Origin of the sequence: Tsukamurella ocularis (assembly GCF_965138335.1) — a bacterium.
Lineage (GTDB): Bacteria > Actinomycetota > Actinomycetes > Mycobacteriales > Mycobacteriaceae > Tsukamurella > Tsukamurella ocularis_A.
This window is the reverse complement of record NZ_CBCSDV010000002.1, coordinates 55,855-111,665: the sequence shown is the minus strand read 5'-3', so window position 1 is coordinate 111,665 and position 55,811 is coordinate 55,855. Positions and strand designations below refer to the sequence as shown.

At 70.9% G+C, this 55,811-nt stretch carries 55 protein-coding genes and 5 tRNA genes (2 of these 60 only partly in view); 20 read left to right on the top strand and 40 right to left on the bottom strand.

Features of this window, described 5'->3' with window-relative positions; translation table 11 throughout:
• The 3 genes in view from ACNAYW_RS03250 to ACNAYW_RS03240 are tightly spaced (at most 5 nt apart) and all read right to left on the bottom strand, a layout consistent with a single transcriptional unit that may run on beyond the window.
• Positions 1-71: the 5' portion of a hypothetical protein gene (locus ACNAYW_RS03250; RefSeq protein ID WP_415848314.1), read on the bottom strand. 622 nt of this gene lie to the left of the window's left edge; the window shows 71 of its 693 coding nt (coding positions 1-71); it begins with the start codon at positions 69-71; its stop codon lies beyond the left edge, outside the window.
• Positions 72-76: 5 nt separating this feature from the next.
• Positions 77-1,375: a histidine--tRNA ligase gene (hisS, locus tag ACNAYW_RS03245; protein WP_415848313.1), complete on the bottom strand. Its 1,299-nt coding sequence runs from the start codon at positions 1,373-1,375 to the stop codon at positions 77-79.
• Positions 1,372-2,109: an MBL fold metallo-hydrolase gene (locus tag ACNAYW_RS03240; protein WP_415848312.1), complete on the bottom strand. Its 738-nt coding sequence runs from the start codon at positions 2,107-2,109 to the stop codon at positions 1,372-1,374. The genes hisS and ACNAYW_RS03240 overlap by 4 nt, the downstream gene beginning before the upstream one ends.
• 108 nt (positions 2,110-2,217) lie before the next feature.
• On the opposite strand from ACNAYW_RS03240, the gene ACNAYW_RS03235 reads away from it, so the two are divergent.
• Positions 2,218-3,321, top strand: a complete 1,104-nt coding sequence (locus ACNAYW_RS03235) for a peptidylprolyl isomerase (RefSeq protein WP_415848311.1) — start codon at positions 2,218-2,220, stop codon at positions 3,319-3,321.
• Between the two features lie 96 nt (positions 3,322-3,417).
• On the opposite strand, the gene ACNAYW_RS03230 is transcribed toward ACNAYW_RS03235, so the two are convergent.
• From ACNAYW_RS03230 to ACNAYW_RS03205, 6 genes are all read right to left on the bottom strand, one after another.
• Entirely contained in the window at positions 3,418-5,760 is a 2,343-nt protein-coding gene (locus tag ACNAYW_RS03230) for a RelA/SpoT family protein (RefSeq protein WP_415848310.1), read from the bottom strand.
• A 39-nt stretch (positions 5,761-5,799) separates the two neighbouring features.
• The gene (locus tag ACNAYW_RS03225; protein ID WP_415848309.1) at positions 5,800-6,369 is read right to left on the bottom strand and encodes an adenine phosphoribosyltransferase; all 570 of its coding nucleotides are present in this window, start codon (positions 6,367-6,369) and stop codon (positions 5,800-5,802) included.
• Positions 6,362-7,498, bottom strand: coding sequence for a protein translocase subunit SecF (gene secF, locus ACNAYW_RS03220; RefSeq protein ID WP_415848308.1), 1,137 nt, complete (start codon positions 7,496-7,498; stop codon positions 6,362-6,364). Before secF ends, ACNAYW_RS03225 begins: the two co-directional genes overlap by 8 nt.
• Entirely contained in the window at positions 7,495-9,063 is a 1,569-nt protein-coding gene (secD, locus tag ACNAYW_RS03215; RefSeq protein WP_415848307.1) for a protein translocase subunit SecD, read from the bottom strand. Before secD ends, secF begins: the two co-directional genes overlap by 4 nt.
• Positions 9,064-9,147: 84 nt before the next feature.
• The gene (gene yajC / locus ACNAYW_RS03210) at positions 9,148-9,486 is read right to left on the bottom strand and encodes a preprotein translocase subunit YajC (protein ID WP_415848306.1); all 339 of its coding nucleotides are present in this window, start codon (positions 9,484-9,486) and stop codon (positions 9,148-9,150) included.
• 96 nt (positions 9,487-9,582) lie between these two features.
• Positions 9,583-11,691 carry a DEAD/DEAH box helicase gene (locus tag ACNAYW_RS03205; protein WP_415848305.1) on the bottom strand — a complete coding sequence of 703 codons (2,109 nt, stop codon included), beginning with the start codon at positions 11,689-11,691 and terminating at the stop codon, positions 9,583-9,585.
• A 76-nt stretch (positions 11,692-11,767) separates the two neighbouring features.
• On the opposite strand from ACNAYW_RS03205, the gene ACNAYW_RS03200 reads away from it, so the two are divergent.
• Positions 11,768-12,199 (top strand): hypothetical protein, encoded by a 432-nt coding sequence (locus tag ACNAYW_RS03200; RefSeq protein WP_415848519.1) that lies wholly within the window; start codon positions 11,768-11,770, stop codon positions 12,197-12,199.
• Positions 12,200-12,293: 94 nt separating this feature from the next.
• On the opposite strand, the gene ACNAYW_RS03195 is transcribed toward ACNAYW_RS03200, so the two are convergent.
• From ACNAYW_RS03195 to ACNAYW_RS03175, 5 genes are read right to left on the bottom strand one after another with little or no spacing between them, the layout of a single operon-like run.
• Positions 12,294-12,884 carry an RBBP9/YdeN family alpha/beta hydrolase gene (locus ACNAYW_RS03195; protein WP_415848304.1) on the bottom strand — a complete coding sequence of 197 codons (591 nt, stop codon included), beginning with the start codon at positions 12,882-12,884 and terminating at the stop codon, positions 12,294-12,296.
• The gene (locus ACNAYW_RS03190; RefSeq protein WP_415848303.1) at positions 12,881-14,218 is read right to left on the bottom strand and encodes an MFS transporter; all 1,338 of its coding nucleotides are present in this window, start codon (positions 14,216-14,218) and stop codon (positions 12,881-12,883) included. The genes ACNAYW_RS03195 and ACNAYW_RS03190 overlap by 4 nt, the downstream gene beginning before the upstream one ends.
• A 23-nt stretch (positions 14,219-14,241) precedes the next feature.
• Positions 14,242-15,294, bottom strand: a complete 1,053-nt coding sequence (locus ACNAYW_RS03185) for a beta-keto acid cleavage family enzyme (RefSeq protein ID WP_415848302.1) — start codon at positions 15,292-15,294, stop codon at positions 14,242-14,244.
• A gap of 46 nt (positions 15,295-15,340) precedes the next feature.
• A complete protein-coding gene (locus ACNAYW_RS03180) occupies positions 15,341-16,210 on the bottom strand; it encodes a TauD/TfdA dioxygenase family protein (protein ID WP_415848301.1) in 870 nt (289 codons plus the stop codon).
• Between the two features lie 50 nt (positions 16,211-16,260).
• Complete coding sequence (locus ACNAYW_RS03175; RefSeq protein ID WP_415848300.1) at positions 16,261-17,241, bottom strand: quinone oxidoreductase family protein; 981 nt, start codon at positions 17,239-17,241, stop codon at positions 16,261-16,263.
• A gap of 117 nt (positions 17,242-17,358) precedes the next feature.
• On the opposite strand from ACNAYW_RS03175, the gene ACNAYW_RS03170 reads away from it, so the two are divergent.
• From ACNAYW_RS03170 to ACNAYW_RS03160, 3 genes are all read left to right on the top strand, one after another.
• Positions 17,359-18,432, top strand: coding sequence for an AraC family transcriptional regulator (locus ACNAYW_RS03170; RefSeq protein ID WP_415848299.1), 1,074 nt, complete (start codon positions 17,359-17,361; stop codon positions 18,430-18,432).
• Between the two features lie 78 nt (positions 18,433-18,510).
• A complete protein-coding gene (locus ACNAYW_RS03165; RefSeq protein ID WP_415848298.1) occupies positions 18,511-19,767 on the top strand; it encodes a bifunctional glycosyltransferase family 2/GtrA family protein in 1,257 nt (418 codons plus the stop codon).
• On the top strand, positions 19,764-21,749 hold the full coding sequence (locus ACNAYW_RS03160) for a glycosyltransferase family 39 protein (RefSeq protein ID WP_415848297.1): 1,986 nt from the start codon (positions 19,764-19,766) through the stop codon (positions 21,747-21,749). Before ACNAYW_RS03165 ends, ACNAYW_RS03160 begins: the two co-directional genes overlap by 4 nt.
• Here ACNAYW_RS03160 and ACNAYW_RS03155 read toward each other — a convergent pair whose 3' ends face one another.
• The 13 genes from ACNAYW_RS03155 to pdxS all read right to left on the bottom strand — a co-directional run bounded on the left by ACNAYW_RS03155 (position 21,750) and on the right by pdxS (position 33,709).
• On the bottom strand, positions 21,750-22,676 hold the full coding sequence (locus tag ACNAYW_RS03155; protein ID WP_415848296.1) for an SDR family oxidoreductase: 927 nt from the start codon (positions 22,674-22,676) through the stop codon (positions 21,750-21,752). It abuts the gene before it with no gap.
• A gap of 53 nt (positions 22,677-22,729) precedes the next feature.
• The gene (gene ruvB / locus ACNAYW_RS03150) at positions 22,730-23,767 is read right to left on the bottom strand and encodes a Holliday junction branch migration DNA helicase RuvB (protein ID WP_415848518.1); all 1,038 of its coding nucleotides are present in this window, start codon (positions 23,765-23,767) and stop codon (positions 22,730-22,732) included.
• 52 nt (positions 23,768-23,819) lie between these two features.
• The gene (gene ruvA, locus ACNAYW_RS03145) at positions 23,820-24,419 is read right to left on the bottom strand and encodes a Holliday junction branch migration protein RuvA (protein ID WP_415848295.1); all 600 of its coding nucleotides are present in this window, start codon (positions 24,417-24,419) and stop codon (positions 23,820-23,822) included.
• On the bottom strand, positions 24,416-25,003 hold the full coding sequence (gene ruvC, locus ACNAYW_RS03140; RefSeq protein WP_224645189.1) for a crossover junction endodeoxyribonuclease RuvC: 588 nt from the start codon (positions 25,001-25,003) through the stop codon (positions 24,416-24,418). Before ruvC ends, ruvA begins: the two co-directional genes overlap by 4 nt.
• 90 nt (positions 25,004-25,093) lie before the next feature.
• A complete protein-coding gene (locus ACNAYW_RS03135) occupies positions 25,094-26,797 on the bottom strand; it encodes a VanW family protein (protein ID WP_415848294.1) in 1,704 nt (567 codons plus the stop codon).
• Between the two features lie 68 nt (positions 26,798-26,865).
• Positions 26,866-27,621 carry a YebC/PmpR family DNA-binding transcriptional regulator gene (locus tag ACNAYW_RS03130; RefSeq protein WP_415848293.1) on the bottom strand — a complete coding sequence of 252 codons (756 nt, stop codon included), beginning with the start codon at positions 27,619-27,621 and terminating at the stop codon, positions 26,866-26,868.
• Between the two features lie 45 nt (positions 27,622-27,666).
• Positions 27,667-29,046: a WS/DGAT/MGAT family O-acyltransferase gene (locus ACNAYW_RS03125; protein ID WP_415848517.1), complete on the bottom strand. Its 1,380-nt coding sequence runs from the start codon at positions 29,044-29,046 to the stop codon at positions 27,667-27,669.
• Positions 29,047-29,083: 37 nt separating this feature from the next.
• Complete coding sequence (gene pdxT / locus ACNAYW_RS03120; protein WP_415848292.1) at positions 29,084-29,689, bottom strand: pyridoxal 5'-phosphate synthase glutaminase subunit PdxT; 606 nt, start codon at positions 29,687-29,689, stop codon at positions 29,084-29,086.
• A gap of 27 nt (positions 29,690-29,716) precedes the next feature.
• Positions 29,717-30,541: an acyl-CoA thioesterase gene (locus ACNAYW_RS03115; protein WP_415848291.1), complete on the bottom strand. Its 825-nt coding sequence runs from the start codon at positions 30,539-30,541 to the stop codon at positions 29,717-29,719.
• Positions 30,542-30,561: 20 nt separating this feature from the next.
• Positions 30,562-31,365, bottom strand: a complete 804-nt coding sequence (locus tag ACNAYW_RS03110) for a PP2C family protein-serine/threonine phosphatase (RefSeq protein ID WP_415848290.1) — start codon at positions 31,363-31,365, stop codon at positions 30,562-30,564.
• A complete protein-coding gene (locus ACNAYW_RS03105) occupies positions 31,362-31,577 on the bottom strand; it encodes an FHA domain-containing protein (protein WP_231706611.1) in 216 nt (71 codons plus the stop codon). Before ACNAYW_RS03105 ends, ACNAYW_RS03110 begins: the two co-directional genes overlap by 4 nt.
• 515 nt (positions 31,578-32,092) lie before the next feature.
• The coding region (locus ACNAYW_RS03100) for an RDD family protein (RefSeq protein WP_415848289.1) at positions 32,093-32,678 on the bottom strand (586 nt) is incomplete at its 3' end.
• A gap of 98 nt (positions 32,679-32,776) precedes the next feature.
• Positions 32,777-33,709: a pyridoxal 5'-phosphate synthase lyase subunit PdxS gene (gene pdxS, locus ACNAYW_RS03095; protein ID WP_415848288.1), complete on the bottom strand. Its 933-nt coding sequence runs from the start codon at positions 33,707-33,709 to the stop codon at positions 32,777-32,779.
• A 152-nt stretch (positions 33,710-33,861) separates the two neighbouring features.
• On the opposite strand from pdxS, the gene ACNAYW_RS03090 reads away from it, so the two are divergent.
• Positions 33,862-34,581, top strand: coding sequence for a hypothetical protein (locus tag ACNAYW_RS03090; protein WP_415848287.1), 720 nt, complete (start codon positions 33,862-33,864; stop codon positions 34,579-34,581).
• Between the two features lie 223 nt (positions 34,582-34,804).
• Positions 34,805-35,761, top strand: a complete 957-nt coding sequence (locus ACNAYW_RS03085; RefSeq protein ID WP_415848286.1) for a hypothetical protein — start codon at positions 34,805-34,807, stop codon at positions 35,759-35,761.
• Positions 35,762-35,821: 60 nt separating this feature from the next.
• Here ACNAYW_RS03085 and ACNAYW_RS03080 read toward each other — a convergent pair whose 3' ends face one another.
• The 9 genes from ACNAYW_RS03080 to ACNAYW_RS03040 all read right to left on the bottom strand — a co-directional run bounded on the left by ACNAYW_RS03080 (position 35,822) and on the right by ACNAYW_RS03040 (position 44,902).
• Entirely contained in the window at positions 35,822-37,444 is a 1,623-nt protein-coding gene (locus ACNAYW_RS03080; RefSeq protein WP_415848285.1) for a serine/threonine-protein kinase, read from the bottom strand.
• Positions 37,445-37,453: 9 nt separating this feature from the next.
• A complete protein-coding gene (locus tag ACNAYW_RS03075) occupies positions 37,454-38,482 on the bottom strand; it encodes an NUDIX hydrolase (RefSeq protein ID WP_415848516.1) in 1,029 nt (342 codons plus the stop codon).
• Between the two features lie 17 nt (positions 38,483-38,499).
• Complete coding sequence (locus ACNAYW_RS03070) at positions 38,500-39,624, bottom strand: glycosyltransferase family 4 protein (RefSeq protein WP_415848284.1); 1,125 nt, start codon at positions 39,622-39,624, stop codon at positions 38,500-38,502.
• Positions 39,624-40,562 (bottom strand): phosphatidylinositol mannoside acyltransferase, encoded by a 939-nt coding sequence (locus ACNAYW_RS03065; protein WP_415848515.1) that lies wholly within the window; start codon positions 40,560-40,562, stop codon positions 39,624-39,626. The genes ACNAYW_RS03070 and ACNAYW_RS03065 overlap by 1 nt, the downstream gene beginning before the upstream one ends.
• On the bottom strand, positions 40,562-41,221 hold the full coding sequence (gene pgsA / locus ACNAYW_RS03060; protein WP_415848283.1) for a phosphatidylinositol phosphate synthase: 660 nt from the start codon (positions 41,219-41,221) through the stop codon (positions 40,562-40,564). Before pgsA ends, ACNAYW_RS03065 begins: the two co-directional genes overlap by 1 nt.
• Before the next feature lie 2 nt (positions 41,222-41,223).
• A complete protein-coding gene (locus ACNAYW_RS03055) occupies positions 41,224-41,784 on the bottom strand; it encodes an HIT family protein (protein ID WP_146487205.1) in 561 nt (186 codons plus the stop codon).
• A 34-nt stretch (positions 41,785-41,818) separates the two neighbouring features.
• Positions 41,819-43,819 carry a threonine--tRNA ligase gene (gene thrS, locus ACNAYW_RS03050; protein ID WP_415848514.1) on the bottom strand — a complete coding sequence of 667 codons (2,001 nt, stop codon included), beginning with the start codon at positions 43,817-43,819 and terminating at the stop codon, positions 41,819-41,821.
• A 151-nt stretch (positions 43,820-43,970) separates the two neighbouring features.
• Complete coding sequence (locus tag ACNAYW_RS03045) at positions 43,971-44,483, bottom strand: (2Fe-2S)-binding protein (protein WP_415848282.1); 513 nt, start codon at positions 44,481-44,483, stop codon at positions 43,971-43,973.
• A complete protein-coding gene (locus tag ACNAYW_RS03040) occupies positions 44,480-44,902 on the bottom strand; it encodes a TIGR02611 family protein (RefSeq protein ID WP_415848281.1) in 423 nt (140 codons plus the stop codon). The genes ACNAYW_RS03045 and ACNAYW_RS03040 overlap by 4 nt, the downstream gene beginning before the upstream one ends.
• 485 nt (positions 44,903-45,387) lie before the next feature.
• On the opposite strand from ACNAYW_RS03040, the gene ACNAYW_RS03035 reads away from it, so the two are divergent.
• The gene (locus tag ACNAYW_RS03035; RefSeq protein ID WP_415848280.1) at positions 45,388-46,797 is read left to right on the top strand and encodes a hypothetical protein; all 1,410 of its coding nucleotides are present in this window, start codon (positions 45,388-45,390) and stop codon (positions 46,795-46,797) included.
• Positions 46,798-46,833: 36 nt separating this feature from the next.
• Positions 46,834-47,175 carry a DUF1801 domain-containing protein gene (locus ACNAYW_RS03030; RefSeq protein ID WP_415848279.1) on the top strand — a complete coding sequence of 114 codons (342 nt, stop codon included), beginning with the start codon at positions 46,834-46,836 and terminating at the stop codon, positions 47,173-47,175.
• Here the strand turns inward: ACNAYW_RS03030 and ACNAYW_RS03025 are convergent.
• Together ACNAYW_RS03025 and ACNAYW_RS03020 are read right to left on the bottom strand one after the other, a co-directional pair.
• Entirely contained in the window at positions 47,172-48,671 is a 1,500-nt protein-coding gene (locus tag ACNAYW_RS03025) for a serine/threonine-protein kinase (protein ID WP_415848278.1), read from the bottom strand. The two genes, ACNAYW_RS03030 and ACNAYW_RS03025, sit on opposite strands and share 4 nt — an antisense overlap.
• Positions 48,672-48,746: 75 nt before the next feature.
• Complete coding sequence (locus ACNAYW_RS03020; RefSeq protein ID WP_415848277.1) at positions 48,747-49,184, bottom strand: VOC family protein; 438 nt, start codon at positions 49,182-49,184, stop codon at positions 48,747-48,749.
• Between ACNAYW_RS03020 and ACNAYW_RS03015 the strand changes: the two genes are divergently transcribed.
• Positions 49,117-49,788: a cysteine hydrolase family protein gene (locus ACNAYW_RS03015; RefSeq protein ID WP_415848276.1), complete on the top strand. Its 672-nt coding sequence runs from the start codon at positions 49,117-49,119 to the stop codon at positions 49,786-49,788. The genes ACNAYW_RS03020 and ACNAYW_RS03015 overlap by 68 nt on opposite strands.
• Positions 49,789-49,874: 86 nt before the next feature.
• Here ACNAYW_RS03015 and ACNAYW_RS03010 read toward each other — a convergent pair.
• Positions 49,875-49,946 (bottom strand) — tRNA-Val (locus ACNAYW_RS03010).
• A gap of 260 nt (positions 49,947-50,206) precedes the next feature.
• Here ACNAYW_RS03010 and ACNAYW_RS03005 point away from each other — a divergent pair.
• From ACNAYW_RS03005 to ACNAYW_RS02995, 3 genes are all read left to right on the top strand, one after another.
• A tRNA-Gly gene (locus tag ACNAYW_RS03005) sits at positions 50,207-50,279 on the top strand.
• 17 nt (positions 50,280-50,296) lie between these two features.
• Positions 50,297-50,370: transfer RNA gene (locus ACNAYW_RS03000), tRNA-Cys, on the top strand.
• 49 nt (positions 50,371-50,419) lie between these two features.
• A tRNA-Val gene (locus ACNAYW_RS02995) sits at positions 50,420-50,494 on the top strand.
• 62 nt (positions 50,495-50,556) lie between these two features.
• On the opposite strand, the gene ACNAYW_RS02990 is transcribed toward ACNAYW_RS02995, so the two are convergent.
• Positions 50,557-50,970, bottom strand: a complete 414-nt coding sequence (locus tag ACNAYW_RS02990) for a hypothetical protein (protein ID WP_415848275.1) — start codon at positions 50,968-50,970, stop codon at positions 50,557-50,559.
• Between the two features lie 896 nt (positions 50,971-51,866).
• On the opposite strand from ACNAYW_RS02990, the gene ACNAYW_RS02985 reads away from it, so the two are divergent.
• The 7 genes from ACNAYW_RS02985 to ACNAYW_RS02955 form a co-directional block, all read left to right on the top strand.
• Complete coding sequence (locus ACNAYW_RS02985) at positions 51,867-52,775, top strand: acetoacetate decarboxylase family protein (protein ID WP_415848274.1); 909 nt, start codon at positions 51,867-51,869, stop codon at positions 52,773-52,775.
• A gap of 49 nt (positions 52,776-52,824) precedes the next feature.
• On the top strand, positions 52,825-53,796 hold the full coding sequence (locus ACNAYW_RS02980; RefSeq protein ID WP_415848513.1) for an NAD(P)H-quinone oxidoreductase: 972 nt from the start codon (positions 52,825-52,827) through the stop codon (positions 53,794-53,796).
• Positions 53,797-53,860: 64 nt separating this feature from the next.
• Positions 53,861-53,933 (top strand) — tRNA-Gly (locus ACNAYW_RS02975).
• 62 nt (positions 53,934-53,995) lie between these two features.
• A complete protein-coding gene (locus ACNAYW_RS02970) occupies positions 53,996-54,313 on the top strand; it encodes a DUF6412 domain-containing protein (RefSeq protein WP_415848273.1) in 318 nt (105 codons plus the stop codon).
• Between the two features lie 91 nt (positions 54,314-54,404).
• Positions 54,405-55,265 (top strand): membrane protein insertase YidC, encoded by an 861-nt coding sequence (yidC, locus tag ACNAYW_RS02965; protein WP_415848272.1) that lies wholly within the window; start codon positions 54,405-54,407, stop codon positions 55,263-55,265.
• Positions 55,266-55,306: 41 nt separating this feature from the next.
• Positions 55,307-55,645, top strand: a complete 339-nt coding sequence (locus tag ACNAYW_RS02960) for a YciI family protein (RefSeq protein WP_415848271.1) — start codon at positions 55,307-55,309, stop codon at positions 55,643-55,645.
• Between the two features lie 82 nt (positions 55,646-55,727).
• Positions 55,728-55,811, top strand: the 5' portion of a protein-coding gene (locus ACNAYW_RS02955) for an acyl-CoA carboxylase subunit beta (protein ID WP_415848270.1). The gene runs 1,479 nt beyond the window's last position; the window shows 84 of its 1,563 coding nt (coding positions 1-84); it begins with the start codon at positions 55,728-55,730; the stop codon falls past the right edge of the window.

Genomic DNA, 55,811 nt, shown 5'->3' with positions numbered 1-55,811 from the left:
ACATCGACGGCGTCCTCCGCGCTCAGCTCCCGCGGGTCGCGGGCGCCGGGCTCGGCGGGGCTGGACGACACGCGGGCTACCCTGCGCTCTCGGAGCTCTCGGTCACGATCACGTCCACGACGGTATCGATCGGGAGGGCCCGCTGCTCACCCTTCGCCAGATCCTTGACCATCACGACGCCCTGATCGAGCTCCGAATCCCCCAGGATCAGGGCGAATCGGGCACCCGAGCGGTCCGCGGCCTTCATCGCACCCTTCATGGCGCGGTTGCCGTAGGCCATGTCGGAGGCGACGCCCGCCCGCCGCAGGCGGCCCAGGAGCGGCACCATCGCATCGCGCGCGGCGTCGCCGAGGGGTACCCCGAAGGCCACGACGCGGGGTGCCGCCGGGGCGCGCTTGCCCTCCGCGGCGAGGGCGAGGAGCGTGCGGTCGACGCCCAGGCCGAAGCCGACGCCGGTGACGCCCTCGCGGCCGCCGAGCTGCTCGACGAGGCCGTCGTACCGGCCGCCGCCGCCGATGCCCGACTGCGCGCCGAGGCCGTCGTGGACGAACTCGAAACACGTCTTCGTGTAGTAGTCGAGGCCGCGGACCAGGCGCGGGTTCACGACGTAGGGCACGCCCATCGCGTCGAGGTACCCCAGCACCTTCTCGAAGTGCTCCTTCGGCTCCGGCGTGAGGTTGTCGATCATGAGCGGCGCGTCGGCCGTCATCGCCTTGACCTCCGGCCGCTTGTCGTCGAGCACGCGCAGCGGGTTGATCTCCGCGCGCCGGCGGGTCTCCTCGTCGAGGTCCAGCGCGAACAGGAACTCCTGCAGCTTCTCGCGGTACTGCGGGCGGCACGTCGCGTCGCCGAGGCTCGAGACCTCCAGCCGGAAGCCGTCGAGACCGACGCTGCGGTAGGCGCGGTCCGCCACGGCGATCACCTCGGCGTCCAGCGCCGGGTCGTCGACGCCGATCGCCTCCATGCCGACCTGCTGCAGCTGCCGGTAGCGGCCCTCCTGCGGACGCTCGTACCGGAAGAACGGGCCCGCGTAGGCGGCCTTCACCGGCAACTGGCCGCGGTCGAGGCCGTGCTGGAGTACCGCGCGGACGACGCCCGCGGTGCCCTCGGGGCGCAGCGTGACCGAGCGGTCGCCGCGGTCGGCGAAGGTGTACATCTCCTTCGCGACCACGTCCGTCGACTCGCCGACGCCGCGCGCGAAGAGCGTGGTGTCCTCGAAGATCGGCAGCTCGATGTAGCCGTACCCCGCCTCGGCGGTCGCCCGCAGCAGCGCGGTGCGCACGGCGAGGAAGTCGGCGGAGCTGTTCTTCTCCCCCGACGGCACCGGGATGTAGTCGGGAATGCCCTTGGGAGCCTGGAAGCTACCGGCGCTCACAGTCCGAATCGTCCTTTCCGCTCGGCGGGTGTCTCAGTACCCGTGAGCCCCTGCAGGAACGGGTTCGACGCCCGCTCCCGCCCGATGGTGGTGGCCGGGCCGTGCCCGGGCAGGACGACCGTGTCGTCCCGCAGGGGCAGCAGCTTCGCGGCGATCGAGCCCAGCAACTGTTCGTGGCTGCCGCCCGGGAGGTCGGTCCGGCCGATCGAGCCCTGGAACAGCACGTCGCCGTCGAAGGCGACCGTAACGGTCTCGCCCTCGACCGGGGCACCGGCACCGTCGACCGCGGGCGCCTCGACGGTGAAGACGATCGAGCCCGCGGAGTGGCCGGGCGCGTGGTCGACGCCGAAGGTGATCCCGGCGAGGGTGACGGGCTCGCTGTCGACGAGGTCGATGACCTTCTCCGGCTCCACGAAGACCTGGTCGCCGATCATCGCACCGAGCGCGGCGCCGATCCCGACGGCGGGGTCCGCGAGCATCGGGCGGTCGCCCTCGTGGATGTGGACCGGGATGCCGTACTCGTCGGCGAAGGGCTGCGCGGTCCACGTGTGGTCGAGGTGACCGTGCGTAAGCAGGACCGCGACCGGGTTCAGGCGATGCTCGGCCAGCAGCTGCTTGAGGGGCTCGACGGCGTCCTGACCGGGGTCGATGACGACGGCGTCGGCGCCCGGACCCGTCGCCACGACGTAGCAATTGGTCTGGAACACCCCCGCGGGGAATCCGGTGATCAGCATCCGACCATTGTGGCACCAGACCCGGTGACGGCGTCGCTCAGGTTTAGCTGGCAGACTTGGCGATCAGTTGTGCCCGCCGGATGTCGGTAATGAGGAGGTCGTCACACCGTGCCGAGCAATGAAGAGCGCCGCCAGGCAGCCCGCGAGAAGCTGGCGAAGCAGAACGAGCGGCGTGAGGCCGACGCGCGCAAGCGCAAGATCAAGGCGGGTGCCGTCGCCGGCGTCGTCGTGGTCGCGCTCGTCGCCGCCGGCTGTTACATCTGGCTCCCGCAGGGCCCCCGCGCCCCGCTCCGGGTCGGCGCCGAGGACCGGTACAAGTCGCTCCACGTGAACTGCGACTTCACCGATCGCCCGGATCAGGCGACCGCGCTGCGCGAGAACATCACGAAGGCACGAGGACAGATCGCGCAGCAGAAGGCCGGCATGGCCAAGATGCCCGCCGACCAGCAGAAGACCGCGCAGGAGCAGATCGACACCGTCGAGAAGCAGATCGTCGAGGCGGAGAAGTCGCTGCCCGCGCTGGACAAGCTGACCGCCAAGAACAAGGGCGTCACCAAGCCCGATGGCACGGACGTCCCGAACACCGGCACCGCGAAGGGCACCATCACCACCAACGCCGGCGCCATCGGCTTCGAGCTCGACCGCTCGAAGGCGCCGTGCAACGTGCAGACCTTCCTCCGGCTGATCGAGGCGAAGTACTTCGACGGCACGCCCTGCCATCGCGAGGTCGCCAACACGGCGGACCCCAAGGCCGGGACCTCCGACCTGTTCGTGCTCCAGTGCGGTGACCCGACCGGCACCGGCAGCGGCGGCCCGAGCTGGACCTCCCCCGACGAGAAGCCCACCTTCCTCAAGGAGTCGGGCGCGGCCGCGAACCCGATGCAGACGGCCCAGAACGTGGTGTACCCGGCCGGCACGATCGCCGTCGCCAACGCGAACAGCGAGGCCAACCCGATGACGGGCCAGCCCGCGACCAGCAACACCGGCTCGAGCCAGTTCTTCCTGGTGTACAAGGAGACGACGCTGCCCGCCAACTACGCCGTGATCGGCCAGATGGACGACGCCGGACTGACCGTGCTGCAGATGATCGCGAAGAAGGGCATCGCCCCCAAGGACGGCGACCCCGCGCCGAAGCCGGGCGACAAGCCCGTCACCGACGGCAAGCCCAAGGAGCCCGTGAACATCACCACCATGGCGCTCGCCGGCCCGTAGCCGGCGCACGAGGAAGGCCCCCGCTCCGGCGGGGGCCTTCCTTCGTTCCGGGTGGCCGAGCGCCGCGGTCGGGTGACGCGGCCGGGCGGGTCGCGGCTACTGCGCGGAGGTCACGCGGTAGACGTCGTAGACGCCCTCCACGTTGCGCACCACGTTGAGCACGTGCCCGAGGTGTTTCGGGTCGCCCATCTCGAAGGTGAAGCGCGACACCGCGACCCGGTCGCGCGACGTGGTCACCGACGCCGAGAGGATGTTCACCTTCTCGTCGGCGAGCACCTTCGTCACGTCGGAGAGCAGACGGTGCCGGTCGAGCGCCTCCACCTGGATCGCGACCAGGAAGACCGACGACGCCGACGGTGCCCACTTCACGTCCAGGAAGCGCTCCGGCTCCTTGCGGAGCTCGGCGACGTTGGTGCAATCGGTGCGGTGCACGCTCACGCCGCCGCCGCGGGTGACGAACCCGACGATCTCGTCGCCCGGCACCGGGGTGCAGCACTTGGCGAGCTTCGCCAGCACGCCCGGCTGTCCGGTGACGAGCACGCCGACGTCGGTCGTGGCGGTCGGGCCGGAGATCGTCGACGGGGTGCTGCGCTCGGCCAGCTCCTCCGTCGCCTCCTCGATGCCGCCCAACTGCTCCAGCATCCGCTGCACCACCGTGTGCGCGGACACCTGGTGCTCGCCCACGGCCGTGTACAGCGCTGAGACGTCCGCGTAGCGCAGTTCCTTGGCGATGCCCGCCATTGACTCCGCGTTCGTCAGGCGTTGCAGCGGGAGGCCCGAACGGCGCACCTCCTTGGCGATCGCGTCCCGGCCGTTCTCCAGCGCCTCCTCGCGGCGCTCCTTGGCGAACCACTGCCGGATCTTGGCCTTGGCGCGCGGGGAGACCACGAAGGACTGCCAGTCGCGGGACGGGCCGGCGTTCTCGGCCTTGCTCGTGAATACCTCGACGACCTCGCCGTTCTCCAGCTTGCGCTCGAGCGCCACGAGCCGGCCGTTCACGCGGGCACCGATGCAGCGGTGCCCCACCTCGGTGTGCACGGCGTAGGCGAAGTCCACCGGGGTGCTGCCCGCCGGCAGCGTGATCACATCGCCCTTCGGCGTGAAGACGAAGATCTCCTTGACCGCGAGGTCGTAGCGGAGCGACTCCAGGAACTCCCCCGGGTCCGCCGCCTCCCGCTGCCAGTCGAGCAGCTGGCGCATCCACGCCATGTCGTCGACCTCGGCCAGGTCGGAGCCCTTCGCGCCGCCGCCGGCGCGTCCCTTCGTCTCCTTGTAGCGCCAGTGCGCGGCGATGCCGAACTCGGCGGTCCGGTGCATCTCGCGCGTACGGATCTGCACCTCGAGCGGCTTGCCCTCCGGGCCGATCACCGTCGTGTGCAGTGACTGGTACACGCCGTACCGCGGCTGCGCGATGTAGTCCTTGAACCGGCCCGCCATCGGCTGCCACAGGGAGTGCACGGTGCCGACGGCGGCGTAGCAGTCCCGCACCTCGTCGCACAGGATCCGCACGCCGACCAGGTCGTGGATGTCGTCGAAGTCCCGGCCCTTGACGATCATCTTCTGGTAGATCGACCAGTAGTGCTTGGGCCGGCCCTGCACGTCGGCGACGATCCGCTGAGCGGCCAGGGCGCCGTTGATCTCGGCCCGCACGGAGGCGAGGTACGTGTCGCGCGACGGTGCGCGGTCGGCCACCAGCCGCACGATCTCGTCGTACTTCTTCGGGTGCAGAATGGCGAAGGCCAGGTCCTCCAGCTCCCACTTCACCGTCGCCATGCCCAGACGGTGCGCCAGCGGCGCGATCACCTCGAGGGTCTCGCGGGCCTTGCGGGCCTGCTTCTCGGGCGGCAGGAAGCGCATGGTGCGCATGTTGTGCAGGCGGTCGGCGACCTTGATGACCAGCACGCGCGGGTCGCGGGCCATCGCGATGATCATCTTGCGGATGGTCTCCGCCTCGGCCGCGCTGCCGAGGGCCACCTTGTCGAGCTTGGTGACGCCGTCCACGAGGTGCGCCACCTCGGGGCCGAACTCGGCGGTGAGCTGCTCGAGGCTGTACCCCGTGTCCTCGACCGTGTCGTGCAGCAGCGCCGCGACCAGCGTCGTGGTGTCCATGCCGAGCTCGGCGAGGATCGTCGCCACCGCCAGCGGATGCGTGATGTACGGGTCGCCCGACTTGCGCATCTGGCTGGCGTGCCGCTGCTCCGCCACGTCGTAGGCGCGCTCGATGAGCGCGACGTCGGCCTTGGGGTACACCTCGCGGTGGAGCGCCACCAGGGGCTCGAGCACCGGCCGCACGTGGTTGCGCGTGCCCGTCATCCGGCGGGCCAGGCGCGCCCGCACCCGGCGCGTCGTCGACCCCGTGGTCTCCAGGTTGGGCGGGCCCTGCGGCCCCGCCCCGGCGGGTGTGCGCGCGGCGTCGGACCCCTGAGACTGCAGCGACATGGTGCCTCCCCGCCCGGACGACGTGACTGGACTAGGGATTCAGCCTACCGAGATCGCCGAGACCGCGATGGCACCGCCGGTCATTTCCTGCAGACGCGCCCGTCCGCCGAGCGCCCCGAGCTCGAGGACCACCGACACCCGGTCGACGATCGCGCCCGCGCGCTGCAGCAGGGCCACGGCCGCCGAGACGGTTCCGCCGGTGGCGAGAACGTCGTCGACGATGAGGATCCGCTTGCCCTCCAGCGCGATGCCCTCGGCCGGGATCTCCAGTGCGGCGGAACCGTATTCGAGCTGGTACTCCTCGCGCAGCACGGGCGGCGGCAGCTTGCCCGCCTTGCGCACCGCGAGGGTGCCCACGCCGAGGCGCAGCGCCACGCCGGAGCCCAGCAGGAAGCCGCGGGCGTCCAGCCCGGCCACCAGGTCGACGGTGCCGGCCCCGTCCGGCCGGCCGGATTCGCGGCCGGCCGCGGCGAGCGCGTCGATGACCGCCGCGAGGGCGGCACCGTCGGCGAAGACGGGCGTGAGGTCGGCGAAGACGACGCCCGGCTCCGGGAACCCGGCGACGTGCCGCGTGTGCGCGGCGACCGCCGCGCGGGCCGCGTCAGTCACGACGACGGCTGCGCTTGGTCTGCGGGCGGGCGGGCGCCTTGTCGAGGTGCACCGCACCCGCGTCCGTCGCGGCCACCGCATCGGCGGCCTCCCCCGCCTCCGCGCGGGCCCGGCGCGAGCGCACCTTCTCGTTGTGCGCCTTGTACTGCGGGCGCCGCTCCTTGAGCGTGACCAGCAGCGGCGCGGCGAAGAAGACCGACGAGTAGGTGCCGACCACGACGCCCACCAGCTGGATCAGGCCCAGGTCCATGAGCGTGCCCACGCCCAGCAGGCCCGCGGCGACCACCATCAGGGCGATGATCGGGAGCGCCGAGATCACCGTGGTGTTGATCGAGCGCATGAGCGTCTGGTTGATCGCGAGGTTCGCCTGTTCGGCGTAGGTGCGCCTGCTGGTGTTGAGCACGCCGCGCACGTTCTCCTCGACCTTGTCGAAGACGACGACCGTGTCGTAGAGCGAGAAGCCGAGGATCGTGAGCAGGCCGATCACCGTCGCCGGGCTGACCTCGAAGCCGGACCACGCGTACACGCCCGCGGTGACCACCACGTCGAAGAACAGCGACGCGAGCGCGGCGAGCGCCATGTCCCACTCGCGGAAGCGGACCGCGATGTACACCGTGACCAGGACCAGGAAGACCGCGAGCGCCAGGAGGCCGCGCTGCGTGATCTGGTCGCCCCAGGTGGAGCTCACCCCCGAGAAGCTGATGGTGTTCTCGGCCGGCTTCCCGTCCTGCGCGGGCGGGTGGAAGGTCTCGAACAGGGCGTCACGCGCCTGCGTGATCTGGTTGTTGCTGAGCTCGGACAGCGCCACCTGGTAGGTCTGCGCCGCGCCGGTTCCCGCGGTCTGCACGGCCGAGGGCTCGACGCCCGTCGCCTCGCGCACCGTCTCGCGCACCTTGGCGGTGTCGACCTGGGCGCTCCCCACGGGGAACGAGATCTGCGTGCCGCCCTCGAAGTCGATGCTGAACTTGAAGCCGGGGATCAGGATGCCCAGGATGGCGATCACGATGATGACGCCGGTCGCGATGTAGTAGCGGTTGCGCTTGCCGACGATGTCGAAGGCGCCCGTACCGGTGTAGAGCTTGGTGAAGAAGGAGGCCTTCTTCTCGCTCTCGATGCTGGTGTCGGTCATGCGGACGCCTCCCCGGTCCCGGTGGTAGCTGCGGCGCGCTTGCGCTCACGGCCGATGGCGGCCACGGCGCCGAGGCCGTTCATCGACGGCTTGGCGAAGAACTCGGTCTTCGACGCGAAGTACACGAGCGGGTGCGTCACGAGGAAGACGATGACGACGTCGAGGATGGTCGACAGGCCGAGCGTGAACGCGAACCCCTGGACGTCGCCCACGGCCAGCACGTACAGCACGACGGCGGAGAGCAGCGAGACGGCGTTGCCGGTCCAGATGGTGCGGCGGGCGCTGGCCCAGCCGCGCGGCACCGCGGAGCGGAAACTGCGGCCCTCTCTGATCTCGTCCTTGATGCGCTCGAAGTAGACGACGAACGAGTCGGCGGTCATGCCGATGCCGATGATGATGCCGGCGATGCCGGCCAGGTCGAGCGAGTAGCCGATCCACCGGCCCAGCAGCACGAGCAGGCCGTAGAGCAGGGCGACCGACAGCGCCAGCGACAGCGCGACCAGCACGCCGAGCGCGCGGTAGTAGGCCAGCGCGTAGATGAGCACGAGGAACAGGCCGATCGCGCCGGCGATGAGGCCCGCCTTGAGGGACTCGAAGCCGAGCGTCGCGCTCACGGTCTGTGCGGTACCCGGCTTGAAGGACAGCGGCAGCGAGCCGTACTTGAGCACGCCCGCCAGGTCGCCGGCGGTCTGCTGGTTGAAGTCGCCGGTGATCTGGGTCTGGCCGCCGGTGATGGGGCCGTTGATGTTGGGCGCGGTGATGACCTGCGAGTCGAGCACGAAGGCGGCCTGCTTGCCGACGTTCTTCGCGGTGAAGTCCGCCCACACGCGCGAGGCCTCGCCGGTGAACTCGAGGGTCACGACGTACTGGACCTGGTTCTGCGGGATGCCCGAGGAGGCGTTCTTGATCGACTGGCCGTCGATGATCGCCGGGCCCAGCGTGTAGACGGCGCTCGGCTGTCCCGCCTTCCGCTCGTCGGGGCGATCGCAGGTGATCAGGGGCTTCGCCGGGTCGTCGTTGCCGGCCAGCGGATCCGACGGGGCGTTGCAGTTGAGGGACTCGATGGCCTTCTTCTGCACGGCGGGATCGGTCGACTGCCGCGTGGCGCGCGCCTCGTCGATCGCCTTCTTCGCGGCCGCCGGATCGGTCAGGTCGGGCGCGGGCGTGTTGACCGTGGGGGCGGCCTGCGTGGCGAGCACCGGGCGCACCTTGAGCTGGGCCGTCTGGCCGAGGGTCCGGGCCTGGTCACCGTCGGATCCGGGCACCGTGATCACCAGGTTCCGCCCGCTGATCTTGACCTCCGAGCCGGAGACGCCGAGACCGTTGACGCGCTTGTTGATGATGTCGCGCGCCTGCTCCATCTTGTCCGCTTCGGGGGCTTTCCCGTCCGGCGTGACGGCCTGGAGCACGACGGAGGTGCCGCCCTGCAGGTCGATGCCGAGCTTGGGCGTGGGCTCGCGGTCACCGGTGAAGAACACCAGTCCGAAGACCACGAGCAAGATCAGCCCGAAGGCGATGAGGAGCCGCGACTCGGTGCGGTCGCTACTCGATGTTTTCCTGGCCACGGGCGGTTACGACTCCTCGGCGTGGAGAACGCCTCCGGCGGAGCCCGCCGGAGACGTTCGCTGAAGTGGTGACGGTGATGCGGGTCAGCGGTCCTCGGAGCGCTTGTCCAGGTCGATCGGGTCCGCGTCCTCGGTGATGGACTCGATCGACGGGGCGTCGAGCTCCTCCGGGGTCAGCACCTTGGCGATCGCGCGGCGCACCCAGGTCGTGGTGATGCCGGGCGCGATCTCCAGGTCGATGGTGTCCTCGCCGAGGCCGACGACCGTGCCGTACAGGCCCGTGCTGGTCATGACCTTGGTGCCCACGGTGAGGGCGGCCTGCATCTCCATGGTCTCGTTCATCTGCTTCTTCTGCTTCCGGAACTGGAAGAACATGAAGACGAGCATCAGGACGAGCAGCAGGGGCAGGATCAGGTTCGGCATGTTTCTCCTCGGTGGTGTGGCCGGGGGCGCTCCGCGGCCTCGCCGCCCAGGTCTTAGGCAGCACTCGGTGTTCCAGTGTTCCACATCTCGCGCGGGTCAGGCGGGACGGTGCACCACCAGCGGCAACACCACGGCCGCCCCCGCCTCCCGCAACCGGGCCGCGGCGACGGTCACGGCCCAGCCCGTGCCGGACTCGTCGACGACCAGCAGCACCGACCTGCCGCGGACGGCCTCGGCGGCGGGACCGGCGTCGATCGCGTCGAGCCAGTGCGCGGCCTCCTGCGCGCCGGAGGCGTCGCGGCCGGGCGCCGGACCGCGGGGCACCGGCAGGGTCACGCGGTCCAGCCGCCCCACCTCGGCGATGCGGTCGGCGACGGGTTCGACGGGGCTCGCCCGGTCGGTCAGCTGCAAGGAGGCGACCACCTCGGGCCGGGCGCGCCACTGATCGCGCCACCGCGACAACGCGGCGACCGCGGCGTCCCCGAGGTCGGCGATCGCCTGTGGATCGCCGGCGCGCGCGGATCCGACGGTGCCCGTCCATTCCGGGGCGTCCGCGAACACGAGCACCCGGCCGGGCTCGGCCGCGAGGTCCGGCTGGATCCGGCCCTTGCGGCCGGCGGCGCCCCCGGGCCACATCTTGCGCGGCTCGAGCACCTGACTCTGCGACCGCAGTGCGCCCGCGACGGCCCGCGCGGTGTCCGGAGGGACCGGCTCGCCGAGGCCGTCGGGCACGTGCCCGAGACACACCGAGCAGCGGCCGCACGGTGCGGCCTCGGGATCGTCGAGCGACTCCGTGAGCAGCTGCATGAGACAGCGCTCGCCGCGGGTGTAGGCGCGCATGATGTCCGCCTCGCGCCGACGGGTGGCCACGATCCCGTCGTAGTGCGCGCCGTCGTAGTGCCAGGGCGCGCCCGTGGCGCGGTACCCGCCCTCGACGCGTTCCACCGCACCGTCGACGGCGAGTTGCTTGAGCATCAGGTCGATCCGGGTCCGCCGGATGCCGGTGGCGGCCTCGAGGGCGATCGCCGACTGCCCGCCGCCCGTCTCGTCGTCCGCGAGGGCCGCGAGGACGCGGTCCATCTGTTGCGGGTCCGGGATGGTGGCGGTGGCGAAGTAGTCCCACACGCCGGCGTCGGACTCCGAGGGCAGCAGTGCGACGACGGCGTGGTCGATGGCGCGGCCGGCACGGCCGACCTGCTGGTAGTACGAGACCGGCGAGGGCGGCGAGCCGACGTGCACGACGAATCCGAGGTCGGGCTTGTCGAAGCCCATCCCGAGCGCAGAGGTGGCGACGAGGGCCTTGATCTCGTTCGCGCGCAGGGCGTCCTCGAGGCGGGCGCGGGTGTCCGGATCGAGCTTGCCGGTGTAGGCGGCCACCGGGTACCCGGGGCCGTGCACGGCGCGGATCCCGTCGACGAGGCGTTCGGCGTCGGCCACCGTCAGGGCGTAGACGATGCCGGAACCGGGGAGGTCCGGCAGGTGGCGCGCGACCCAGGCGTACCGGGTGATCGGCGCCAGGGCCGGCAGCACGTTGAGCTGCAGCGACCGGCGCGCCAGCGGGCCGCGCAGCACCAGCGTCGCGTCACCGAGTTGGGCGGCGACGTCGTCGGTGACGCGGGCGTTCGCGGTCGCGGTGGTCGCCAGCACCGGCGTCTGCGGGTGCAGCCGGGTGAGCACATCGGAGACGCGGCGGTAGTCGGGCCGGAAGTCGTGTCCCCAGTCCGAGACGGCGTGCGCCTCGTCGATCACCAGCAGCCCGAGGGAGCCCTCGAGCGCGTCCAGGACGCGCCGCCCGAAGGAGGGGTTGGCGAGCCGTTCGGGCGAGACCAGCAGCACGTCGACCTCGCCCGCGGCCAGCGCGGCCTCGATCGTGTTCCACTCCTCGAAGTTCGACGAGTTCAGCGTGGCCGCCCGCAGGCCCGCGCGCTCCGCGGCGGCCACCTGGTCACGCATCAGCGAGAGCAGCGGCGAGACGATGAGAGCGGGGCCGGCCCCCTCGGCCCGCCGCAGCGCGGTGGCCACCCAGTACACCGCGGACTTGCCCCAGCCCGTGGCCTGCACCACCAGCACGCGCGCCGCCGGTTCGAGCAGCGCGGCGACCGCGGTCTCCTGATCCGCGCGCAGCGCGGCCCCGGGCCCCGCGAGCGCCTCGATCACCCGCCGGGCGCGGTCCGCCCGTTCTCCCGTGAGCTGTCGTTCCGTCATCGCCGAGACTCCCCTGATCGGTTGCACCCCGAGGCTAGACGGACCCACCGACACGCGCCCCCACGGCGGTCCTAGCATCGGAGTCGTGAACCCCGTCGCCGCAGCGCTGACCTTCGTCTGGCTCGGAATGATCCTGGCGATCTCGTTCCTCGAGGCGCCGATCAAGTTCCGCGCGCCCGGAATCACCGTCCCGCTCGGCGTGGGCATCGGGCGGCTGGTGTTCCGCGCGCTCAACGCGTGCGAATCGGTGCTCGCCCTCGGCATCGCGATCGCGCTCGCCGTGGGGCCGCACCGCACCGCCACCGTCGCCCTCCTGGCCCTCGCGGCGGCGGACCTCGTGGGCTGCGTCGTGCTGCGCCGCGTCATCGACCGGCGCGTGATCGGCGCGGCCGCCACACACGACATCTCCGACGGCATGCCCCGCAACCACCTCCATCTCGGCTACATCGGCCTCGAGGTGGTCAAGGTGGGGCTGCTGATCGCGCTCGGTGTGGCCGCCCTGGCGTGACGCCCGTTCCCGCGCCTGCACTCCGAGGTCGAGCGCGGCGACGCCGTCCCGCATCGGATCCCCGTGTCCCGGTGCGCGCCGACCGTCGCCTCCGTCACGACCTGCTCCCGGCGGCGACGAGCTCCGCGACGAGCTCGTCGATCAGCGGCCAGTCGCCGTAGCCCGACGCCGGGTTGAGGTGCCCGGCGTCGCCGAGGTCGACGAGCCTGCTCCCCCACGCCTCGGCGAGGCCGGCGGTCACCCGGTACCGGGCCAGCGGGTCGTTCCGGCTGGCGGCGACGACCGACGGGAAGGGCAACCGCCGCCGCGGGATCGGCTCCCACCCGGCCGCGGACAGCTCCGCGGGCCGGGGGTGCGGTTCCGGCCAATCGACCCCGAAGTCGGGCGGCGTCGCGAGCACCGCGCCCACCACCCGGCCGAGCTCGGGCGCACCGTCGGGCAGGGAACGGATCCAGCGCACCGCGGCGAGTACGCCGGCGCTGTGCGCCACCAGGACCACCGGGCCGTCGACCGCCGCGACGGTCTCCCCCACCAGCCGGGTCCGCTCGTCGATCGAGTGCCGGTCGGCCTCGGCCGGGAAGGGCACCGTGACCGCCGCGTCGGTGCGGGCGGCGTACAGCTCCTGCCAGTGCGACGGTGCGCTCCCCCGCAGGCCCGGCACGATGACGGGCACGGGCCCGGTCACCGCGCCGGCTCCGCGTCGAGGGCCTGCAGCTTGGCGAGACCGCGCGGGTGCAGCCGCTTGCCGAGGACCATGAACAGCACCGCCGGGACGTAGACGAGCGGGGCGAGCTGCAGCGCGCCCAGGAGGCCGAGCCGGTCCGCGAGCGCGCCGATGAGGATCGGCGCCAGAGCGAGACCGAGCAGGTTGTTCGCCAGCGTGAGCGTGCCCATCGCGGAGGCCTGCACCGAGCGGTGGGTCAGGGACGCGACCATCGCGGCCGCCGTCCCCGAGCTGCCCGCGGCGAAGAACGCGCCGATACCGAGCAGCACCAGTTGCGCAGTGCCCGTAGGCATCCGGAAGGCGATCATGAGGGCGACGAAGGCGATCGCGCAGTAGGCGATGCCCGCCGTCCACTTCCGCGTCCCGTCGCCCAGGCTGTACCGGTCGGCGAGGAAACCGCACACGATCATTCCGGAGCCCACCAGCAGCACGAACATCGCCGCCGCGCCGCCCGCCTTGTCGACCGAGAGGTGGTAGGCCTCCTTGAAGTACGTCGGCAACCAGGTCAGCATGACCGCGGCCATGAACATCTGCAGGCCGCTGCCGATGTAGGCGCACACGACCGGCGAGTTCGTGAACAGGCTCGACAGCGGGGCACGGGCCACGCGGATCGGCTCCGCGTTCTCCCACGACGGTGCCGCGCCGGCCTCGTCGACCTGGTTCCGCTTGACGCGGGCCTCGGTGACCACGAACTTGAACACGGCGACCAGCAGCAGGCCGAGCACCGCCATCGCTCCGAGCGACCAGCGCCAGCCGAAGTGGACGGCGATGAGGCCGCCGACACCGGTTCCGACCATGGTCCCGAACGAGCCGCCGGCCATGAAGGACGCCGACAGCGCGGCGTGCACGCGTGGCGCGAACAGGCTGAGCACCAGCGCGATTCCGACGCTGCCGTACGCGGCCTCGCCGACGCCGACCACGAACCGGGCGGCGAGCAGCTGCTCGTAGTTCTGCGCGAAGGCGCAGGCCAGCGTGGCGACGGACCACAGCACCGCCATGACGACGAGGCTGCGGACGCGCCCGAGGCGGTCGGCGAGGATCGACACGGGCAGCGTCAGCACGCCGACCATGAGCGCCACCACCGAGATCAACGAGCCCTGCTGGGCCTTGTCGAGATGCAGTTCCTGTCCGAGCGGGACGAAGACCGCGGCGAGCACCTGGCGGGACATGTAGTCCGAGAGGAGAAGTGCGAATGCGAGCGCGAAGACGACCCACGGGTAGATCCGCCGGCGGGACCGCACTGGTCCCGCCGGCGTACCGTCGGCGCCTGAGATGTCACCCGTGCGGGTGGTCATGAGGGCCATTGTCATTCATCCGTTCAGGCGTGCTGGGTGAATCCGAGCTGGCCGGCCTGCCGATTGGGCGCGTAGCCGAGCTTGGCGAGGGTCTCGTCGACCGAGGCGTACTGCTCGCCGATCCGGTAGATGTCGCGGGCCTCCTTGCCGGTGGCGACGTCGCGGCCGAGCTCGTGGCTGATCCGCACGAGCTGCTTGACCTGGTCGACGGACGTGATCTTCTCTCCGGGCCGGCCCCAGATGGTGTCCTCGTTGCCGCAGCGGGTGTGCAGGCCCATCGCGATGGCCATGGTGTTGACGGGCAGCACCGAGCGCATGAGGGTCTCGAGGGTGAGGATCGCGCCGTCGGGCACGCGGCTGATGAAGTTCATGATGTTGTACGGGTTCGGGCCGTCGAAGCCGCCGCCGATGCCGACCCAGGTGAGGTTGAGCGGGCCCATGTACTTGCCGCGACGGATCAGGCGCTCCACGGTCTCCAGCTGCGGGATCGAGCTGAGCTGGAAGTGCGGCTGGATACCGTTGGCGGTCAGGCGGCGCAGGTGCTCCTCGACCCACTCGGGGCCGGCGGGCACCGTCATCTCCCGGTAGGTGTCGTACAGCTCGGGTCGCTGCATGGAGGTGCCGGCGATGTCGTCGTCGGTCATCAGCTCCATGATGTTCATCTGGCTGGTGTTGATGGCGATGGTGACCTGGTCGGGCTTCGGGTCGAGCTCGGCCAGCATGTGCCGGGTGTCGTCGGAGAGCCACTTGGCGTCGGCGCCGTCGCCCTCGGGGGCGAACGAGATCGAGCCGCCGACCTGCAGGATCATGTCCGGCACGGCCTCGCGCAGGCCGGAGAGCAGCTCGTTGAACTTGCTCAGGCGCTTGGAGCCGTGGCCGTCCTCCTCGCGGACGTGGATGTGCAGGACGGTGGCGCCGGCCTCGTAGCAGTCGACGGCCTGCTGGACGTGCTGCTCCATGGTGAGCGGCAGGTCCTCGCGGAAGTCGTCGAGCTCCCATTCGGGGCCGTAGGGCGCGACGGTGATGACCTGCTTCTCCTGGACCTCGGGGAACAGGGCGTCGTCGTGGAAGTGCATGATGGTTCTCCTCGTGAATGGTTGTGGGGCGGAATGTTTCGGGGGGTCAGTACGGGCGGTCGCCGACGATGCCGGCGCGTTCCATCCGGCGCACGGCCGGCCAGTAGTCCTGCACGGCGTAGTGCTGGGTGCAGCGGTTGTCCCAGATCGCGAAGCTGTCCGGGGTCCAGCGCCAGCGCACCTGGAACTCGGGCACGGCGGCCTGGCGCTGCAAGTACTGCAGGAGCTCGCCCGCGCCGGGCGCGTAGTCGAAGCCGAAGCGGATGTTCGCGTCGTTGTGGAAGTTCGTCAGGTGGGTCGCGAAGGCGTTGACGAACAGGATCTTCTCGCCGGTCTCGGGGTGCGTGCGGACCACGGGGTGCTCGGCGTCGGGGAACTTCGCGTGCAGTGCGTGCCGCTGCTCGACCGGCAGGCGCGCACCGAAACTCGCCTCGATCGAGTGCCGGGCGCGCAGGCCCGCGATCCGCGTCTTCACGTCCTCGGGCAGGGCGTTGTAGGCCGCGACCATGTCGACCCAGATGGTGTCACCGCCCACCTCGGGCCCCTCGACACAGCGCAGGACAGACCCGAAGGGCGGGCACTCGCGCCACGTGGCATCGCAGTGGAAGGCGTTCTCGTACGCTTCGCGGTCGCTGTCGAGGTCCTTGTAGATGCGGACGAGGCCGGGGTGTTCGGGGTCGCTGCCGAGCACCGGGTGGTCCTCGAGATCGCCGAAGCGCCGGGCGAGGGCGACGTGATCGGCGCGGCTGATCGGCTGGTCGCGGACGAACAGCACCTTGTGCTCGAGGAGCAGGGCACGCAGTTCGGCGAAGAGGTCGTCGTCGTGGGCGGCATCGGCGAGGTCGACGCCGGTGAGTTCCGCGCCGATGTGGGCGGTGAGGCGATCGGCGCGGATGCGCCGTGCGGTGATGGTCATGACGGGGCCTGGATTCTCGTTCTCGGTGTGCGGGTTCAGGGAAGTCGGGTTCAGGGCAGGAGGATCGATGATCCGGTGAGAGCCCCGGATTCGAGCTCCTTGTGGGCACGGGCGGCGTCGGCCAGCGGGTAGGTCTGCCCCACCGGGACGGTGATGCGGCCGGCGGCGATGTGTCCGAACAGCTCGCCGGCGAGCTCCGCCCGCTCGGCGGGGTCGGCGATGTAGTCGGCGAGGCCGGGCCGGGTGACGAACAGCGAGCCCTTGATCGCGAGCTGCATCGGATCGATCGGCGGGATCGGACCCGACGAGGTGCCGAAGCAGACGAGCAGGCCGCGCTTGGCGAGGCTGTTCATCGAAGCCTCGACGGTGGCCGCGCCGATGCTGTCGAGCACGACCGGAACGCCGACGCCGCCGGTGAGCTCGCGGACGCGCTGTGCGGTGTCCTCGCGGCGGTAGTAGATGATGTGGTCCACGCCGTGTGCGCGGGCGACCGCCGCCTTCTCCTCGGTGGAGACGGTGCCGATCACGGTGAGCCCGAGCAGTTTCGCCCACTGCGCGACGATGAGCCCGACGCCGCCGGCCGCGGCGTGCAGGAGGATCGTGTCGCCCGGACGGTAGTCGTGGATCCGGCGCATCAGGTACGCGGCCGTGAGCCCCCGCATGGTGCAGGCGGCGGCGGTCGCGAAGTCCACCCCGTCGGGCAGATGGATGAGATGCCGCGCCGGGAGCACGAACTCGGTGCTGTACGCGCCGAGCGGGCTGCCGGTGTAGGTGTAGGTCACGCGGTCGCCGGGAGCGAAACCCTCGACGCCCGGGCCCACCTCCTCGATCACGCCCGACGCCTCGACGCCCATGCCGTTGGGCAGGGGCACCGGGTACAGGCCGGTGCGGTAGTAGATGTCGGCGAAGTTCAGGCCGATGGCGTGGTGCCGCACGCGCACCTCGCCGGCACCGGGCGCGCCGACCTCGATGTCTTCGAGCTGCAGCACGTCGGGTCCGCCGGTCTCGTGGAAGCGGATCGCGTTCGCCATGTCGTGGTTCCTCTCGCCGGAGCGGTTCTCGGGATGTGATGCAGATGACAGTACGAGCGGAATTCGACGTAGTCTGTTCCCTACGGGACGGATGACTATTCATATCGAGACTCGGAGGTGACGGTGGTCACAGCGAAGCGACCCCTGGCGCGCTATGCGTCGCTGGCCAACTTCTCCGAGCTCACGCACACCCTGGGCGCGGATCCCCGCCTGCTGCTCCGCGCGAGCGGGCTCGACCCCAGCGGCGTCACGATCCAGGACCGGTGGGTGCCCGCGGATGCCGTCAACGACCTGCTCGAACGCACCGCAACGGTCACCGGCCGCGACGACCTGGGGCTGCGCCTCGCGGAGTTGCGGCGCCTGTCGCACCTCGGCCCGCTGAGCCTGGTGCTGCGCGAGGAGCCCGATGTCCGCAGCGCGCTGCAGGTCCTGATCCGGCACGAACGGATGTACAACGAGGCGCTGCACACCCGGTTGTCGGTCGCCGACGGGATCGCCACGGTGCGCGTCGAACTCGACCTCGAGCGCCCCGCGCCCGACCGGCAGGCCGTCGACCTCGCCGTCGGCGTGGTCTACGGCGTGCTGCGCGAGCTGCTCGGCCGCGACTGGACGCCGCTGTCGGTGTCCTTCGGCCATCCCCCGCCGGTGCGGGTCGAGACCGCGCGCCGGATGTTCGGCGGCGCCCTGCACTTCGATGCCGATCACAACGGGATACGCCTCCCCGCCGGCGATCTCGACCGCGCGACCGCGACCTCGGACCCGCAGCTGCGGGAGTACACCCGCAGGTTCCTCGACGGCGACGACGATCGTGGACGGGACGCGACGGCGCGCATCCGCGAGCTCGTCGACCTGCTGCTCCCCACCGGCCGCTGTTCCGCCGAGCAGGTGGCACGCAGCCTCGGTGTGGACCGGCGCACCGTCCACCGACGACTCGCCGCCGAGGGCACCACCTTCACCGAGGTCGTCGACGACACGCGCGCCGGACTGGCGCGGCACCTCGTGGCGGGCCGGACCTACTCCTTCGCCGAGATCGCCGGGATCCTGGCGTTCTCGAGTCCGTCGAACTTCTCGCGCTGGTTCCGCGGACGGTTCGGCACCACGCCCCGGCAGTGGCGTACTGCCGCAGGCACGGCCGCGGGCACGGCCGCGGGCACGGCCGCGGGCACGGCCGCCACGGCCGACGACGGTTAGCGGCCCGCGGCAGGGTTCCCAGCCATCCCACAGTCGTACCGCAGGGACGCGGCAGCGCGGCGCACGAGGGTCGTCCTCATGACAACCGAGATCGCACCCGACCCGATGGTCACGGCAGCGCAGGAACGGCTCGTACGGGCGGAGACCGCCCCCGTCCTCGACATCGTGATCCCCGTCTACAACGAGGCCCACACGATCGCGCACTGCGTGGAGACGCTCCGCGCGCACCTCGACGACTCACTCGCCATCCCGGCGCGGATCACCATCGCCGACAACGCCAGCACCGACGACACCCTCCGCGTGGCGCATTCGCTCGCCGCCGCGATCGACGGCGTGCGCGTGGTGCACCTGGACGCGAAGGGCCGTGGCCGCGCGCTGCGCCGGGTGTGGGCGCAGTCCGATGCCCGCGTCCTGGTGTACATGGACGTCGACCTCTCGACCGATCTCAGGGCCCTGCACCCGCTGGTCGCGCCGCTGCTCTCGGGCCACAGCGATCTCGCGATCGGCACCCGCCTCGGGCGCGGCGCGAACGTGGTGCGCGGACCGAAGCGCGAGGTGATCTCCCGGGGTTACAACCTGCTGCTGCACACCGCGCTCCGGGTGCGGTTCTCCGACGCCCAGTGCGGCTTCAAGGCGATCCGCACCGACGTCGCGCGCGAGCTGCTGCCGCTGGTCGAGGACGGCGAGTGGTTCTTCGACACCGAGCTGTTGGTGCTCGCCGAGCGCGCCGGTCTGCGCATCCACGAGGTCCCCGTCGACTGGACCGACGACCCCGACAGCCGCGTCGACATCGTCGACACGGTCAAGAAGGACCTCAGGGGCGTGATCCGGGTCGGGCGCGCGCTCGGCCGGGGCGCGCTCCCCCTCGACGAGGTGCGGCGCGCCCTCGGCCGCGAGGAGCCGCAGCTCGCGGGCGTGCCGCGCAACATGGTGGGCCAGCTCGCCCGGTTCGCCGCCGTCGGGGTGGCGAGCACCGTCGCGTATGCGATCCTCTACCTCCTGCTGCACCCGGTGATCGGGGCGCAGGGCGCGAACTTCGCCGCCCTGCTGATCACCGCGGTCGGCAACATCGCCGCCAACCGCTCCTTCACCTTCGGCGTGCGGGGCCGGGCGGGCGCCGCCCGGCACCACCTGCAGGGCCTGGTGGTCTTCCTCCTCACCTGGGCGCTGACGTCGGGCAGCCTCACGGCCCTCGCCCACCTCGCCCCGGACGCCGGGCGCGGGCTCCAGCTCGCCGTGCTGGTGATCGCGAACCTCGTGGCGACGATCACCCGGTTCCTGGGGCTGCGCCTGATCTTCCGCTCCACCGGCGCCGCGCAGGCGGACGCCCGGTGACACCTCTTCGCGAACGCGTCGCGGTCGCCGTCCTCGTGGTGGGGACGGCGGCCGCGTACATCTGGGCCCTCGGCCGGGCCGGCTGGGCCAACGCCTTCTACTCCGCCGCCGTCCAGGCCGGCACCGTGAGCTGGAAGGCGATGTTCTTCGGCAGCTCGGACGGCGCGAACTCCATCACCGTCGACAAGCCGCCCGCCTCGCTGTGGGTGATGGAGGTGTCCACGCGCATCTTCGGCGTGAACACCTGGGCGATGCTCGTCCCGCAGGCCCTCCTCGGGGTGGCCTCGGTCGCACTCCTGTACGCGACGGTGCGCCGCCGGTTCGGCCCCGGCGCCGGGCTGCTCGCCGGTCTGCTCCTCGCCGTCACGCCGGTGGCGGCCATGATGTTCCGGTTCAACAACCCGGACGCCCTGCTGGTGCTGCTCATGATCGCCGCGACGTGGGCGATGCTGCGTGCCGTCGAGGACGGCCGGTGGCGGTGGCTGATCGCGTGCGGCGCCTTCGTGGGCCTGGGCTTCCTCACCAAGCAGCTCGCCGTGATGCTCATCGTCCCCGGCCTGGCGCTGACCTACCTGGTCGCGGGTCCGCCGAAGCTCGGCACGCGCGTCGCGCAGCTGTTCGCCGCGGGCGCCGCGATGGTCGTCGCGGCGGGGTGGTGGCTGCTCACCGTCGAATTGTGGCCCGCATCATCGAGGCCGTGGATCGGCGGTTCGCAGAACGACTCCATCCTCGAGCTCACGCTCGGCTACAACGGACTCGGCCGGCTCAACGGCGACGAGAAGGGCAGCGTCGGCCCCGGCCGCGGCGGCATCGAGATGCCCTCGGGGTTCGAGCTGCCTTCGGGGATGGAGATGCCCGGCCACCGCGGCGGCGGGATGTTCGGCGACGCCGGCGTCCTGCGGATGTTCGAGCCCGCGCAGGCCGGGCAGATCGCCTGGCTGCTGCCCGCGGCACTGATCGCGATCGTCCTGGTGCTGATCCTGCGCGGACGTTCCCCGCGCACGGACGGTGATCGCGCCGCCGTGATCGCCTGGGGCGGATGGCTGCTCGTCACCGGGATCACGTTCAGTTTCATGGCCGGCATCTTCCATGCGTACTACACCGTGGCGCTGGCGCCCGCGATCGCGGCGCTGGTCGCGATCGGCACGGTCGTCGGATGGCGCGCCCGCGACCGAGCGTGGGTGCGCGTGGTCGCCGCCCTCGCCGTCGCTGCTACCGGGGCGACGGCCTGGTACATCCTGGACCTGACGCCCGACTGGAACCCGTGGCTGCGCTGGGCGATCGCCGCGGCGGCAGGAGTCTCAACGGCGGCGATCCTCGCCACGTCGCTCCCGGCGGTCGGCCGCGCGCCGCGCCTGGCCGGAGTCATCGCCGCGACGGCGCTGTTCGCCGCCATCGCCGGGCAGGTGGCCTTCACCGCGGAGACCATCGCCGCGCCGCGGCAGGGCGCCATCGTCTCGGCGGGACCGTCGAGCGGCCACGGGTTCGGCCCGGGCGGGGCCCGCCCGATGGAGCGGCACGGCACTGGTTTGGGCGGCCCGGCCGGCGGTGCGCGGCCCGACGGTGCCCGCACCGGCTCGCCCGGCGGGGACGAGCGCAGGGGCGGCGGACCGTCGTTCCTGATGGGCAGCACGGCGGGCCCCGAGGTGACCGCGCTCCTGCTCGCGGATGCGGACCGCTACACGTGGGTCGCGGCGACGGTCGGCGCGAACGCCGCCGCCGGCTACCAACTCGCCACGGAGCGGCCCGTGATGCCGATCGGCGGCTTCAACGGCACCGATCCCTCCCCCACGCTCGCGCAGTTCCAGCAGTACGTGCGCGACGGCAGGATCCACTACTTCCTCGCCGAATCAGGCAGCGGATTCGGTGGATTCGGCGGTTCCGGCACCGCGTCGGAGATCCGCGCCTGGGTCGAGAAGAGCTTCTCCGCGCGGACCGTCGACGGGGTCACCGTCTACGACCTCACGGCGCCGAAGGGGTGATCAGTCGCGGCGCCCGGCCCAGCTGTCGGGCCGGGTGCCGTCGACGTCGGTGACGCCGTACTCGGCGGCGAGCTCCGCGGAACTGGCGGACCGCTGGTTCCAGCGGCCGCGGCCGGGGTCCGCCGCGAGGGCGGCGATCCCCCGGCCGATGTAGCGGGGCGACTCGGAGTAGGCGAATCCCGGGGGTGCCGTGGGGCGTTCGGGACGCTCGGTGAGCGCGGCCCGCCAGTCGTCCTCAGTGACCCCGTACGCGTCGAGCATCATCTCGGAGCGCAGCCAGCCCGGCGTGACGGCGACGGCGACCGCTCCGTGCTCCGCGAGCTCGTGCCCCTGGGAGAACGCGAGTCGGTTGATCGAGGCCTTGGCGAGGTCGTAGAAGACCGAGATCCGGTAGGTCTCGGCGTTGAAGTCGGCCGTGCCGTCGGTGATCTCGGCGAGCAGGCCGCCCGGCCGCTCGATGAGCAGCGGCGCGAGGAAGTGCGCGGTGATGAGGTGGGTGTCGACGGCGAGTCTGAGCAGGCGCAGCCCGGCGTCGAGGTCCTGTTCCCAGAGCGGGGTGTTCCAGGTGGATGGCGGCCCTTTGAGCAGCTCGCCGCCCCAGATGTCGTTGACCAGAACGTCGATCCGCCCGTACTCTGCGCGGAGCCGGCCGGCGAGGCGCGCGACCTGGTCGGGGTCGAGGTGGTCGACCTGCGCGGCGACACCGGTGCCGCCGAGGGCGTCCACGAGTTCCGCGGTGCCCTCGATGGTCTCGGGCCGCGGGTAGTCGGAGGCGATCGCGGGATCACCGTCGCGGCTGCTCCGTCCGGTGCACACGACCGTGGCGCCCTGCTCCGCGAGACCGGCGGCGATGCCGCGCCCGGCGCCGCGCGTCGCCCCCGCGACGACCGCCACGCGGCCGCGCAGTCCTGTCCCGACCGGGTCCACCCCTCCTGTCTACCCCGCGGGCCGGGAGCCCGCAGCATGCGGCGGGGCCGGGCTCAGAACAGGCGCTCGTCGGGGTCGAAATCCCCGCGGACCTCGATGCCGGAGGCGAGGGCGCCCGCGGGCGGCTCGAGCCCGAGATGATGCCACGCCGCCATCGTCGCCACGCGGCCGCGCGGCGTACGGGCGAGCATCCCGGCACGCACGAGAAAGGGCTCGCACACCTCCTCCACGGTGCCCGGCTCCTCCCCGACGGCCACGGCCAGCGTCGAGACGCCGACGGGGCCGCCGCCGAAACTGCGGATCAGCGCCCCGAGCACGGCACGATCGAGCCGGTCGAGGCCGAGCTCGTCCACGTCGTACACCTTGAGCGCCCCGCGCGCGACGTCGACGGTGACGGTCCCATCTGCCCGGACGTCCGCGAAATCGCGGACGCGCCGCAGCAGGCGGTTGGCGATGCGGGGCGTGCCCCGGCTGCGGCTCCCGATCTCCGCGGCCGCCTCGCGGTCGATCGTGATGCCGAGGATCTTCGCGCTGCGCTCGATGACCTGGACCAGATCGTCGGTCTCGTAGAAGTCCATGTGCGCGGTGAAGCCGAACCGGTCGCGCAGCGGACCCGTGAGCGCACCGGACCGAGTGGTCGCGCCGACCAGGGTGAACGGGGCCACGTCGAGCGGGATGGAGGTGGCGCCGGGCCCCTTGCCGACCACCACGTCGACCCGGAAGTCCTCCATCGCGAGGTAGAGCATCTCCTCGGCGGGACGGGCCATGCGGTGGATCTCGTCGATGAACAGCACGTCGCCCTCGACGAGGTTCGACAGCATCGCCGCCAGGTCGCCGGCACGTTCCAGGGCGGGCCCAGAGGTGACGCGCAGGGCGGTGCCGAGCTCCCCGGCGATGATCATCGCGAGGCTGGTCTTGCCGAGGCCGGGCGGGCCGGAGAGCAGGATGTGGTCCGGGGTGCCGCCGCGGAGCTTCGCGCCGTGCAGGACGAGTTGCAACTGTTCGCGGACCTTCGGCTGCCCGATGAACTCGTCCAGCGACTTCGGCCGGAGGGATTCGGTGTCGTCGCCCGAGAGCGCCGCGGGGCCCATGATGCCCTCGGCCTCGTCGAACTCGCTGCCCAGCTCGTCGTCGTAGTGCACGTCAGCCGCGTCCCAGTGACTTCAGCGCATCGCGCAGGAGTTCGGAGACCGACTTGTCGGGCCCGGCCTCGACCGCGGCCGCGACGGCCGGCTCGGCCTGCTTCGGCGTGAAACCGAGCCCCTCCAGGGCGTCCAGGAGCTGCTGCGAGACGCCGCCCGCGGGCACCGTCGACCCCGCCGCGCCGGAGGCGTCCGACGGTGCCGCGCTCACCTTGTCCTTGAGCTCCACGTGGATCCGCTCGGCGACCCGTTTGCCGATGCCGGGGATCAGGCACAGCGTCTTGATGTCGCCGGAGGCGATGGCGACCTGCATCTGCGCGGGTTCGAGCACCGCGATGGCGGCCATCGCGAGCCGCGGCCCCACCCCCTGCACGGTCTGCAGGAGATGGAAGAGCTCCTGCTGCGACGCGTCGGTGAAGCCGTACAGCGTCTGCGAGTCCTCGCGCACCACCATGGAGGTGAGCAGAAAGCCCTCGGACCCGCGGGTGAGGGCGCCCGCCGTGGCGGGAGCGACCAGCACCTTGTAGCCCACACCGGCGCACTCGACCACCACGTGGTCGAGCCCGATGTGCCGTACCTCGCCGCGCAGCGACGCGATCATCGCACTCCTCCCGTGACCTTCTTCGCCGCGCGGCGCTGTGCCGCCAGCCGCTGTTCGAAAACCTTCTTCTGTTCCGCCGCACGACGTTCCGCCTCGGCCATGCGCGCGATCATCGGCGCGCGCCAGCTGTGACAGACCGCGAGGGCGAGCGCGTCGGCCGCGTCGGCGGGCTCCGGCGCCTTCTGCAGGCCCAGGATCCTGGTGATCATCGCCGTCACCTGCGCCTTGCCCGCGTTGCCGTTGCCGGTGACCGCGGCCTTGACCTCCGACGGAGTGTGGAAGTGCACGTCGATACCGCGGCGGGCGGCGGCCAGCGCGACCACCCCGCCCGCCTGGGCGGTGCCCATCGCCGTGGAGACGTTGTGCTGCGCGAAGACCCGCTCGACCGCGATGACGTCGGGCTCGTGGGTGTCCATCCAGAACTCGGCGGCGGTCCACACGGCGAGCAGCCGCTCCGCGAGCGGCATCGTCGCCGGTGTGCGTACCACGTCGACGTCGAGCGCCGTGACCTTGCGCCCCGCCCCGGTCTCGACCACCGACAGGCCGCAGCGCGTGAGCCCGGGGTCCACCCCCATCACCCGCATCGCCGTACCTCCGCGCACCGTCGAACAGTCAAACCTTTGTTCGAGAGCATACCCGCACGCGTCATCGCCGGGCGGCAGCGACGCGCCTGGCTACTCGCAGATGACCGTGGGCACCGGGTCGTACTTGACGGTGCGGGTGTGGCGGGAGATGACGTCACCGGTCTTGACGTCGGTGATCGTGCGGGTGTTGCTGGTGGTGAAGCCGGGCTGGCCGGTGCTGGCGACGCAGTGCGGGCCCTTCGCGAGCCGGATGGTCGACGGCTGCGTCGGCAGGCTCCGCGAGCCGGTGCTCGACGCCACCTCACGGGTCTTGGTGCTCCACATCCGCACCGACACCGACGACGAGCCGGCGCTGGACTCGATGACGATGCCGTAGGGGGTGTCGTTCCGGAACTGCAGGTCGATCGCGCCCTCGAAGACGGTGGCCTCGCGCGCCTCGGGGTAACGGGAGATGTAGTAACTGTGCTCCGTGTGCCCCGCGTCCTCGAGCCCGGCGAAGTAGGCGGCGTTGTAGAGCGTGGTGGCGAACTGCGAGATGCCGCCGCCGACGGCCTTATCGGGGCGGCCGTTGTTGATGATCCCGGACTCCACGTAGCCCTGGGCGGTGCCGCGGGGGCCGGTGTAGCCGTTGAGCGAGAAGGTCTCGCCGGGCAGCACGACGGCGCCGTTCACCTGCTGCGCGACCCGGCGGATGTTCACGCCCGAGGCGTCGCTGAAGCCACCGGTGGAGAACTCACTGACCACTTCCCGCACGCCGAGCTCCTTGGCCTTCGCGGTGGAGACCTTCGGCTCGACGGCCTTGAACTGCGCGGTCGCGGTGCGGCCCTGCGGCGACTGCTCGGTGACGGCCTTGGTGACCGCGTCGAGCGTCGGGTCCCAGACGACCTCGCGGCCGGGGACGGCCTCGGTCACCGTGGGGGTGCCGCCCGAGAGGTCGAAGCCCGCGTCCTTGGGCTTGGCGACGGCGGACTCGAGTCGCGTGCCGAGCACCTTCTTCGCGGCCTCGCGGTCGACGGTGGGCGCGAGATTGCCGGCACCGTCGGGCCGGAAGGAGAGGAACGTGCCGATGTCGGTCCCCGAGACGCGGCCGACGGTGCCCGCGGCCACCTGCCCGGCGGCCTCGCGGCGCAGCACGACGTCGGACGCGACGGCCTGCGCCGCCGCCCCCGTCGCGACGGCGCGGACCACGTCGACCGAGACGGTGGGCCGCACGGCCTCCGTCGGGACGGTGATGTCGGTGGAGTCGGGCCACGCGGCGGCGACGACCTCGGCGGCCTTGGCCGGATCGATCTTGTCGCCGGCCTTGGGCTCGACGGCCACCGGTCTGCCGCCCCGGTAGATCACGGCGCCGTCGCCGGCCTCCGACGTCAGGGCGCCGGCGGCCTTCGCGATCGCGGCGTCGAAGACCTGCCGGTTCAGCGTGGACGCGGGGTGCACGTGCCGGTCGCTGACCAGGCCGAGCAGATCCCGCAGCGGCGAGCGCTCGTCGATCGCGCGCTGCACCGTGCCCGGCACGTCCATGACCAGGCCGAGCTGGGCGGGCTGGAGCCGGACCTCCCCCTTGTCGGTGCGGAGCGTGATCGGCTCCGTGTTCACCCGCTTCGCGGCACCGTCGAGGCGATGCGTCGCGTCGTCGCGCCCCAGCGCACCGAAGTCCACCCCCACCGCCGTGGCACCGTGCACCGTCTCGGCGCGCCCGGATTCCCAGACCGCCGCACCGCCCGCGCCCAGAAGCAGGGCCGCCACCAGGGCCAGGGCCGGGGCACGGCGCAGCGCCGTTCGGGTGCGAGTCACAACCTGAGAATATCCTGACGCATTATTACCGCACAGTAGGGGCGATGCGATACGTCAATCTCAGGGCATCAGTCCTCGTCGAGCTCCGCCAGGACCTCGTCGGAGATGTCGACGTTGGTGTACACGTTCTGCACGTCGTCGCTGTCCTCCAGCGCGTCGACCAGCTTGAACACCTTGCGCGCGCCGTCGGCGTCGACGGGGACCTCGACCGACGCGCGGAAGCCGGACTCCGCCGACTCGTAGTCGATGCCGGCCTCCTGCAGCGCACTACGGACCGCGACGAGATCCGTCGGCTCGGAGACGATCTCGAACTGCTCGCCCAGGTCGCTGATCTCCTCCGCGCCGGCGTCGAGGACGGCCATCAGCACGTCGTCCTCGGCCTGGCCGTTCTTGTCGAGGGTGACGATGCCCTTGCGCGTGAACAGGTACGACACGGACCCCGGGTCGGCCATGTTGCCGCCGTTGCGGGTCATCGCCACGCGGACCTCGCCCGCGGCGCGGTTGCGGTTGTCGGTGAGGCACTCGATGAGGACCGCCACGCCGTTGGGGCCGTAGCCCTCGTACATGATGGTCTGCCAGTCGGCGCCGCCGGCCTCCTCGCCGCCGCCGCGCTTGCGGGCGCGCTCGATGTTGTCGTTGGGGACCGAGGTCTTCTTCGCCTTCTGGATGGCGTCGTAGAGCGTCGGGTTGCCGTCGGGATCGCTACCGCCGGTGCGGGCCGCGACCTCGATGTTCTTGATCAGCTTGGCGAAGAGCTTGCCGCGCTTGGCGTCGATCGCCGCCTTCTTGTGCTTGGTGGTGGCCCATTTGGAATGGCCGCTCATCGATCCCTCGATTCCGTTCGGGTGCGCTGTCTCAACCCTGCGAGTTTACGTGAACACCTTCTCCAGCTCCGACAACGCGTCCTCGAGGTAGCGGATCATCCGCTGCACGTGCGGCACGGACGTCCGATCGGCGGTGATGCCGAACTCCAGGTTCCGGTTGTTGGTGCAGATCGTGATGTTCACCGCCTGTCCCTCCCACGGGATGGACGCCGGATAGACGCCGTCCAGGTGGGCGCCGTTCCAGTACATGGCCTCGCGCGGCCCCGGGACGTTCGAGATGACCAGGTTGAACGGCGGCCGCGCCACGCCCCGGTACCCGGGCAGCATGCCCGGCGCGAGGCCCGCGATGTTGGCCGCGCTGAGCGCCAGCACCTGCAGCGGGGACAGCTCGCCCATGACCTTGCGCGCGGCCCGCACCGAGTCCTGGATCGCCGTGACCCGCGCCGCGGGATCGGTGAGATCGGTCGCCAGCGTCGAGATCACCGCGCCGACGGCGTTCGACGAGGACTCCGCGCCCTCCTTGTGCAGCGACACCGGCACCATCGCGGTCAGCGAGCGATCCGGCAGCTCGTTCAGCTCCAGCAGGTACGAGCGCAGCGCGGCCCCGCACATCGCCAGCACGATGTCGTTGACGGTCGCTCCCGCGGCCTTGCGGACCGCGTCGATCCGGTCGAGCGAGTAGGACTGCGCGACGAACCGCCGGGCGCCGCCGATCGGCACGTTGAAGATCGTGTGCGGCGCCTCGAACGGCGCCTTGTAGTCGTGGTCACGGATCGTCGCGCCCGCGACCTTCAACGAGGCCGGCAGCATGCCCAACACCTCGCCGGTCAGCCCGCCGATCTGCTTCGCGGTGCTGAGCGGGTTGAACGGCAGTGCGCCCTTCGGCGCGGCCGCCGGCTCCGCCTTCCGTCGTCGCCCGAGGCCCGGCTGCCAGACGACGCGGCCCTCGCGATCGTCGGGATCGGGCGACAGCGCCAGGGTCATGTACCGCAGCGCGGAGACCCCGTCGACCAGGGAGTGGTGCACCTTGGAGTAGACCGCGAACCGGCCGTCCTCCAGGCCCTCGATGACGTGCACCTCCCACATCGGACGGTGCCGGTCGAGGAGCGTCTCGTGCCACAGCGAGACCTGCTGGAACAGTTCCCGGATGCGGCCCGGCTGGGGCAGGGCGGAGTGCCGGACGTGGTACTCGAGGTCGATCGAGTCGACCTCCGACCACCAGGTGTTGCCGAGGATCCCGACGGGGTCGGCGGGCCGCCGGCCGAACTTCTCGCTGACCTCGGTGTGCGCCCGCATCGTCTCGACCACGGACCGCACGTAGTCGGGTCCCGCGCCCTCGGGCGGGGTGAACAGCTGCAGACCGCCGACGTGCATCGGATGCTCGCGGGACTCCGCCATCAGGAACATCGAATCCGTCACCGGCATGTAGCTCACGACGCCACTCCCCTCTGCAGCGGCGTTCTCACCGCCGCCGAACGATGTCCACGAAGCGCCGGTGGATCCGCAGATCGCCCGTGACCTCGGGATGGAAGGATGTGGCCATCGTCACACCCTGCTGAACAGCGACCACCGTACCCGCCGTCGGGCCGGCCTCCGCGGGCACCCTCGCCAGCACCTCGACGCCCTCGCCGACCCGCTCCACCCACGGAGCACGGATGAACACCGCACGGACCGGGTCACCGTCCACCCCCTCGACCTCGAGATCGGTCTCGAAGGAGTCGACCTGCCTGCCGAACGCGTTCCGGCGCACGGTCACGTCGATCGCGCCGAGGCAGCGGGCGTCGGGGCGGGTGTCGAGCACCTCCGCGGCGAGCAGGATCATCCCCGCGCACGAGCCGTAGGCCGGCAGCCCCGCGGCGAGCGCGTCGCGGAGCGGATCGAAGAGGTCGAAGACGCCGAGCAGCCGGCTCATGGTGGTGGACTCCCCGCCGGGGATGACGATGCCGTCCACCGCGGCGAGGTCTCCCGCGGTCCGCACCGTCGTGGTGGCGGCGCCGGCCGCCTCGAGCGCGTGGCGGTGCTCGCGCACGTCACCCTGGAGAGCGAGGACTCCGATCCGTACGGTCACGGGGAGCCAGCCTAAACGGCGGCGCGGTCACGCCCGGAAGCGGTGCAGGCCCTCCTGGATCACGACGGCGACGAGCGCACCGTCACGCGCGAAGATCCGGCCCGCGGTCAGCGCCCGGCCCCCGCCGGCCGACGGTGAGGTCTGGTCGTAGAGGAGCCACTCGTCGGCGCGGAAGGGTCGCAGGAACCACATGGCGTGGTCGAGGGAGGCCACCTGCGTATCGACGCCCGGATGCGCGACGCGCGCCGAGCCCAGGAGCGTCATGTCGCTCATGTAGGCGAGCGCGCTGACGTGCGTGTTCTGATCGTCGGGCAGGCGCTTGATGTGCCGGAACCAGACCTGCTGGTGCACCGCGCGGCCCACGTAGGGCGCCGTCGCGTCCTGCGGAACGATCCGGATGTCCCAGTCGCTCCACTCCTCGAACAGCCCCAGGCTCTCGCGGGTGGCGTTGGGGTCCTCGCGGGGGCTGAGCACCGACTCCGGGTCCCGCGTCGGGGGCATCTCGTCCGCGTGCTCGATGCCGTCCTGCCCGGGCAGCTGGAAGGACGCGGACATGGAGAAGATCGCCTCGCCGTCCTGCACCCCGTTGACGCGACGGGTGCAGAAGGACCGGCCGTCGCGGATCCGGTCCACGAGGAAGACGGTGTCCGCGTCCGGGTTGCCCGGGCGCAGGAAGTAGCCGTGCAATGAGTGCACCTGCATGGTGTCCGGGACGGTCTCGATCGCCGACCGCAGCGCCTGCCCGGCCACCTGGCCGCCGAAGGTCCGGACCAGCACCGACGGTGCGTGAATACCGCGGAAGATGTCGCGGTCGATCTGTTCGAGACTCAGCAGCGCTTCGATGTCAGCCACGAGGGATGACTCTACTCACCTCACCAGCTGGGATCGGTGGCTTCCGTGGTGGCGTCCACCACGATCACGGTGACGTTGTCGCGGCCACCGGCGTTGAGCGCCGCGGCGACGAGCTGATCGGCGCACTCGTCGATCGGGACGTCGCTCTCGAGGATCTGCCGGATCTCGTCGTCGGTGAGCTCGCCGTTGAGGCCGTCGGAGCAGACGAGCAGCTTCTCGCGCGGCTGCGCCGGCACGATCCAGAAGTCGGCGTCGGGCTCCATCCCGGCGCCGAGCGCACGGGTGATGACGTTGCGTCGCGGGTCGACGCGGGCCTGCTCCGGGCTGAGGAAGCCCCCGTTGATGAGCTCCTGGACCTGCGAGTGGTCGACGGTGAGCTGTTCGAAGTAGCCCTCCGCGAGGCGGTAGGTGCGCGAATCACCGATGTTGACCACCAGCCAGTGCGGCACGCCCTCGTAGGTGGTGAGCAGCACGCCGGTCACGGTGGTGCCCGCACGCTTGCCGGTCTCCGAGTCGATCGCCTCGATCGCGGCGTGCGCATCCCGCAGGCGGTCGACGACCTGCTCCATCACGACCTGTGCATCGACGGGCTCGGGACCGAATACCTCGGCCAGTGCCTCGAGCGCCGCGGCCGATGCCACTTCTCCGGCGTCGTGGCCACCCATGCCGTCGGCGAGCAGGAACATGCCGGGGCCGGTGAGCGCACCGTCCTCGTTGGTCAGGCGCACCCGACCGGGATTACTGATGGCGACCCATTTCATGGACACGCCGCCCTGCGCTCCGTAGACGATCTCGGAGCGCGCCTCCCCCGCATCTGTCGTCATCCGCCGAACACCTTGAAACTGCGCTGACCCATGTGCACGACGCTGCCCTTCTCCACGGCGTACCTGACTCCCTTGGTGAGCTCCGTCCACGAATCGCCGAACGCGATCGCGGAACCGTTGGTCGAGCCCACGTCCTCCACCCACAGTTCACCGCGGGTGATGCCGAACAGCAAGTGCGTCTTCGACACCGACGCGGTGTCGTCGACCAGCACGTGCTTGGTGATCTTCGCCGGATCCGCGCCCTGCGGCAGGACCGGCTCGCGGCCGATGATGCCGTCGCCGCGGACGTCCACCGAATGCCCGTCGTCGAAACGGAGCACGATCGGCGCGCCGCCCGCCGGGGCGGGGGTCGCCGGGCGCGGCTGCTGCGGCTGGCCCTGAGGCTGAGCGCCCTGAGGCGCGGGCGGCCGACCGGCCGGCGGGCCCGCAGGCGGCTGGCCCTGCACGGGTACGCGGGGCTGGCCGCTGGGGCCGGTGGGACCACTGGGACGCGGCGCGAACTGCTGGGGCGCCTGCGACTGCTGCGGCGGAGGCGCGAACGCGGCGGCCGGCGGCAGACCGGTCGTGGGCTCGTCGCCCTCGGTGGGCGGCGGGCCGAAGCGCGGTGGGATCGGGCGCAGGCCGGGAACGTCGTCGGGCAGCGGCGGGAGCGACGGGGGCTGCAGCCGCTCGCGGGGCTCGCCGGCCCCGACGACCTCGGTGTCCGCGCCCGCGGCGACCGCGTCGNCGCGGGTCTCGTCGGGCAGCGGCGTGGGGATGCGCTGCAAGGTGCTGTCGGACTCGCCGGTCACGAGGCCGCCGAGCGGGCCCGACGGTGCCGGCGCCTGCGCCCGGACCCGGGTCGCGACGTCGGCGTCGTCGACCACCGTGGATTTCGAGGCCTTCTCATGGACGCCGCGGCGGCCACCGTCGGCGAGGATCGACCAGGCCGGGAGGTAGACGAGCGGCGCCAGGACGTTGAACACGACGGAGCGGATCGCGGACGAGGGGAAGCCGATCGGGCGGTGCGAATCCGCGTCGACCACCTTGAGGCCCGCGAGCAGCTTCCCGGGGCTGGCCCCGTAGAGGCCGTGCAGCACGATCGACGCAATGATCGCGACGGCCACACCGATGCCGAGGAACACCCAGCCCTGCTCGAGGCCGGCCGCGACGTTCACGATCAGGGCGATGGCGACCACCGCCGACGCGACGCACAGGTCCGCGATGTACGCGAGGACACGCAACACGTTGGGCGCCGCCTCCACGGGCGATCCGCCCAGGGACGACTGGGCCCCGTACTCCTGGGTGGCCCTGGCCGTTGCTTGGTCTGACATCCTCCGCCTCACTGCTTCCACTTCACATCCCGCGTCTGCCCGACACGCGTAGCCTCGACGCTAGCGCGAATCGTCGGACACCGGCGGGCGACATGCCGTTACCAGCCGCGTTCCGCCAGGCGATGCGGCTGCGGGATGTCGTCGACGTTGATGCCGACCATCGCCTCGCCCAGGCCGCGCGAGACCTCGGCGAGCTTGCCGGGGTCGTCGAAGAAGGTCGTCGCCGCGACGATCGCCTTGGCCCGCTGTTCGGGATTGCCCGACTTGAAGATGCCCGAGCCCACGAAGACGCCCTCGGCACCGAGCTGCATCATCATCGCCGCGTCGGCCGGCGTGGCGATGCCGCCCGCGGTGAACAGAGTGACGGGCAGCTTGCCGTTCTTGGCGACCTCGACGACCAGGTCGTACGGCGCCTGCAGCTCCTTGGCGGCGACGTACAGCTCGTCCTCGGGCAGCGAGGTCAGGCGGCGGATCTCGTCGCGGATCTTGCGCATGTGCGTGGTGGCGTTGGAGACGTCGCCCGTACCGGCCTCGCCCTTGCTGCGGATCATGGCCGCACCCTCGGTGATGCGACGCAGGGCCTCACCCAGGTTGGTCGCGCCGCAGACGAAGGGCACCGTGAACGCGAACTTGTCGATGTGGTTGCTGTAGTCGGCCGGGGTCAAGACCTCGGACTCGTCGATGTAGTCGACGCCCAAGGCCTGCAGGATCTGCGCCTCGACGAAGTGGCCGATGCGGGCCTTCGCCATCACCGGGATGCTGACGGCCTCGATGATGCCGTCGATCATGTCCGGGTCGGACATGCGGCTGACGCCGCCCTGCGCGCGGATGTCCGCGGGCACGCGCTCGAGAGCCATGACCGCGACCGCACCGGCGTCCTCGGCGATCTTCGCCTGCTCGGGGGTCACCACGTCCATGATCACGCCGCCCTTGAGCATCTCGGCCATGCCGCGCTTGACGCGTGCGGTGCCGGTGACGGGTGCGGTCTGGGGATCAGTGGTCACTGATGGGTCTCCTCGTAGCTGGGACATGTGGGGCTCCAGTATTCCCGATGACGGTGCGCGGATTCGAGCCCGGGTCATGGGGCGGGCGCCGCGCGGCCGGGAAGAACGGTATGCACGCTGACACAGAATCGATACAGTGAGGCCATGCACAGCGCGTCGTGCCACGTCTCGGGTCGGCCATGAGCGTCACGATCGGCGTGCTGCCGTTCCTCGTCGACACGGATCTACAGGTCGGGCCGGGCTTCACTCCCGAGCTCGTCCGCGACTTCATCACCCGTTGGTCGTTGACGCCATCCACTGACCACGCAGACGCCTACCTGACCGCGGACGACATCGCGGACGGGATGCTGCCCCGTATCACCGCCGGCACCGACGAGTTCGTGATCCACGGTTCTGTCGCCGACGAGGTCGACATGGCGATCGACTGGATGTTCACCGTCGGGGGCACCTTCATCGACTACTCCGGCCGGTTCATCTCGTCCGACCCACGATGGCTGGACCTCGAGGACCCGCACGCCTTCGACCTGTTCGTCGTCGCGGACGCGGCAACCGCACGTGACGCCTTCGCCACTCCTGCCTGCCCTCCGGGTATCTGGGACATCCGGGACGGTTGGCAGTCGGTGCCCGTGATCGTGCGCCGGCCGGTGTCCGACTGGTCCCCCGAGGTCAGCTGGAACGGCTGGCGGGTCATGCTGCACGACGACGAGATCGAAGTGCAGACGGTGCCGGACCACGCCTTCTGGGGCGTCCCGATCCGCGCAGTGGAGCCGGGTTTCACCTACTGCGCCGAGAACTGGGCCGTGCGCGACAACGACGGCGTGCTCACCGCTGCGCATCGCGACGGCCGTGTCGTCACCGTCGAAGCGACCTCGGACGGCCCGCTGATCACCTCGCACTGACAGCGGCGTCGCGCTGCCGCGGGAGTTGTTCGCTCCCGCGGGGGTTTCGACGGTGCCTCCTCCACTCCCGCGGGGACTTCTCACCGAACAGAGGGTTGCAACCTCCGCGTCTGGGAGAAACTCCCGCGGGAGCGGATCATCGCCGATCGACGCCCGTGCCGGTCATCATTCCGCGAGAATGGAACCCGACGGCGTGGGGGCGCCGAGGTTCGGGGGAACCACGATGACTGACGGTGAGTCGGTCCTGCGCAAGCACCGTTCGGAGATGCTCGCGACGGGCGGCACTGATCGCAAGATCCGGAAGTGGCTCGACGACGGGCTCATGACCAGAGTCTGGCGCGGCACCTACCACCAGGGCACGAGGCTCGCGCCGTGGGTCGAACTCGCGCTGTCTGCCCGCGCCGCGGCGGAACGATCGGACGCCGGCCTCGTTCTCAGCCACGCGGCCGCAGCGGCGCTCCTCGGCATGGAGGTCCTGACCTTCGACTGGAGAACCGTCGAGTTCACCCGCGACGGACGTCGCGGGGGCGGCATCGACGGGCGGCGACGTGTCCACCTCCGGCGGCTGGACGCGGAGGACAGAACGGTCGTGGAAGGCCTCGCGGTCACGACCATCGCCCGAACGGCCCTCGACCTCGCACTGGCCGGCACGTTCGAGCAGGCGATCGCCGCCTTGGACGCCGCGCTGCGCATGGGCGTGACGCGCGACGAGCTCCAGGCAGCGGTGAACCGGCTCGGCAGGCGCAAGGGCATCGCCATGCTGCGGGCCGCACTTCCCGAGGCGGACGGCCGTTCCGAGTCCGTCGGGGAATCCCGCAGCCGCGCTCTGATGCTCGGCTGGCCCGAGATCCCGCGGCCCGACCTGCAGCGCGAGTTCTTCACCCCCGCCGGCGCGCTCGAGGCGCGTGTGGACTTCCTGTTCGGCGAGATCGTGGTCGGCGAATTCGACGGAGAAGGCAAGGAGAAGAAGGGCTTCGACGCCGCGATGCGCCTGAAACGCGACACCGAACTCATGAACCGCGGACTGTGGCCGACGCACTGGCGATGGAAGGACTGCAAGGAACCGGACCGCCTGCGCACCAGGCTTCAGGACGCCCTCCGACCCCACGGCCTCCTCCTGGACAGTGCCTCCCGCGGGAAGTCTTCACCGACTCCCGAGTTGCAACCCACTGACGAGTGAGAACCTCCCGCGGGAGCGGGGCCGTGGCTGTCGCCACGACGGGGCCGACGTCACCGTCGGTCAGCGGGTCCAGATGGACCGCGCCGGCTCCGACGATACGGCGCGGCCGTCACCGCGGGTGATCACCAGGCCGCCAGCGCTGACGGTGTAGACGGTGTCGTTCGAAGCCCTGCCTTCAGCGTCGCGGTTCACGGCGCGGAAGGCCCCGTCGCCCCTGCGCGTCGCGCTCAGGGTGATGCCGCTGTTGTCGCCGGAGATCTGCGCGCCGCGGTAGGTGAAGTCCCCGGTGGAACCGCAGATCACGACGCGCGACCCGCCACCGTTCGCCTTCGACGTGAGCAGTGCCAGCTGGAGCGTCTCGCCGCCGGCACACCGGGCCGGGCTGCCGACGAAGCCGTAGGCGTCGGTGCCGGGGACGGTCGGCGCCGCGGCGGAGTCGGACGCGCCCGTGGGCACCGTCGACGACGAGGCGGTCGGCGAAGCGCCCGTCGCCGGGTCCGCGTTCGTCGAGCCCCCGTCCCGCACCAGGGCGAGGTAGCCGACCGACAGCAGGACGATCACCAGCACCGCGACCAGCGCCGCCAACGCCCACACGCGGCGGCGCCCCGAGCCCCCGGCACCGGGCCCGCCGACGGTGGTCGGTGCGGGGCCGGGCGCGGGAGTACTCGGCATCCCGGCCAACCGCGGGGCCGGCGTGGCGGGCACCATCGGCGTGGACGGCGGCACGGGCGCCATCGGCGGCGGGGTCGGGCGGATCACCGTCGGCCCGGACCCCACGCCGGGACCGCCGGGACTCACGCCCGGGCCGCCCGGACTGGCCGGGCCGCCCGGACCGGCCGACGGTGCCGGCGCCGTCAGTGCCGCCCGGAACGCCGCGGCGAAGGCCGCGTTGTCCGGGAAGCGGTCCCTCGGTTGCTTGGCCAGCGCACGCTCGAACACGCCCGCCAGCCCGGGCGGGAGGCCCCCGACCCGCGCAGCGGGGTCGGGCACCGGCGCCTGCAGATGCGCCATCAGCACGGAGCTCGGCGCGCCGGGGCCGTAGGGCGGCGTGCCGGTGAGCAGCTCGAACGCGGCGCAGGCCAGCGAGTACTCGTCGGCCCGGTTGTCCAGAGGGTTGCCCTCGATCACCTCGGGAGCGAGATAGGCCATGGTCCCGACGGCAACGCCGGATTCGGTGAGGGAACTGGCCTCGTCGGTCGCCTTGGCGATGCCGAAGTCCACCAGCTTCACGGCGACGGGCCGCCCCGGCCGCACGGGCGCGAGGAGGATGTTGCCGGGTTTGACGTCGCGGTGGGTCAGCCGGCGCTCGCTCCACGCCCAGTCCAGCGCGCTGCCGACCTGCTCGATCACGTCGGCCACCATGGCGGGAGGTAGCGGGCCGCGCGTGCGCAGGTACTGAGCGGCGTCCTCGCCCTCGACGTACTCCATCGCGAGCCAGAGTCGGCCGTCGTACTCGCCGCGGTCGTGGATCGTGACGATGTTGGGGTGCCGCAGCCCGGCCAGGATGTCGGCCTCACGCAGGAAGCGCGCGGCGAAGCTCGGATCGTCGCCGAGGTGGGGGCCGAGGAGTTTCAGCGCGTCCTGTCGCGGCAGCCGCGGGTGCTCGACGAGGAAGACCTCCCCCATGCCGCCCGCACCCAGGCGGCGCACCACCCGGTATCCGGAGATCTCCTTCGGTTGCATCGCGCCTCCTTATTCGATCGCGACCGGCTCGCCCGGTACCTCCCCGGACGCGAATGCGTTCTGCACGTCGGGGATGAGGTCGGCGAGCGCCGCGGGGTAGACGGGGTCCGCGAGCACGCGGATCTCGTCGGGGGTGCACCAGCGCATCTCGTCGAGGGTCCGTCGTTCGAGCTCCGTCCAGCCCGACGGTGCCGGATCGAAACGCTCGCACTCGACCGCGAAGAAGTACTCGACGGAGTCGATCACCTCGCCGTCGAACGAGAAGACGGCCTCCCGTCGATAGAGCGGCCCGACGAACGCCGACGGCGCGATGACCCGCCCCGTCTCCTCCCGCAGTTCGCGTGCGGCGGCGGCACGCAGGTCCTCGCCGCGCTCGACTCCCCCGCCCACGGTGAACCACCAGTGGCCGGCCGGTCGCCGTCCGGCCGGGACGGGCTCGTGGCCGCGGACGACGAGCACGGCGCCGGCGGGGTCCACGACGATGACGCGGGCGGAGACGCGCCGCTCGTCGTTCGCGGCGAGCAGGGCCGCGGGCAGGATCCCGCCGCGGTCGACGATGTCGAAGTACTGCGGCATCGGCGCGGTGCCGCCGAGGTGCAGCCAGCGCACGAACCGGCGGCCGCGCAGGGCCCGGGTGTCGCGGACGGCGTCGTTGTGGAACCGCCGGGCCATGGTCACGCGGGTGTCGGCGTCGGCGATCTCCGCGACCAGCGACCGTGGCAGGGTCTCGATGTCGATGGCGCCGATCGCCGCGGAGAGCCGGTTCTCCATCGGCATCCGGTCCTCGGGCGCGGCGTTCTCGGCGCGGTCGGCGGCGGCGCGCAGCGCCTGCCCCGGTTCGGGCGGCAGCGTCGCGGCCACGGCCCGGGCGACGGCGGACCGTCGGGCGAGGGCGGCGTCGAGCGCGGCGAGCGAGAGGTCGACCCGGACGTGCAGCCGGTCCAGACGGTGCGCGGTCTGGTACGCCAGGGCCGCGACGATCAGCACGGCCATCACGATCAGCCCGATGACGAGCACGGTCGTGGCGGTCAGGTTCAGCACGGCTGCGCCCCCTCTCAGTCGTCGATCGACACGACCACGCCGGGCACGGCGACGGTCTCGTACACGCGGATCACCTGCTCGGCCACGACGGACCAGTCGAAGCGCCACACCACCTCGGAGGCGTGGGTGACCAGCTCGGCGCGGCGGAAGTCGTCGTCGAGCAGCTCCACGATCGTGCGGCCGAGGGCGGCACCGTCGCCGACCGGGAACAACCGGCCGGCCTCGCCACCGTCGAGGACGCGCTCGAAGGCGTTGAGATCGCTCGCGACGACGGCGGTCCCGGCGGCCATGGCCTCGACCAGGACGATGCCGAAGCTCTCTCCGCCGAGGTTGGGCGCGACGTAGACGTCGGCGGAGCGGAGCGCGGCGGCCTTCTCCTCGTCGGTGACGGCGCCCATGAGCCGCAGGTGCTTCGCGTACGGGCCGGCCTCGCGCAGCAGCTTCTCCTCGTCACCGCGGCCGATGACGAGGACCTCGATGTCGGGCTGCGCCGCGACGATGGCGGGCAGCGCCTCGAGGAACACCGCCATGCCCTTGCGCGGCTCGTCGTACCGGCCGAGGAAGAGCACCGTCTTCCCCGGCCGCGGGTACCCCGGCAACGGATCGCCGTCGGAAAAGGCGCGCACGTCCACGCCGTTGGGGATCTCGATCGCGTCGGAACCGAGCGATTCCATCTGCCAGCGACGGGCCAGCTCGGAGACCGCGATCTTGCCGCGGATCTTCTCGTGCGACGGGCGCAGCACGCTCTGGAAGACGGAGAGCACGAGCGACTTCTCGGTGGACGTGTGGAAGGTCGCGACGATGGGCCCGTCGGCGATGGCCAGCGCGAGCATGCCGAGGCTCGGCGCGTTCGGCTCGTGCACGTGGAGCACGTCGAACTCGCCTTTGCGGATCCACTTGCGCAGCCGACCGAAGGCCTTGGGGCCGAAGGAGAGCCGGGAGACGGAGCCGTTGTACGGGATCGCGACGGCCTTGCCCGACGACACGGCGAAGTCCGGGAGCACCGTCTCCTTCGAGGAGGGCGTGAGCACCGAGACCTCGTGGCCGCGCTCGATGAGCACGCGCGCGAGGTCCACGACGTGCGCCTGCACCCCGCCCGCCACGTCGAAGGAGTACGGGCAGATCATCCCGATCCGCATCAGCGCACCCCTGAGTCCTCACCCGGAGGGCCCTCGGCCGCGTCCCCCAGGATCCGATCACGGCGGGCCCGGGACCAGTCCGCCTCCCACAGGGGCTGGAGCATGTGCCAGTCGGCGGGGTGCTCGGCGATGTTGCGCTCGAAGGCGTGTGCCAGCTTCTGCGTGGCGCTCTCCACGCCGCCCGAGACGTCGACGGGCGCCTCGGCCTTGAACCCCCACGCGTCGCCCTCGAACCAGCAGTGCACGGGCAACAGCGGCGCACCCGTGTCGATCGCGAGCTTCGCGGGGCCGGCGGGCATCCGGGTGCGCTCGCCGAAGAAGGTGACGGGCACGCCGTGCCGCGCGAGGTCGCGCTCGCCGAGCAGACAGATCGGGCGGCCCTCGCGCAGTCGCTGCGCCAACGCGGGCATCGGCGGCTGCTCCCCGCCCGAGAGGGGGAAGATCTCGAATCCGAGCGACTCCCGGTACTCGACGAACCGACGGAACAGCGACTCCGGCTTGAGGCGCTCCGCGACGGTGGCGAAGCGTCCGTACTTCTGCGCGAGCCACACGCCGGCCATGTCCCAGTTGCCGCTGTGCGGCAGCGCGAGCACCGCGCCGGTGCCCGCCGCCATCGCCTCGTGCAGGCTGGGCACGTCGACGTACTGGTCGAGCCGCGCGCCGAGCTCGACCAGGTCCATCGACGGCAGCCGGAAGGACTCGCGCCAGTACCGCGCGTAGGACCGCGAGGAGTCCTCGATGAGGCTCTGCGGCACGGCATCCGGTGTGGTGCCGAGGACGCGCGCGAGGTTCTTGCGCAGCTGGGCGTTCTCGCCGCGTGCGCCCAGGCGCCCGCCCACGTCGTCGATGAGGAACTTGGCGGCGGACTCGGGGATCCGCTTGGCGACGGCCCAGCCGGTGCGGTAGGCGAGGTCGGCGACCTCTGCGCGCGGGTCGATCACGCCTGGTCCTCCTCGTGCTGCGCGGTCGCCTGCGGCAGCGGTAGCAGATCGGTGGCGCCGGGCGAGCGGCGCACGCTGAGGGCGCGTTGGAGGACGGTGACGATGCTCGTGACCGCCAGGAACCACATCGCGACGTGGATCGCCCACCACAGGCCCAGGCCGGTGAAGCCGGCGCCGACGAGGACGATGATGAGCCGCTCCGGGCGCTCGATCCAGCCACCGTCGCCCTTGAGGCCCGAGGCCTCCGCCCGGGCCTTCGCGTAGCTGATCACCTGCGAGGTGACCAGGCAGATGAGGGTGGCGACCAACAGGTTGTAGCGGTTGTCCTCGGTGAACACGGCCCACCAGGCGAGGCCGGCGAAGATCGCCCCGTCGGCGACGCGATCGCAGGTGGCGTCGAGCCACGCCCCGAACCGGGTGCCGCCGCCGCGGACGCGGGCCATGGCACCGTCGAGCATGTCGAACATCACGAAGAACCAGATGATCAACGTGCCGACGAAGAGGTGGTCCGTCGGGAAGAGCCAGAGCGCCGCCGTCACCGAGCAGGCGGTGCCGAACAGCGTCACCGCGTCGGGGGTGAGACCGGTCCGGATCAGTACCTTCGCGATCGGATGGGTGACCTTGGAGACCGCCTCACGGCTGAAGATCGCCGACACTCCTAGACCTCCTCCCAGGCCTTCGCCATCAGCGCCCGGGTCTGTCCGAGGAGCTGCGGCATCACCTTAGTGCCCGAGAGCACCGTGATGTAGTTCGCATCGCCGGGCCAGCGGGGCACGATGTGCTGGTGCAGGTGCTCGGCGATCGAGCCGCCGCCCGACCGGCCCAGGTTGAACCCCACGTTGAACGCCGCCGGTCGCGAGATCCGCTTGATCACGCGGATGGTCTTCTGGGTGAGCTTGATCAGCTCGAAGGCCTCGTCGTCGGTGAGGTCCTCGAGCTCGGCCACCTGCCGGTACGGCACCACCATGCAGTGCCCGGGGTTGTACGGGAACAGGTTGAGCACCACGTAGCAGTGCTCGCCGCGGGCCACGATCAGCCCGTCCTCGTCGGCCAGTTTCGGGATCTCGAGGAAGGCCGTGCTGCCCTCCGGGACGGGAGGGGAATCGACGAGGTACCGCATCCGGTACGGCGTCCACAACCGCTCGATGGTCTCGTCGCCGTCGCCGACCCCGAAGTCGGTGTGCGCTCCCCGCGCGTCGCCGTCCGTGGCGTCCGTCATCGATTCCTCTCCCCGTCTCGTCCGTCGGCTCCGGTCAGGCGGTCCCGACGGTGCTCTCCGCGGGTCCCAGCAGCTCGGCCGTCGGGGATTCGTTGCGGCGCGCGTGCACCCAGTCGACGATCCGCTGCACGGCGTCCTCGACGGGCACCTGGTTGACCTGGGTGCCGTCGCGGAAGCGGAAGCTGACCGCGCCGGCGTCGCGGTCGGTCTCGCCCGCGAGCAGCATGAAGGGCACCTTCTGCGTGGTGTGGTTGCGGATCTTCTTCTGCATCCGGTCGTCGCTGTGGTCGACCTCGGCGCGGATGCCGTGCTTCTTCAGCGCGCGGATCACCGTCTCCAGGTGGTCCCCGAACTGCTCCGCCACGGGGATGCCGACGACCTGTACCGGAGCGAGCCAACCCGGGAACGCGCCCGCGTAGTGCTCGGTGAGCACGCCGAAGAACCGCTCGATCGAACCGAACTTCGCCGAGTGGATCATCACCGGCTGCTTCTTGGTGCCGTCAGCGGCGGTGTACTCGAGGTTGAAGCCCGCGGGCTGGTTGAAGTCGTACTGGATCGTCGACATCTGCCAGGTCCGCCCGATCGCGTCCTTCGCCTGGACCGAGACCTTCGGGCCGTAGAACGCGGCCCCGCCCGGGTCCGGCACCAGCTGCAGGCCCGACTCGATGCACACCTCTTCGAGGATGGCCGTCGCCTCGGCCCACTGGGCGTCCGACCCGATGAACTTGTCGGAGTCACCGCGCGTGGACAGTTCGAGGTAGAAGTCGTTGAGCCCGAAGTCGCGCAACAGCCCGAGGATGAACTCCAGGAGGTGCTTGATCTCGTCCTTCGCCTGCTCGGCGGTGACGTAGCTGTGCGAATCGTCCTGCGCGAACCCGCGCACGCGGGTGAGCCCCTGGATCACGCCGGACTTCTCGTAGCGGTAGACGTGCCCGAACTCGAACAGGCGCAGCGGCAGTTCCCGGTACGACCGGCCGCGCGACCGGTAGATCAGGTTGTGCATCGGGCAGTTCATCGCCTTGAGGTAGTAGTCCTGCCCCTGCTTGGTGATCTGCCCATCGGCGCCCCGCTCCTCGTCCACGTGCAGCGGCGGGAACATCGTGTCCGCGTAATACGGCAGATGACCGGAGGTGTGGAAGAGGTTCTCCTTCGAGATGTGCGGCGTGCCGACGTACTCGAAGCCGTTCTCGATGTGCTTGGCGCGGACGTAGTCCTCCATCTCGCGCTTGATGATGCCGCCCTTGGGGTGGAACACGGGCAGGCCGGAGCCCAGCTCGTCGGGGAAGCTGAACAGGTCCAGCTCGGCGCCGAGCTTGCGGTGGTCGCGCTTCTCCGCCTCGGCCAGCAGCTCGAGGTACTCGTCCATCGCCTCGGCGGACTCCCAGGCGGTGCCGTAGACGCGCTGCAGGTCGGCGTTGTTCTGGTCGCCGCGCCAGTACGCCGCGGAGCTGCGGGTCAGCTTCACCGCGGGGATGTACTTGGTGGTGGGCACGTGCGGGCCGCGGCACAGGTCGCCCCAGATCCGCTCGCCGGTACGGGGATTGAGGTTGTCGTAGGCGGTGAGCTCGGCGCCGCCGACCTCCATGACCTCGCTGTCCTCGGCCGCGCCCTTGTCGTCGATCAGCTCGAGCTTGTACGGCTCGCCCGCCAGCTCGGCGCGAGCCTCGTCCTTGCTCTCGTAGACCCGACGGCTGAACTTCTGCCCCGCCTTGATGATCTGCTTCATCTTCTTCTCGAGGCTCTTGAGGTCCTCGGGGGTGAAGGGCTCAGCGACGTCGAAGTCGTAGTAGAAGCCGTCCTTGATGGGCGGGCCGATACCCAGCTTGGTGCCGGGGAAGCCGTCCTGCACCGCCTGCGCGAGGACGTGGGCGGCCGAGTGGCGGATCACGCTGCGCCCGTCCTCCGTGTTCGCCGCGACGGCCTCGACCTCGGTGTCGGTGTCGGGGATCCAGCTCAGATCCTTGAGCGTGCCGTCCGTGGTCTTGACGACGACGACGGCCTCGGGGCCCTTGTTGGGCAGATCCAGCTCGCGCATGGCGGCCCCGGCGGCGATTCCTGCCGGGACGACGAAGGTGGTGCTCACAGTGCTCCTAGTCATGTAGCGGGCGGCATACCTGGCCGCACGCGGTTGTCAGTGCGTTCGATCCTATCGGTCGCCGACCGCGCGACGCCGCCCGAGGCGACGCTCAGGCGAGCCGCGCCCGGCGCTCCTCCGGCGTCTGCCGGGGGCAGCTGAGGCACTTCGACATCCCGGGGCACAGGTAGAGCAGGCAGCAGGAGCCCCGTCGGACGACGGTGCCGCGCCCCGGCACCTCCTCGAACCGGGCGGGCGGGGCGTCGGGATCGCAGGCGCGCAGCAGCCCGTCGGCGACGGCGCGCGCGTCCACGGCGTCGAGCGACGCCAAGGCGATCGAGTCGGTCGCGATCGCCCAGAGCGACCGGAGCGAGGCTCCCGATTCGGCCGCGAGGGCGGGGATCAGTCGCCGACAGGCGCGGGCGAGGTCGCCGCCCGGGTCGTCCGACGGTGCCGACTCCCCCACCTCCGGCCACCCGCCGGGCCCGGACCGGACGACCGCCGAGGACGAGTCCCGTCCGGCGACCGCGAGTCGGGCCAACGCGCCGGACAGCGCGTACCAGTACAGGACTCCGGCGACGCGATCGTCGGGGGCGGCGAGCGAACGCCGGAGCTCCGCGATCACCCGAACAGCGGACTGGCGAGCCAGGGCCAGTCGATGCCGAACCAGCCGCCGATCATGGCGGCCGCGCCCAGCAGCCAGACGGTGGCCAGGACGATCGCACAGGTGCCGAGCCCGAACGCTGCCTTGACGACGATGTTCTGCCGGGAGAGCCAGTCGGCGAAGCGGTCGTAGCGCTCACGGGCGAATCGCAGGAGGCGGTGCGCCCACTCGAATTCGGTGGCGAGGATGCCGAGCCCGGCGAAGACGATCAGCCAGCCCGGTCCCGGGTACGGGATCGCGATGATGCCCGCGATGAGCACGATGCCGCCGATGACGCCGACGCACACCCGCCACGCGAGCGTGCCGTGCCGCGACGCCTTGATCTTCGCGCGCCACGCGCGCAGACCGGTCCGCGGCGACTCCTTCTGCTGGTCATGCATGGTTCCACGGTACCGGCGCCGGCCGGAGACCGCCTCGAGCGCAAGCGATGCAGCCGGACCGCCGGCCCGTACTCGGCGCCGCACGCGCGCATCGAATCGGCGCACATCCGCTTGTGTGAAGTCGATATGAAGTACAGCTGTACGACAATTACGGGCGCTTGCGATCGCCATTTCCGGCGCCCCGAAACAGTTACGAATACACCGATTGACCACGCGAATTCGATCGCAAATAGATGGAACGAGTTCTGTTAGATCTCTTAGCATTTCGCTACTGCGCGGTAGGCAGAATCACGTCGAGCGAATAGTTTCAAAACCTATTGGGAAACCATGGAATTGCTGATAACTTCAGAACTCCCAGGAGATGCACAGGCGCCGCTTCAGGCACTCGCACCGAGCGCAGACGCCGGGTTTTTGCTGGGTCCACATCCCTACCGCCCGGCGCGCTCGATCGAGCGTGTCGAACCTTCATGAACCGGAGGTCCTCCATGTCCCCTACCTCTCCCAAGCATGCCCGGAAGACGGTGCGCCGCAGCGCCGTAGCCGCCACCGCTGTCGCCGCGGCGGCCGCGATGACGGTCTCCACCCCCGCCGCGGCGAACGCCGCCCCGACCGGTATCCCCCAGGTCGACGCGATCCTCGCCGCCGCCCCGCTGCTCCCCGGCGGCATTCCGCTCGTGGCGATTCCGGTCATCGCGCCGCAGATCAACCAGGGCGTCGCCGCCTGGAACCAGATCCCGGTCCTCAGCGGCCTCATCCCGGTGAGCAACACGTCGGGCCCGATCATCTCGACCGGTCAGGTCCCCGGCGCGCCGGCCGGGTGGTTCGGCCTCGGCCAGCGGGACACGTTCACCGTCGGTGCGCCGCTGGGGCTCGGCGGCCTCTCCAGCACCACCTACGGCCTCGTCGGCCTCGGGCCGGGCCTCGGGCTCGGCAGCGTCGGCGGCAACATCACGTCGGTCAGCGGCCCGCTGGGCAGCGGGCTCACCCTGAACACGTCGCTCAGCGCGATCACCGCCGGAGGCCTCACCACCTGGACGCCGTCGCTCGGGCTGGGCGCCACCGCGCCCCTGGGCCTCGGGGGCGCGACCGCCACCATCGTGCCCGTGAAGGTGACGTACGGCGCCAACACCTTCATCGTGGGTCTGCCCGCCATCAACCTGGGCCTCACCACTCCCCTGGGCGGCGGAACCCTGGCCCTCAACCTCGGCAGCATCGGATTCCAGAACGGCCAGCTGGTCCTCGTCACGCCCAGCATCACGGGTGCGGTCACCACCCCGCTCGGCGGCGGCAACGTCGGCGTGACGCCGGGAACGATCACCGTCGGGACCGGCGGACTCACCGTCGACGCTCCGGACGTGACGGCCGGCGTGAACGTCGGCAATGTCGTCACCGCGGGGCTCAACGTCAACGGTGGCGGCGGCAGCATCACGCCGACCGGCGTCTCGGTGACCGGCCCCGCGGGCTCGGGCACCGTGACCACCCCCCTCGGCGGCGGCAAGGTCGAGGCGACCACCGGTAGCGCAAACGCCGGCACCAACGGCGCCTCCGTGACCGGCCCGACCGTCAAGGCCGAGGTCGACACCCCCGTCGCCAGCGGCAAGACCGAAGTTTCCACCGGCTCGGCGACCGTCACCACCAACGGCACCACCACGGTGACCGGACCGAAGGCCGAGGCCGAGGTCACCACGCCGGCGGGCAGCGCGAGTGGCCACGTGGAAGCGGGCGAGGCCTCCGTCAGCCCGAGCACCGGCTCGGCGTCGGTGACCGGCCCGTCGGGTGGCGTCGAGACCACGACCGCCGCGGGCAACCACGGCGTCGAGGCCGACACCGGCTCGGCCACGGCCGATTCCAGTGGCGTCAGCGTGACCGACACCCCGTCGGTGGACGTGCACTGATCCGATAGCAGGGGCCGNNCGGCGTACCGTGCGACCATGAGCACCGACTGGCGAGAGCGCACCGTCGAGAAGATCCGCGGCCTGATCCAAGAGGCGGAGCCGGACACCATCGAGGAAGTGAAGTGGCGCAAGCCCTCCAATCCTGACGGCGTGCCCACGTTCACGCTCGGCGGCCTCCTCTGCACCGTCGAGACCTACAAGGACAAGGTCAAGGTGACGTTCGCCAAGGGCGCTGCGATCGACGACCCGTCGGGCCTGTTCAACGCGAGCCTCACCGCCGGCACGCGCCGCGCCATCGACATCGCGGAGGCCGACGCGCTCGACGAGGCCGCCTTCCGCGACCTCATCTCCCGCGCGGCGGCGCTGAACAGGTCCTAGAAGTTCTCGTACAGATGCGCGTGCTGGGGACACAGGTTCTGAGCGGCGTACAACACGAACAGCTTGCCCTCGTACGTGAGTCCACCGTCCACCTGATTTCCGCCGGGGAAGTACGCCCGCGTCGCGGCGGTCGCGTCGGTGGGGTTCTGGTCCAGCATCCGGCACGCGCGGTAGCCGCCCGCGAGCATCTCTGCGTCCGTCGTGTACCGCCCATTCGGTCGGACGTACATGGGCAGGCTGCTCGTTGAGGTGAGAAACGCGCGTTCGCCGGCGACGGGGGCCGCAGCCGCCGACGACGTGGCCGGGACGGTCGTGGTCCGAGTGACGATCGACGTGACCGCAGGAGCACTAGTGGTCGTCGTGGTCGTCGTAGGGGCGGGCGTCGTCGTGCTCACCCCCGCCGCACCCGTGTCTGCAGACGGCGCCGCGACGGGAGGGCCGTCTCCATTCCCCCGGGTCAACACGAACACCCCGAGCGATGTCGCGGCGATGGCGAGCACGACGACCACGGCAACGAGAATCGGCACTGCGCGCGACGTCCGCTGCGGCATCAGGTCGACGGCCCGGACCTCGGTCGGCGCGTCGGGCATCGCAACGGCCCCTCGCGCCGGCGATGCGGCTACCGCCGTCCGCGCGAAGGCCGGGTCCACGTCCGCTTCGGCCGCCTCCTGGAGCGCCGCGACGAATTCGGCGCACGACTGGAAGCGATCGCCCGGGGTCTTCGCGAGCACTTTCGCGAACACCGCGTCGAACGAATCGGGAAGGCGCGGAGCGACATCGCTCATCCGCGGCGGCGCCTGCGTCAGATGCGCGTTCATCAGGGCCGTGATCGACGTGCCGGTGTACGGCGGCCGTCCCGTCAGCAGGTGGAACGCGGTGCACCCCAGCGAGTACACGTCGGCCCGATTGTCGAGGCCCTCGCCCTCGATCGCCTCGGGCGAGATGTACTGCATGGTGCCGACAGTGATCCCTGTCGAGGTCAACGATGTCGCCTCACCGGCCGCTTTGGCGATGCCGAAGTCGGCCAGCTTGATGGATTCGATCTGCGGGGCCCCGTCGGCACCGTCGATCCCGACCAGGATGTTGGCGGGCTTGACGTCGCGATGCGTGATCCGTTGCTTGCGCCACGCGTAGTCCAGCGCAGCGCCGGCGCCGCCGGTGAGCTGGATGGCCAAGTCCGGGTCGAGCGGACCGTCGACCTTCACGAGCTCCGACGCGTCGGTGCCGTCGACGTACTCCATCGTGATCCAGAGGCGATCCTCGAACTCACCGCGGTCGTGCAGTGTGACGATGTTCGGGTGCGACAGCTGGGCCAGGAGATCTGCTTCGCGCTGGAACCGAACCTTGAAGTCGTCGTTGCGGGACACCCCGGAATCGAGCAGCTTCAGAGCGTCCTGCCGAGGTAGGCGTGGGTGCTCGACGAGGAACACCTGGCCCATCCCGCCTGCGCCGAGCTGACGAACCACACGGTATCCCGCAATTTCGGTGAACTCCACTGCAACCTGCCTGTTCTCGACGAGGAGTCCGATTCTGTCACGAAGGCTCGACGGTGCGACGCGCCCTCCGCACCGTCACGCCCGGGTGATCTCCTGCGCGAGCATCACGATGATGCCGCTCGGGCCGCGGACGTAGGTGAGTTTGTAGATGTCCTCGTAGACCCCGACGCCGCGCAGCGGGTGGCAGCCGTGCTTCGCCGCGATCGCCAGGGCCTCGTCCAGATCGTCGACCGAGAACGCGACCCGGTGCATGCCGATCTCGTTGGGCAGCGTCGGCTCGGTCTCGATCGCGTCGGGGTGGATGTACTCGAACAGCTCGACCCGCCCCTGGCCGTCCGGGGTCTGCAGCATCGCGATCTTGGCGTGGTTCCCGTCGAGCCCGACGGCGGTGTCCGTCCACTCGCCGCTGACCGTCTGCCGACCGATCACCGTGAGGCCGAGGTCCGTGAAGAACGCGATCGTCGCTTCCAGGTCGCGCACCGCGATCGCGACGTTCTCGAGTCTGATGGCCATGCGGCTGAGGCTATCGATCGCGCGCGCCCTCCGCAGGCCGCATGGCAGGCTCACGACGATGGATGCCGATCATCGACTCAGCAGGTCGCGGAGCGCGCTCGTCGTCGTCGATGTTCAGGGTTCGTTCCCCCGCATCGCCCACGACGCGGGCGGCGTTCTCGCCCGGCTGGTCTCCGTGCTCGCGATTGCCCGCATCCGTGGCGCGGCCGTCGTGTTCACGCGGCAGCGGTTCGGCGACCGCACCCCGGAGCTCGTCGCGGCTCTCGCACCCGCCGAGGGCGACGTGGTCGTCACCAAGGAATCGCCGGATGCCTTCGACGGGACCGACCTGTCCGACGTTCTTGCAGCCACGGGCACAAGGTGTGTCGTGATCGCCGGGTTCGCCACCGAGGCGTGCATCGACTCGACGGCGCGCAGCGCGTTGTCGCGCGGCTTCGACGTGGTCCTCCTGTCGGACTGCCATACGACGACGATCGACCGCGGAGCGGATCCGGTGGCGGCGCCGGATGTGATCGCGCACTACAACGCGACCTTCGCCCGCCTCGACTATCCCGGGCGCTCCATCGCCGTCGTCCCCGCCGAGCGCGTGCGGTTCGGCTCGTAGGGGCGGCGATCCTGCGCCGGCCGCCCTGATCGCTGCGGCGGGCCCCAGAAACGAAGAAAACCGCCTGTCACCAGGCGGTTTCTCGGTGGTCCTAGCTGGGATCGAACCAGCGACCTTCCCCGTGTGAAGGGGACGCTCTCCCACTGAGCCATAGGACCGAACTCGTGCGCGCCTCCGTGTTACCAGGGAGGCGAACGAGAGAGAACACTAACACGACGGCTGAGGGAAAGGGTAATCGGGGACCCCACCAGCGGATACAGTTCCGGACCGTGAGCCGACGAGGCGACGGGGGTGCGCCCCACCACCCCGACTGCGCGCGAAACATGGAGTGACCTGCCGATTTGGCAGAGCGCTCGATGTTCACGTAGTGTTCTCTCTCGCACCGGAAAGGCGCTTTCGAGCGCCGGTCCGGACGAATGCGGATGTAGCGCAGTTGGTAGCGCATCACCTTGCCAAGGTGAGGGTCGCGGGTTCGAATCCCGTCATCCGCTCGAAGTGGGCTTACCGTGGCGGTGTGGCCGAGTGGTGAGGCAACGGCCTGCAAAGCCGTGCACACGGGTTCGATTCCCGTCGCCGCCTCCAACACGCTCAGCCACTCCGCAACGGAGCGGCTGAGCGCCACTTCATGTAAGCGCGATTAGCTCAGTGGGAGAGCGCTTCCCTGACACGGAAGAGGTCACTGGTTCAATCCCAGTATCGCGCACCACCAAGAAACCCCCTGTTCGCAGGGGGTTTCTTGCGTTATACCCACTCGTCGGCGGGTGGCGGTCAGTTCCTCACGGGGAGACCGTGGCACGAACACCGCTCCGGCGGAGCGTCCGCGGCACCCGCCGATTCCATCGACACAGCAGGTGTCGATCCATCCTCGTCATCACCCAACTCCGGCTCGGGTTCCGACTCCGGCTCGGGCTCCGGCTCCAGCTCGGGTTCGACGGCGACGGGCGGCGCGACGGTCGCCTCGGTCGAGTCCGCGGCGCGCGCGTCCGCCGGCTCTACCTCGTCGCGGGCCGGCGCGACCGTCGGAGAGGGGCCCGACGAGCGCCAGCCCGCGAGCAGATGCGCGACGTAGAGCGGCACACCCACGAGCCCCGCGACCACGCCGAGCGCGCACAGTCCGATCGTCACCTCGACGGGGATCGCGTCGATGAACCCGGTGGCGATCGCCGCGACGATCAACCCCACGCACGCTCCGTTCCAGAGCAGGGCGCGGTCGGGCGCACGCGATGAGGCTCGGGTAGACACGGGTACTCCCACCGGTCACTCAGTGCTCGAAGGGCCGATCTGCTTCAGCCCGGGACGAAGGTCGATCAGGTGGACACCGCGACCGTACAGCGCGATGCATTTCGCCATCGTAGCCGCTCGCGCCCGGCTCCGCCCGGAAGCTATCGGCGCCCCGCGCCGAATACGGATGCACCCCAACATGATCGACCGTCGGCGTAGGCCGTCGCGTTCAATCGTTTACATTCGCGCGGCGCACCGTCTCGAATCATCATGCATTGCAACCACATACGCCAACCCGACCGAGCTCCCGGCGGTGCCGCGAACCCATCGCCCGGAACAGCCACGGCTGCGAGCGTGCAACCCCGAGCAACCCCTGAAAAACGCCCTGCCGGCCGGCGTACGAGCGGATATTCAGCAGCGGCCACCTGTTGAACAGCGAGAAGGACTGAGGGAGAATGCAAATGCGAAACCCGGACCAAAGCGATCAAGCGCCGCGAGCCGCCCGAAACCCCCGCCGTGCACGCACGAGCTCCGTGGCCGCTCCAACATGGGACTCCTGGGCCCGCCCCGCCGGCTTCCCCAGTATTCAGGCGGCATTGATCTGGGCCGCGCGCCAACCGACCGGAGCGTCCGACCCGATCCGCATTCTCGCCAGCAGGCTCGGAGTGCCGTACCGGGTCCTCCACTCCTCCGTCGTCGTTCAACGGTTCCTCCATTCCAGCGCCCTCGCCGACGCTCGACGCAACCTCGGGTACCCCAGGAGGTGAGAACCACTCCCTCGCGTTGACACTGCTTACATCCCCGCCTACTCTCAATGTAAGCACCGCACACATAGCCGAGGGCAGGGAGCCGAACACATGACCGCAGCAGCAACAGGCACCGTCGAGGTCGACCTGGGCGGGCGCACCGTCTCCGTCCCGAAGGACGGCCTCTACAACCGGTTCCGGATGGACACCCTGCTCGACGAGGCGGCCGCCGACCCGCGCGTGCCCGGCGTCGACTTCTTCCGCGCGCTGCCGAAGACGCGGGTCGACTCCCCCATCGGGCCCACCCGCACCCCGAACTTCTACTACGCGATGTCCTCCGCCCGACTGACGATGCTCGCGCCCACCCGCGCGATCCGCAGCCGCATCCCCGAGGAGCTGACCCCACTGGAGGTCGCGCCCGGCCTGGGTCTCGCCTCGGTCGTGTTCTTCCGCTACGACGTCTGCGACATCGACTTCTACACCGAGGCCGCAGTCGGCGTCGCGGTCCGTCCGGCGCGTCACGGCGGCCCCGGCGTCGCCGATCTCGCCTCCGCCCTCGGCGGCGACCACCTGCACTCCTACGTCCTCTCGCTCCCCGTCAACACCGAGATCGCGCAGGTCCGCGGACACGACGGCTACGGCTTCCCGAAGTGGGTCACCGAGCTGGACGTCGACATCACCGCCGAGCGCGCGACGGCGCGGATCGCCAACGCCGGCGGTGGCGTCGACCTCGCCTTCTCCGCTCGCACCCCGCGGCAGAAGCACCACGCGAGCGGAGCGAAGGTCGCCACGCTCACCTCGTACACGCAACGGGACGGCGCCTGGTTCTCCACGCTCAACCAGACGAACATGCTCGCGACGGGGACCTCGCTGTTCCCCCGCGGCGTCGACCTCACGCTCGGCGAGGGCCGTATGTCCGACGACCTGCGTTCGCTGAAGCCGATTCGCACGATCGCGCTCGACGTGAACACTGGAGCGCAGGCGGCCCTGCACATGCCCGTCCCGATCTCCGTCCGCTGACCCGTCGCACCCGACCGAAAGGCACTCCATGACCTCCATCCCCACGTCCATGCGCGCGATCGTCATCGACGACGAGAAGAACCTCGTCGTCGACGAGGTCCCCACTCCCGCGCCCGCCACCGGCGAGGTCCTCGTCCGGATCGAAGCCGCCGGCATCAACCGCGCCGACCTGCTGCAGCGACAGGGCCTCTACCCGCCGCCGCCCGGCATCACCGATGTCATGGGCATGGAGGTCTCCGGCACCGTCGTCGCGCTGGGGCCCGAGGTCGACGGCCCGACGGTCGGCGACGAGGTGTGCGCCCTCATGGCCGGCGGTGGGTACGCCGAGTACGCCGTGGTCCCGGCCGCACAGCTGTTGCCCGTGCCCGCCGGCGTCCCGCTGATCGACGCGGCGGCACTGCCCGAGGTCGCGAGCACCGTCTGGTCGACGATCGTCATGGACGCCAGGCTCAAGGCCGGCGACCTCCTCCTCGTGCACGGCGGCGGTAGCGGCATCGGGACCCACGCGATCCAGGTCGCGAAGGCACTCGGCGCGCGAGTGGCCGTCACCGTGGGCTCGGAGGGCAAGGCGCAGCGCTGCCGCGAGCTCGGCGCCGACATCGTGATCAACTACCGCGAACAGGATTTCGCGGCCGAACTCGCGGGCCAGGTGGATGTGATCCTCGACATCATGGGCGGCAGCTACCTGCCCCGGAACATCGACGCGCTGGGCGTCGGCGGGCGGCTCGTGATCATCGGGATGCAGGGCGGGTTCACCGGAGAGGTCAACGTCGGGGCGCTCATCGGGAAGCGGGCCCGCATCATCGGGCTGAACGTGCGGAATCGGCCCCTGACCGGCCCCGGATCGAAGGCCGAGATCGTCGCTGCGGTCGCCGCGGACGAGTGGCCGCTCGTCGAGCGGGGCCTCATCGCTCCGGTGATCTCCGCGCGGCTGCCGCTCGCCGAGGCGGAGCAGGGACAGGCCCTCCTCGAGTCGAAGGATTCCGTCGGCAAAGTCCTGCTGCTGCCGCGGGAAGCCTGACGCCACCAGCCGATTCGCGCCCGGGCGCAACCTTCGTGTAACTTGTTGCTCGCCCGATGGGCACGCGGATGTAGCGCAGTTGGTAGCGCATCACCTTGCCAAGGTGAGGGTCGCGGGTTCGAATCCCGTCATCCGCTCAAGGAGCCCCGGTCGCGTACGCGGCCGGGGCTTCAGCCATTTCCGGCGTACTGTGGCAGCCATGACCGCCGATCTGCTCCGGAGGCTCCCCCGCTGGGGCGACCTCTCCGCGCCGTGGATCGCGGTCGTCGCGCTGTTCGTCGCCGGCGTCGCCGTGTCCGACGGTGCCGCCGCCCTCGTCGGCATCGCCCTCGCGATCGCCGTGGCCGCCCTCTGTCACGCGGCCACGGAACGGGAAGACCGCGCACCGTCGGGCCCGCGGACCGGACGCGAACCGGACCAACGGCTGCGCGGCGCGTACCGCCGCAGTTCCATGCCCAACGGGGCCGGGCGGCCCCGTCGACCTCGAGCACCCGGCTGCGCCGCCTCCGCGGCGTAGCCCCCGTCCCGGCACACGCCGCACCCGCAGACCCCTTTCCCTGCGCGCCGCGGTCACTCGCGCGCGTTCCTGCCTGTGAGGTGCTTCCTTCATGCTCGATGTCGTCTACTACCCGATCTCCGCCGTCCTCTGGGCCTGGCACCGCCTCTTCGGTGCGGTCCTCGGCGCCGACAACGGCGTCGCCTGGGCGCTGTCCGTCGTCTTCCTCGTCTTCACCGTCCGAGCCCTGTTGCTGTGGCCCGGCATCGTCGCCGCACGCACCGGCCGGCAGGTACAGAAGTTGCGCCCGCAGTTGGACGCCCTCCGTCGCACGCATGGGAAGGACACGCAGAAGCTGGCCCGGAAGACGCAGGAGCTCCAGCGCGAACACGGCGTCCGGCCGCTGCTCGGCTGTCTGCCGGCGCTGGTCCAGATCCCCGTGTTCTTCGGCCTCTACCACGTACTCCGCTCGTTCAACCGCACAGGAACGGGCTGGGGCCGGCTCGGCCTCACGCCCGAGCAGAACGCGAACACCGCGAATTACGTCTTCTCCGTGAGCGACGTGCAGTCGTTCCTGGGCGCCCGCCTGTTCGGGGCGCCGATCTCGGTGTCGATGTCGAGTTCCGACACGGTGCTCGCCTCGTTCGCGCAGTTCGGCGGCGTGTCGAGTGTCGCCTCGGTCGCGGCCGTCGCGATCCCGCTGATGCTCGCGGCGTGCCTCGCGACGCACATCAATGCGCGGTTCTCGCTCCGTCACCAGGTGGCCGATCCCACCAACGGCCTGCAGACCGACCTGATGCGCACCCTCATGCTGTGGGTGATGCCGGTGGGCAGCGTCGTCGCGGGGCCTGTCCTGCCGGTCGCGATCCTGCTGTACTGGGTCGCGAACAACATCTGGACCTACGGCCAGCAGCACGTGACCCATCGGGTGCTGGAAAGGGACGAGGCACGGGCGGCGCGCGCAGTAGCGTGAGAGCGGACCGCGAAGGAATCGAACCAGCGCAGGAGCGAACCGTGGGCACGACGGTGACGGACGAACAGATTCAGGAGCTGGTGCAGACCGCCCAGCCGTTCAGCCTGGTGATCCTCCGGTGGGGTCCCCGCCGCGCGCAGGACGGCGCTGCCGCGATCGAGCTCGAGCACCAGCGGCGCATGGTCTCGCTGCGCGCCGACGGCGTGATCGCGATCCTGTGTCCGATCCTCGACGAGGCCATGGCCGGGATGGCGATCATGACGGTGTCCACCGACCGGGCCGAGGAGATCATCGCCGAGGACCCGTGCATCCGCGCCGGGATGATGCACAGCGAGGTCTACCCGTGCATGAGCTTCCCCGGGGACTCCCTGCCGGGTTAGTCGTCGCGACGTTCCGACCGGCGAGAATGGACGAAACACGGCCACCTGTCCACCATTCGCGGCCGCCTGCTAGCTTCCGACTGTGAGTGAACCCACGCCCGAACAGTCCCTCAACGATCGCGTCCGAGCCGCCTACCGGGCGGTCACCGACGAGGCGCGCGCCGAG

Bases quoted from the DNA above. Each gene is read 5' to 3' on its own strand.
- ACNAYW_RS03240 (WP_415848312.1), bottom strand. From the start codon at position 2,109: ATGCTGATCACCGGATTCCCCGCGGGGGTGTTCCAGACCAATTGCTAC.
- ACNAYW_RS03230 (WP_415848310.1), bottom strand. From the start codon at position 5,760: ATGTCGCTGCAGTCTCAGGGGTCCGACGCCGCGCGCACACCCGCCGGG.
- secF (WP_415848308.1), bottom strand. From the start codon at position 7,498: ATGACCGACACCAGCATCGAGAGCGAGAAGAAGGCCTCCTTCTTCACC.
- yajC (WP_415848306.1), bottom strand. From the start codon at position 9,486: ATGCCGAACCTGATCCTGCCCCTGCTGCTCGTCCTGATGCTCGTCTTC.
- ACNAYW_RS03205 (WP_415848305.1), bottom strand. From the start codon at position 11,691: ATGACGGAACGACAGCTCACGGGAGAACGGGCGGACCGCGCCCGGCGG.
- ACNAYW_RS03190 (WP_415848303.1), bottom strand. From the start codon at position 14,218: ATGACCACCCGCACGGGTGACATCTCAGGCGCCGACGGTACGCCGGCG.
- ACNAYW_RS03185 (WP_415848302.1), bottom strand. From the start codon at position 15,294: ATGCACTTCCACGACGACGCCCTGTTCCCCGAGGTCCAGGAGAAGCAG.
- ACNAYW_RS03180 (WP_415848301.1), bottom strand. From the start codon at position 16,210: ATGACCATCACCGCACGGCGCATCCGCGCCGATCGCCTCACCGCCCAC.
- ACNAYW_RS03175 (WP_415848300.1), bottom strand. From the start codon at position 17,241: ATGGCGAACGCGATCCGCTTCCACGAGACCGGCGGACCCGACGTGCTG.
- ACNAYW_RS03165 (WP_415848298.1), top strand. From the start codon at position 18,511: ATGACAACCGAGATCGCACCCGACCCGATGGTCACGGCAGCGCAGGAA.
- ruvB (WP_415848518.1), bottom strand. From the start codon at position 23,767: ATGGGCCCCGCGGCGCTCTCGGGCGACGACACCGAATCCCTCCGGCCG.
- ruvA (WP_415848295.1), bottom strand. From the start codon at position 24,419: ATGATCGCGTCGCTGCGCGGCGAGGTACGGCACATCGGGCTCGACCAC.
- ruvC (WP_224645189.1), bottom strand. From the start codon at position 25,003: ATGCGGGTGATGGGGGTGGACCCCGGGCTCACGCGCTGCGGCCTGTCG.
- ACNAYW_RS03130 (WP_415848293.1), bottom strand. From the start codon at position 27,621: ATGAGCGGCCATTCCAAATGGGCCACCACCAAGCACAAGAAGGCGGCG.
- ACNAYW_RS03125 (WP_415848517.1), bottom strand. From the start codon at position 29,046: ATGCCGGTGACGGATTCGATGTTCCTGATGGCGGAGTCCCGCGAGCAT.
- ACNAYW_RS03110 (WP_415848290.1), bottom strand. From the start codon at position 31,365: ATGACGACAGATGCGGGGGAGGCGCGCTCCGAGATCGTCTACGGAGCG.
- pdxS (WP_415848288.1), bottom strand. From the start codon at position 33,709: ATGTCCCAGCTACGAGGAGACCCATCAGTGACCACTGATCCCCAGACC.
- ACNAYW_RS03090 (WP_415848287.1), top strand. From the start codon at position 33,862: ATGAGCGTCACGATCGGCGTGCTGCCGTTCCTCGTCGACACGGATCTA.
- ACNAYW_RS03085 (WP_415848286.1), top strand. From the start codon at position 34,805: ATGACTGACGGTGAGTCGGTCCTGCGCAAGCACCGTTCGGAGATGCTC.
- ACNAYW_RS03080 (WP_415848285.1), bottom strand. From the start codon at position 37,444: ATGCAACCGAAGGAGATCTCCGGATACCGGGTGGTGCGCCGCCTGGGT.
- ACNAYW_RS03070 (WP_415848284.1), bottom strand. From the start codon at position 39,624: ATGCGGATCGGGATGATCTGCCCGTACTCCTTCGACGTGGCGGGCGGG.
- ACNAYW_RS03055 (WP_146487205.1), bottom strand. From the start codon at position 41,784: ATGACGGACGCCACGGACGGCGACGCGCGGGGAGCGCACACCGACTTC.
- thrS (WP_415848514.1), bottom strand. From the start codon at position 43,819: ATGCGCGAGCTGGATCTGCCCAACAAGGGCCCCGAGGCCGTCGTCGTC.
- ACNAYW_RS03040 (WP_415848281.1), bottom strand. From the start codon at position 44,902: ATGCATGACCAGCAGAAGGAGTCGCCGCGGACCGGTCTGCGCGCGTGG.
- ACNAYW_RS03035 (WP_415848280.1), top strand. From the start codon at position 45,388: ATGTCCCCTACCTCTCCCAAGCATGCCCGGAAGACGGTGCGCCGCAGC.
- ACNAYW_RS03030 (WP_415848279.1), top strand. From the start codon at position 46,834: ATGAGCACCGACTGGCGAGAGCGCACCGTCGAGAAGATCCGCGGCCTG.
- ACNAYW_RS03020 (WP_415848277.1), bottom strand. From the start codon at position 49,184: ATGGCCATCAGACTCGAGAACGTCGCGATCGCGGTGCGCGACCTGGAA.
- ACNAYW_RS02985 (WP_415848274.1), top strand. From the start codon at position 51,867: ATGACCGCAGCAGCAACAGGCACCGTCGAGGTCGACCTGGGCGGGCGC.
- ACNAYW_RS02980 (WP_415848513.1), top strand. From the start codon at position 52,825: ATGCGCGCGATCGTCATCGACGACGAGAAGAACCTCGTCGTCGACGAG.
- ACNAYW_RS02970 (WP_415848273.1), top strand. From the start codon at position 53,996: ATGACCGCCGATCTGCTCCGGAGGCTCCCCCGCTGGGGCGACCTCTCC.
- yidC (WP_415848272.1), top strand. From the start codon at position 54,405: ATGCTCGATGTCGTCTACTACCCGATCTCCGCCGTCCTCTGGGCCTGG.